We start from the raw sequence: 55,497 nt of genomic DNA, 5'->3' as shown, positions 1-55,497 counted from the left end.
CGAATAGTCGACATGCTCGTCGGCGACCCCCTGCCGCGGATCTGCTGAGAGGAGACCGACATGTGCCTCGGCATCCCCGGTCAGGTGGTCGACATCGTCGACGCCGAACAGTCGCTGGCCACGGTCGACGTCAACGGCGTCCGCCGGACCATCAGCGTGCGCCTGCTGACCGACGACAACCTGCAGGTCGGCGACTGGGTCCTGGTGCACGTCGGGTTCGCGATGGCCAAGATCGACGAACGCGAGGCCACTCTCACCCTCGACCAGGTACAGAAGATGGGCGCCGACTACGCCGCCGAGATCGAAGCGTTCCACTCGTCCGAAATCGCTTGAGAGGCAAGTCATGAGATTCGTCGACGAATTCCGCGACCCGGCCGCCGCACGCGCGCTGGTCAAATCGATCACCGACCTCGCCGGTGACGACGAGTTCAAGTTCATGGAGGTGTGCGGCGGCCACACCCACACCATCTACCGCCACGGCATCGAGCACCTACTGCCGGAGACGGTCGAGTTGGTGCACGGGCCCGGATGCCCAGTGTGCGTCATCCCGATGGGGCGCGTCGATGACGCGATGTGGCTGGCCGAGCAGCCGGACGTCATCTTCACGACGTTCGGCGACATGATGCGAGTTCCGGGATCGCGGGGCAATCTGATCGAGGCGAAGGCCCGTGGCGCCGACGTACGATTCGTCTACTCGCCGCTGGATGCGCTCAAGATCGCGCTCGACAACCCCGACAGGCGTGTCGTGTTCTTCGCGGTCGGCTTCGAGACCACAGCGCCGTCCACCGCTGTGACGCTCGTGCGCGCGAAAGCGTTGGGCGTGAGTAACTTCAGCGTGTTCTGTAACCACGTCACGATCGTTCCGCCGATCAAGGCGATTCTGGAGTCTCCGGACCTGAGGCTGTCCGGGTTCCTCGGACCCGGACACGTCTCGACGGTGGTCGGGTTGCGCCCATACCGGTTCGTCCCCGACGTGTACGGAAAGCCCATGGTGGTAGCGGGATTCGAACCACTCGACATTCTCGCATCGGTGCACATGCTACTGCAGCAGATCCGCGACGGCCGCTGCCAGGTGGAGAACCAGTACACGCGGGTGGTCCGTCCCGAGGGCAACACCCAGGCGCTGAAGCTGATGGCCCAGACGTTCGAGTTGCGACCGCATTTCGAATGGCGTGGGCTGGGTTTCATCTCACAGAGCGCGCTGCGGATTCATCCCGACTACGCCGACTTCGACGCCGAGCGCACCTTCGCGATGCCCGGTGTGCGAGTGGCAGACCCGAAAGCGTGTCAGTGCGGCGAGGTGCTCAAAGGCGTCATCAAACCCTGGGAGTGCAAGGTTTTCGGAACCGCGTGCACACCGGAGACACCGATCGGGACGTGCATGGTGTCCCCCGAGGGCGCCTGTGCGGCGTACTACAACTTCGGCCGGTTACACCGTGAAACGGCGTTGGTCCTGGGCCAGCGCGCATAGCGGCCGTCTAGTCGTCGCCGCAGATCCCGCGGCGACAAGTGAGGAGTGATTGTCATGACAGAGCCGGAGCAACGAGGAAAGCGCGGAACCGGATCCGATCAACCCTCGGGCGGGCCGGCGGACCGTCCGTCGGACACTTATCGCGGTGACGAGTCCGTTCCCGCCCACGAGGACGGTGGAAAGCCGGACTTCCAAACGGGATTCACCAACGAACCCCCCAAGGACGTGGAACCCGAGATCCCACCGTACGAGGGGCGGCAGACGTCGGCCAAGCCGGAAGGCTCCGGCGACGAAGGCGGCGAACGCACCGCCGGTGCGGTGAAGCCGGCCACCGATGCCGCGAGCAAGGCGCCGCCGCCGAGCGAGACCGCGGGCGGTGCGACCGCCTCTCCCGCCGACGAACAGCCGGCGTCACAGATGCCGGAGTCCGACCGCGACGACGACCGGGTGGGCCCGTCGCACACCACGGGCGCCGGTCGCGCCGAGGACAAACGCTGACGGATTCATCGCGGGCCGTGACGAGCAGGTGCTCCCAGTGCATCACCGGCGCCTCGGCCAGGATCCGCTCACCCAGTTCGGCCAAGGCGGCATCGAGCGCGGCGACGCGGTCGGAATCGTCGCCGATGTTGCGGTAAGCCGCAATCGTCGGTGCGTAGTTGGTCTCAAGGTACTCGAGAAATGTCGCCCCACTGTCAAACCGGTTGACACTCAGCGTCTTCCACGCCACACCCTTGACTCACGACCTGCAACCTGCCGCCTCATAACGCCGGTTGATCCTCTCCGCCACGTCGAAGTACCAATTTCTGCTCTCGTAGTCGCCATCATCATGCGCGGCATGCGCCAGGTAGATCGCATCGTTCAGCTGGCGCTCCATACCGGCGCAGGCCTTGGGCTTGGCGTTGGCCGTGCCGGCGGCCACGCCGGTTCCTATGCCCGCCAACGCCCCGATAAGTGCGGCTCCCGCGACGAACCTTGTCGCGATCGGACGGATGTTCATGGTCACTTCCCTTCTGGTCGGTTCGCGACCGCAAGACACGGTCACTGGCTACGGCACCAACAATGCGTGCAGCCCAGGTCGACCCTCTAGTCGCAGATCTGTACCGCTGGCGGTTCTGGATTTGTACTGGTCACACCGGCTGGTCAGCGGTGTAATTGAGCCTGCGGCGGGAAGGAGCCAGTCATGTCCACGTACCACCAGTTCTGCCCAGTGGCCAAGGCCATGGAGTTGCTCGACGAGCGGTGGACGATGTTGGTGGTGCGCGAACTCCTATTGGGCAGCCGGCACTTCAACGATCTCCGCCGCGGCGTGCCGAAGATGTCGCCTGCGCTCTTGTCGAAGCGGCTGCAGACGCTGACGCGGGCCGGGGTCGTCGAACGCAGGGAAGTCGGCGGTCGGACTTCCTACTCCCTGACCGAGTCGGGCCGCGAACTCGCCGAGGTGGTGAATGCGCTCGGCGCGTGGGGGATTCGTTGGATCGGCGAGCTGGGCGACAGTGACCTCGACCCACATCTGTTGTTGTGGGACATGCGCCGCACGGTGCCTGTCGACGAGTGGCCCCGGACGCGAACAGTCGTGAACTTCCGGTTGTCGGGTGCACCGCCGAAGTCGTCGTCGTGGTGGATTGTGGTGGCCGACGGCCGAGCCGACGTCTGCGACTTCGACCCGGGATTCGACCCCACCGCGACCGTGGTGACCAGCCTGCGCACCCTCACCCAGATCTGGCGCGGCGACATCACCTGGGCGCAGGCTCTGCGCGACGGCGCCGTGACGATCGAGGCTCCCAGCGACGTGCGGCGGGCCGTGCCGAAATGGATCGGTCAGTCCACCTTGGCGGCCGTACCGCGGCCGGCCTGACGGATCACCACTGGTCACGCGGGACGTCGAAATCTGAGCACAGCGCCCGCCAGACGTCTCGCGGGTCGACACCGTCCTCGATGGCCTGGGCCGCGGTGCGCCCGTCGAGACCCGTCAGCACGTGGTCCACTAGCAGCGAAGCCCCCCGCACCGGGCCGAACTGACCCTCGACGAGCTCCCGAAATTCCGTCAACCGCACGAGCCCAAACTACGCCGGGGCCCTCAGCACTTCATGGCACACCCGTACCGGATCCTCGACATCGGCTACCGTCGCCCCAGCCCGCCGCGCCGCGTCCCGGTACCCGGGCCCATCGAGCACCTCCCGCACCGCTCGCGCCAGCGCGTCCGGGGTCAGTGGGCGCACGAGCTGCGCGCTTCCCTGTCGCACAACACGATTGGCGATCTCCCACTGGTCACCCCCGCCGGGGACCACCACCATCGGAATCCCGGCCAGCAGCGTCTTGGCCACCATGCCGTGGCCGCCGCCGCAGATCACCAGGTCGGCATGCGACAACAGTTCGTCCTGTCTGCCCAGACCGACCACCGCCCACGGCGGCACCGCGACCTCCGTTCCACCCAGACGCGACACGACGACGCGCGATCCCGTTGGCAACACCTCGCCAGGAATCAAGGTCTCCAAGGCGACCTCGGCCAGGCCACCGGCGCCGGTGGTGGCGGTCGATGGTGCGACGACCACGACGGGGCCGTCGCCCGGCGGGATGTCGAGCGTCGCCGATGTCGGCTCGAAGTGCAGCGGACCCACCACCACGGCTTCGGCCGGCCAGTCCGGTCGTGGGACTTCCAGCGCGGGCAGGGTGGCGATCAGCCGTCGGCGCGGGCCGGGATCGGCTGCGGGCAACCCGATCTGCACCCGCGCCGCCGCGCGCTGGCGAATCCCCTCCCGCCATGACCGCGCCGAGAGCGCACGCAGAACCGCGTCCCGTAGCCGACCGCGAACGCCGACACCCGGCGCCAACCCGCTGCCGATCGGTGGCAGCCCCTTCGACGGCCGGTACAGCGGGTGCGGGTTCAACTCGACCCACGGCAGCCCCAGCAACTCGGCGCAGAACCCGCCCGCCGTGGTAATGACATCGGAGACCACCAGGTCCGGTGCGAGCTTCCCGATCTGCGGCGCGTTGAGCACGGCCATCCGGGCGCCGCGCTGATGCACCTTCGCGCCGGCGTCGGCGTCGTCGTCGGTGTCCACCGGATCCAGACCGAGAAGTTCGGCAGCGGCCACTCCGGCGTCGCGGGCCGTGTCCAGCCATTCCGTCCCGGTCAACAGCGTCGGCGAATCCCCGTTGGCCAGGAGACGAAGGCACAACGCGAGGGCCGGAAAGGCATGCCCCGGGTCCGGTCCGGCAATCACCGCGACGCGCATTGGGCTACCCTGCCACAGCGGCGCGGCACTAGGCTGTCCGCATGACCGACCAGGCTTCTCAACTCACGACCGACGTCGACAACATCCGGGCGGTGGAGACATTCCTGTACGCCTTGCAGGACGAGGATTTCGACACCGCCGACGGCCTGCTCGCCGACAACGCCGAATGGCACAACGTCGGCTATCCCACGATCCGCGGCCGCCAGCGCATCATCGGCCTGATGCGCCGCGGTCAGGGTCGGCTCGGCTTCGAGGTGAAGGTCCACCGCATCGCCGCCGACGGCAGCTCCGTGCTCACCGAACGCACCGACGCGCTGGTGTTCGGACCGGTGCGCCTGCAGTTCTGGGTGTGCGGAACGTTCGAAGTGCACGCCGGCCGAATCACGTTGTGGCGCGACTACTTCGACACCCTCGACTTCCTCAAGGCCACGGTGCGTGGACTGGTCGCGACCGTGTTCCCGTCGCTTCGCCCCACGATGTAGTCAGGCGCCGCGGACGTGGCCCAGCTCGTTGAACGCCTGGGCCCAGCCGACGAGGCGGTCGGTGGCGTTGGACAACTCGTCGCGGTAGCGCTGCTGCCACATCGGTGAGGTCGACGTCGGTCCGGTGTTGGCCGCCGACACCAATTGCGCCGCGGCGTTGACCATTTCGCTGTACTGGCGCGCCCCGTGATCGAGTTGCGCCGTGAACGCGGCAATGGTGGGCGCCAAATGCGCGCGCGACTGCGGCGTCGCGCGGATCGCGCGCTCCATCGACGTCACTTCGTTCGCGGTGGCGGCCATGGTCGCCGCGGTGTGGTTCGCCGCGGCGGTCAATTCACGGAGTTCATCGGGTGGCAGCATCCGTCCCCGCTCCATGACCCCGAGCAGCGAGAACAACCCACGCTCAGAGGCCGCCAGCGCGGCCATCGGTCGGCGCGCGGCCGACCCCCGCGGTGGCAGCCTGCGGGTGGCGCGGGACCGCGGAGGGGGCAGCGGCTCGCGTCGCAGCCAGCGGTACCGCAGGAACGTCAGCGTGGCCAGGAAGGCGGCGCCGACCGCGATGGGCGACGGAATCAGAATCGCCCATGCAGGGACATCCCACGCCGCCACCACGCCGGTGACACCAATCCAGAACACGCAGGCAATCGTGAAGAACAGCGTGAGTCGCAGTGCCCAGCGCCGCTTCCGGAGCAGCTTCGCGCGCGGGTCAGCGGCGGCGTTCAGCTTGTCGGCCAGTACATCGGACCACTCGGCGGCCGTGTCTATGCCGGTCTGGACACCGCGCTGCACCAGCGAGCGCCACGGCTCGGGTCGACTCCTCTGCGAACTCACTGGTGTCCTCACGAACTATTGAGACAACGGATTTTCCGGCGTCGCCTGCTGCGGGTTGGTCGCCGGGGCCGCGGGCTGCGACGCCGCGTTACCGCCTGCGGGTAGCTGTTCGCCGCGCATCGAGGCCCGGATCTGCTCCAGCCGGGAATGCCCGGCCATCTGGACGCTGGCCTGCTGGACCTCCAACATCCGGCCCTGCACCGAGTTCTGCGCCAGCTCGGCCTCGCCCATGGCGTTCGCGTACCGGCGCTCGATCTTCTGACGCACCTCGTCGAGGCTGGGCGTGGTACCCGGGGCGGCCAACTCGCTCATCGAGCGCAACGACGAGCTGACCTGTTCCTGCATCTTGGCCTGTTCGAGCTGGGACAGCAGCTTGGTGCGCTCGGCGATCTTCTGCTGCAGCATCATCGCGTTCTGCTCGACGGCCTTCTTGGCCTGGCCGGCCGCATTGAGGGCCTGGTCGTGCAGCGTCTTGAGATCCTCGACGCTCTGCTCGGCGGTCACCAGCTGCGCGGCGAACGCCTCGGCGGCGTTGTTGTACTCGGTGGCCTTGGCGGCATCGCCGTTGGCGACGGCCTGATCGGCCAGCGTGAGCGCCTGCCGCACGTTGACCTGCAGTTTCTCGATGTCGGCGAGCTGGCGGTTGAGGCGCATCTCCAGCTGACGCTGGTTGCCGATCACCTGGGCGGCCTGCTGGGTCAGGGCCTGATGCTGACGTTGGGCTTCCTCGATGGCCTGCTGGATCTGCACTTTCGGGTCGGCGTATTCGTCCACCTTGGAGCTGAACAGCGCCATGAGGTACTTCCACGCCTTGACGAACGGATTGGCCATGTCAGTTCACTCCGCCTTCGTGTCGTTGTGCCGTACTCGCCGGCCCGGCTTCCCGTGCTGCCCAATCTATCGGGTCAACGCGTATAGCCACAGTCAGTAATGGTCGGCTCAGCGGCTCAGGCAACCGCCATCGACACGACCTGAGGAATGACCACCTTGGTGGTGGCGTCGATATTGGCGGAACCGGCGAAGGCGGCACGCTCCTCACGCTCCATCTGCTGACCGGCGTCGAAGAGCACTCGCGAGAGCGGAACGTCCAGGGCACCGCAGATGGCGCTGAGCAATTCGCTCGACGCTTCCTTGCGGCCGCGTTCGACCTCGGAGAGGTAGCCCAAGCTGACCCGGGCGGTGTCGGACACCTCGCGCAGGGTGCGTCCCTGATCGACGCGGACACGACGCAGCACGTCGCCGATCACCTCGCGCAGCAATGCCGTCATCGGGCTCTCCCTTCGGGGTCAGTTCTGGGGGTTCACTAGGGCAACGCTGAGCGCGGCCCGGTTGGTTCCCGGATGGCGCAGATCACTGGCGGATCACTGGTCGGTGAGGACTGCGCGCAGGCGGACGACGGCGAGTGCCCGAGCGGTCGGCGCTGCCACGTCACTGACCAGCGGGGCGTCCACGGGAGTCCTTGATCGCCGTCACGACGTAATCGACCCCGGTGAGCACCGTCAGGATGACGGCCACCCACATCACCACCCACGCAGCGGCGAGCCATGGACCGGACAGCGGCAGCACGAACAGTCCGATCGCCACCCCTTGCACGAGGGTTTTGAGCTTGCCGCCGCGGCTGGCGGGTATCACACCGTGGCGCAACACGGCGAACCGCAGGGCGGTGATGCCGATCTCGCGGGTGAGGATCACCACCGTGATCCACCACGGTAGGTCGCCCAGCACCGAGAGCCCGATCAGCGCGGCGCCGATGAGGGCCTTGTCGGCGATGGGGTCGGCCAGCGTGCCGAACTCTGTCACCATGCCGTAGTTGCGGGCCAACGCCCCGTCGAACCGGTCGGTGATCACGGCGACGGTGAACACCACGAATGCGGCTATGCGCCAGAATGTTTCATGCCCGTCGCCGACGAAGAGCAATACGAGGAAGACCGGAACCAACGCCATCCGCACGCCGGTGAGCACATTCGCGATGTTCGCTATGCGGGCGCGCGGAACCAGTGGATCAGTATGGGGTTGGCCCGACACCGCAACAGAATATCGTTTGCTCGAACCGATACTCTCCACCTGTGAGCGCAGATTCCGGCGAGGTCGTCGTGCGGCGTGCACGAACCTCGGATGTCCCCGCCATCAAGGGCTTGGTCGACATCTACTCCGGCAAGATCCTGTTGGAGAAGAATCTGGTGACGCTCTATGAGGCTGTGCAGGAGTTCTGGGTCGCCGAACTGGACGGCGAAGTGATCGGCTGCGGGGCGCTACACGTGCTGTGGTCCGACCTCGGCGAGGTGCGCACCGTCGCGGTGCATCCGAAGGTCAGGAGCCAGGGCGTCGGGCATGCGATCGTCGACAAACTGCTCGACGTCGCCCGCGAGTTGCGCCTCGAGCGGATCTTCGTGCTCACCTTCGAAGTCGAGTTCTTCAGCAGGCACGGGTTTCGGGAGATCGACGGAACGCCCGTCACCGCCGAGGTCTACGAGGAGATGTGCCGCTCGTACGACACCGGCGTCGCCGAGTTCCTCGACCTGTCCTACGTCAAGCCGAACATCCTCGGCAACACCCGAATGCTGTTGACCCTCTAGCAAATCACCCGTCGTCGTCGTCGCTGCCGGTGTCCGATCCGCGGATCGACGCCAGCGTCGCCGCCAGTTCGTCGGGTTTGACGAGGACTTCGCGAGCCTTGGAACCCTCGCTCGGCCCGACGATGTTGCGGGTCTCCATCAGATCCATCAACCGGCCGGCCTTGGCGAACCCGACGCGCAGTTTGCGCTGCAACATCGACGTCGACCCGAACTGGCTCGACACCACCAGCTCGACCGCCTGCAGGAAGACGTCCATGTCGTCGCCGATGTCGGGGTCGACGTCGGTGCGCTCGCTGTGGGTCTTGGCGTTGGTGACGCCCTCGGTGTACTCGGGTTCGGCCTGAGACTTGGTCGCTTCCACGACGGCATGGATCTCGTCGTCGGTGATGAACGCTCCCTGCAGCCGAATCGGCTTGTTGGCACCCATCGGCAGGAACAGCCCGTCGCCCATGCCGATCAGCTTCTCGGCGCCCTGCTGGTCGAGGATGACGCGGCTGTCGGTCAATGACGACGTCGCGAACGCCAACCGTGACGGCACGTTGGTCTTGATGAGGCCGGTGACGACGTCCACCGACGGCCGCTGCGTGGCCAGCACCAGGTGAATGCCCGCCGCGCGGGCCTTCTGGGTGATGCGCACGATCGCGTCCTCGACATCGCGGGGGGCAGTCATCATGAGGTCGGCCAACTCGTCGACGATCGCGACGATGTACGGGTAGGGCTTGTACTCGCGCTGGCTGCCCAGCGGCGTGGTGATCTCGCCGGAGCGCACCTTCTTGTTGAAGTCGTCGATGTGACGCACCCGCGAGGCCTGCATGTCCTGGTAGCGCTGCTCCATCTCCTCGACCAGCCACGCCAGCGCGGCGGCGGCCTTCTTCGGCTGGGTGATGATCGGCGTGATGAGGTGCGGAATACCCTCGTAGGGCGTCAGTTCCACCATCTTCGGGTCGATCAGGATCATCCTGACCTCTTCCGGTGTGGCCCGCACCAAAAGGGACACCAGCATCGAGTTCACGAAGCTCGACTTACCCGAACCGGTCGAGCCGGCGACCAGCAGATGCGGCATCTTGGCAAGGTTCGCCGAAATGTACTCGCCTTCAATGTCTTTACCCAGACCGATGACCAGTGGGTGGTGGTCGCTCCGGGTATCCGGATCGGTCAGCACGTCAGCCAGACGCACCATTTCGCGGTCGACGTTGGGAACCTCGATGCCGACCGCGGACTTGCCGGGAATCGGCGCCAGCATCCGCACGCTCTCGGTTGCGACTGCATAGGCGATATTGCGTTGCAGCGCAGTGATCTTCTCCACTTTGACGCCCGGCCCGAGCTCGACCTGGTAACGCGTGACGGTCGGACCCCGGGTGCAGCCGGTGACCGATGCGTCGACCTTGAACTGGTCGAGCACCTCGGTGATCGCCTCGATCATCCGATCGTTGCCCGCGCTGCGGCGTTTCGGAGGATCACCGGCGATCAGAAGATCCAGTGACGGCAGCGCGTACGGTCCGTCGACGACTCGGTCCAACGACAACGTCGACTGTTTCGGCTTCTTCTTGCGGGTCTTCGCGGTCGGTTCGGGGACGGTCGGCGCTTCGTCGGATAGCGGATAGTTCTCCATGGGCGAGCCGATGGGCCACGCCTGAGCCGGATCGCTCGACGGGTCGTCGTAGTAGCCGTCGGAGAAGTCGTCGGAGTCGGAGAGGACGGCGGTGTCCTCGCCGTCGTAATCGCCGTCGTAATCGTCGTCGTTGTAATCGTCGCCGTCGTAATCGTCGTAACCACGCGCGGAGAACATGGACCGTACCGTCGCGGGCACTTCGCGAATCGTCGTGCCGGTCACCAGCAATACACCGAACAACACACCGATGAACAACAGCGGCGCGGCGATCCACGCTGTCAGCCCGTCGGAGAGGGGACCGCCTATTGCGAACCCGAAGAAGCCCGACGCTTGTCGACGCGCCGCCGGATCCTGCGGCGAACCGGCCCACAGATGCCACAACCCGAGGGCGGGCAGCGCGATCATCGCCGAACCCAGGATCAGCCTCGGCCTGGCGTCCGGGTCCGGTTCGGTGCGCATGAGCGTCACACCGATGGCGGCCAATGCCAGCGGGACAAGCACTACGGCGGCACCGATCAACGTCCCTAGAAACGTGTCGAGCCAGTCGCCAACCGGACCGGCGGCGCTGAACCATGAACTGGCCGCGACGATCACGGCCAAGCCGAGAAGTGCCAACGCGATGCCGTCACGCCGATGGCCGGGTTCCAGATCGCGGGCGCGACCGACCGAACGTGCGGTGGTGCCGGCACCTTTGGCCAACATCAACCAACCCGCCCGCACACCGCGCCCCACCGAGGCGCCGGCCGACGAGATGGGTGACGACGTCCGGCGCGCTGCCGGCTTACGTCGCGGCGCCGCCCGGCGACCCGATCGCGCAGCCGGCTTTGACCTGGCCGAACGACTTCCAGAGCGCGCTGCGGTCTTACTAGGCATGCATGTAAGCCTAGTCGCTCTAGCCCCACAATCACTATCTGCCACACGGGTTACAGATCCGTATCGATTGATGCCCTTTTGCGACTTACCGCGCGGAAACGACCGAATCGCCACGTGGGCGGGCTTGCCGACCACCACGTCATCAGCAAAGCGCTGCCCGCGGTGCGGGTGTCGGTGAGTAGGCTGTGCACTCGTCCAGCAGCACTCACCGAGGAGTCAGTCCGCCCGATGCCCAGCCAGAACAAAGTTGTCGTTGTCGCCACCATGACCGCCAAACCCGAATCCGTCGACACCGTGCGGGAGGCCTGCAAGAAAGCGATCGAGGCGGTCCACCAGGAGCCCGGCTGCGAGCTCTATGCGCTGCACGAAGCGAACGGCACCTTCGTGTTCGTCGAGCAATGGGCCGACGAGGACGCGTTGAAGACACACAGCACCGCTCCGGCCATCGGGGAGCTGTTCGGCACGGTCGGCGAGCACCTCGACGGCGCGCCCGACATCAAGATGCTGCAGCCGGTCGTCGCCGGCGACCCCAGCAAGGGCGCGCTGCGGTCCTGATGCCCGGGCTTGCAGGCAAAGTCGCGTTCATCACCGGCGCGGCACGGGGCCAGGGCCGCGCGGAGGCGGTGAAGCTGGGCTCCGACGGCGCGGACATCATCGCCGTGGATCTCTGTGACCAGATCGCGTCCGTGCCCTATCCGTTGGCGACGGCCGATGATCTGGCCGAAACGGTGAAGCTCGTCAAGGACACCGGCGCGCGAATAGTGGCGCGCCAGGCCGATGTCCGCGATCAGGATGCGTTGGCCACAGCGCTGCATGCCGGGGTCGACGAGTTCGGCCGCCTGGACATCGTCGTCGCCAACGCAGGTATCGCGCCGATGCAGTCGGGCGCCGACGGGTGGCGCGATGTGATCGACGTGAACCTCACCGGCGTGCACCACACGGTCGAGGTGTCCAAGGAAGCGTTGATCGCCCATGGCGAGGGCGGCTCGATCGTGCTCACCAGTTCCGTGGTCGGCTTGGTCGGGATGGGCAGCGACGACCCCGGCGCGATCGGCTACGTCGCCGCCAAGCACGGCATCGTCGGGTTGATGCGGCTCTACGCCAATCTGCTTGCACCACATAACATCCGTGTGAACTCGGTGCATCCCGCCGGCGTGGACACCCCGATGATCAACAATGAAGCGACGCGGCAGTGGCTGGGCAGCATCGCGGAGAAGACCCCGCAGGACATGGGCAATGCGTTGCCGGTGCAGGTGTTGCAGCCCGAGGACATCGCGAATGCGGTGGCGTGGTTGGTTTCCGATGCGGCGCGCTATGTCACCGGTGTCGCGCTCCCCGTCGACGCCGGGTCGGTCAACAAGCGCTGACGATCTCGCGAAGGCGGCGAGATGTCCCGGTCTCGATGCGGGGAGACGTAATGGACCTCGATGCATTGGGGGCCTGGTGGATCAGCAGTCACAGCCGCCTCTTCTTCCTCTCGGTGAGTGCATGCTCTTACTGTCCAGCTACGAGCGAAATATTCGTTAGTAGCGAATAATTCGCTCAGAGGCGGGCAGCCGGCAACTGGGTCCCACGGAGGCTGGTGGGCCGGCGTGACAACCGCTGGTGAGGCCGGTGTGACAACGGCGACCGCACCGCTATGTCACCCGGCTAGACCTCGACCTAGATCTCGATGACCGTCGGCACGATCATCGGCTGGCGGCGGTAGGTCTCCCCCACCCACTTGCCGACGGCGCGGCGGGACGCCTGCGCGATGCGGTTGAGGTCGGTGACCCGTTCGGCCACAAGCGATTCGAGCGCCTCTTCGACCTTGCGGGTGGCCGGTTCGAGAGCCTTGGGATCCTCGGAGAAGCCGCGTGAGTGCAGATGCGGTGCGGCCGCGGGCTTTCCGGTGCCGCGCTGTACGACGACGGTGATGCCGATGAACCCCGACGAGAGCGTGAGCCGTTCGCCGACCACGGCGTCACCGACATCGCCGGTGACCAACCCGTCGACGAACATCTTCCCGGTGGGCACCGCTCCGGCGATCGACGCCCGGCCTGCCACCAGGTCGACGCTGACGCCGTTCTCGGCCAGCACGATGTTGTCCTCGGGGACCCCTGTGCGGGCGGCCAGACCTGCGTTGGCGCGCAACATCCGCCAGGTGCCGTGCACGGGCATCACGTTGCGAGGGCGCACGCCGTTGTAGAGGAACAGCAGTTCACCGGCGTAAGCGTGCCCGGTGACATGAACGCGGACTTGCGCATTCGTGACGACCCGAGCACCGATCTTCGCCAGCGCGTCCAGCACTCCGAAAATCGCTTCCTCGTTGCCCGGTATCTGCGATGACGACATGATGATGAGGTCGCCCGCGGTCAGCGTGATGCTGCGGTGCTCACCGCGCGACATCCGCGACAGCGCCGCCATCGGCTCGCCCTGCGTACCGGTGGTGACGAGCACGACGCGCTCGGGGGCCATCATCTCCGCGGCGCCGATGTCGATGATGTCGTCATCGTTTTCCAGCGTGAGGTATCCGAGCTCCTTGGCGATGCCCATGTTGCGGACCATCGACCGTCCGACGAACGCGACCTTGCGGCCCAGCGCCACCGACGCGTCGATGATCTGTTGCACCCGACCGACATTGGAGGCGAAACACGCCACGATGACGCGGCCCTGGGCGCTGCGGATCAGCCGGTGCATGTTCGGCCCGATCTCGCTCTCCGACGGTCCGACGCCCGGAATCTCGGCGTTGGTCGAGTCACACAGGAACAGGTCGACGCCGGCATCGCCGAGTCGTGACATTCCGGGCAGGTCGGTGGGCTTGCCGTCGGGCGGTGACTGGTCGAGCTTGATGTCCCCGGTGTGCAGTACCGTGCCGGCGCCGGTGTGGATCGCGATGGCCAGGCAGCCGGGGATCGAGTGGTTGACCGCGAAGTATTCGCATTCGAACACGCCATGTCTGGAACTCTGGCCCTCGTCCACTTCGATGAAAACCGGCTTGATCCGGTGCTCGCGGCACTTCTCGGCCACGAGCGCCAGAGTGAACTGCGAGCCGACCACCGGGATGTCGCGACGCAGCTTGAGCAGAAACGGGATCGCGCCGATGTGGTCTTCGTGCGCGTGGGTGAGCACCAGCGCCTCGACCTCGTCGAGCCGGTTCTCGATCAGGCGCAGGTCGGGCAGGATCAGGTCGACGCCGGGCTCGTCGTGGGTGGGAAACAAGACTCCACAGTCGACGATCAGCAGTCGGCCCAGATGCTCGAAAACGGTCATGTTCCGGCCGATTTCACTGATCCCGCCCAGCGCAGTGACCCGTAGTCCGCCCGGGGCCAACGGCCCCGGTGGGTCGAGTTCTTCGTTCACTACCGCAGCACCGCGGCCGCTCGCATATCGGCGGCCAGCGCGTCGAGTTGTGCAGGTGTGGCGGGCACTTGCGGCAGCCTCGGGTCGCCGGCCTCGAAGCCCTGCAGCCGCAAACCGGCCTTCGACAGCGTCACCCCGCCGAGTTGGGCCTGCGCGTCGACGAGTGGGCCCAGTGTGGCGTTGATCTTGCGGGCCGTCGCGATGTCGCCGGATTGAAAGGCCGACAACATTTCTCGCAGCTGGCTGGCCGCCAGGTGACCCCACACGCTGACGAATCCGGCGGCGCCCATGGCCAACCAGGGCAGGTTGAGTGCGTCGTCTCCGGAGTAGTACGCCAGTCCGGTCTCGGCGATGATCTGTCCGCCGCCGTGCAGATCGCCTTTGGCATCCTTGACGGCCACGATGTTGGGATGCTCGGCAAGCTTGTGCAGTGTTTCCCATTGGATCGACACCACCGACCGCGGCGGGATGTCGTAGAGGACGACCGGCAGCGGCGTCGCGTCGGCCACGGCGGTGAAGTGGGCCAGCAGCCCGGCCTGCGGTGGGCGCGAGTAGTACGGCGTCACCACCAACAGCCCGTGTGCGCCCTCGGCCGCGCACGCCTTGGCCAGTTGCACGCTGTGCGCGGTGTCGTAGGTGCCCGCACCGGCGATGATGCGGGCCCGGTCGCCGACGGCGTCGAGCACCGCCCGCAGCAGCGCGATCTTCTCGGCATCGGTGGTCGTCGGCGACTCGCCGGTGGTGCCGGACAGCACGAGTCCGTCACAGCCGGAATCGATGAGCCGGGTCGCCAGCCTGGCCGCGGCATCGGTGTCGAGCGAGCCGTCGGGCTTGAACGGAGTCACCATCGCGGTCAGCACGGTGCCCAACCGGGCCGTCGCGTCGATTCCGCTGGTGCTCACGGGGCTCAGATTACTCGCTGATGGTCACGCTTCCGTGGCCAGAGGGGAAGTGGCGACCTCCGTGCCGTCGGACAGCATGGAGATCTCGAAGTCACTGAACACCTGCGGTGCGACGTCGACCAGTTGGCGCAGGCACTCGATGGCCAGCCGACGAATCTCCACGTCGGCGTGCTCGCTGGCCCGCATCGCGATGAAATGTCGCCAGGCCCGGTAGTTGCCGGTCACGACGATGCGGGTCTCAGTGGCGTTGGGCAGCACCGCACGCGCGGCCTGTCGCGCCTGCTTGCGTCGCAGAACACCGAGTTTCTCCCCGGGCTCGTCGCCCCGGAATCTGGCTTCGAGGCGCTCGAGCAGCTCGGTGTAGGCGGCGCGGCTCGCATCGGTGGCCGCGGTGAACAACTCGACCAGCTCCACGTCGTCCTCGATGCCCGGCGGAACCACGACCTGCGCGTCGTGCTCGGGGACGTAGCGCTGCGAGAGCTGCGAGTACGAGAAGTGACGGTGGCGGATCAACTCGTGGGTGCACGACCGGGAGACGCCGGTGATGTAGAAGGAGACCGACGCGTGCTCGAGCACCGAGAAGTGGCCGACGTCGATGATGTGGCGAAGGTAACCGGCGTTGGTGGCCGTACGGGGATTCGGTTTGGACCAGCTCTGATAGCACGCGCGGCCGGCGAACTCGACGAGCGCGGGTCCGCCGTCGGCGTCGGTTTCCCAGGGCACATCCGGCGGCGCGGTGAACTCCGTTTTGGCGATCAGTTGGACGCGCAGCGGCGAGGTCTCGGCCACGGCTCACCCTAACGCGGACCGTCGATAATGCAGGCCGGCGCGTGGCAGGGCGTCGAGCCGAACGCCGGGTGTGCGGTTTCATCCGCGACTCGCCGGTGGCTGCGGATCAGATCGCACATTCGGCGACGAACCAAGCGAAGAATCGAGGTTTCGACCGCGCGCGAGCCGGGAACAAACCCGTTCTCAATCGGTGTTACCCAAACGCCGATCTAGAGAGGGAGTGTGACTGATGGCCACCGATTACGACGCACCCCGTGTGAAGGACACCGACGAAGCGGTCGACGAGTCACTCGAGGCGATCGCCGCCAGGCGCGGCCAGGCTGACGTCGCAGTTCTCGACGTCGATGACGGCGATGGGGTCGACCCGATCGACCTACCCGACGTGGACCTGTCCGGCGAGGAGCTCACTGTGCGGGTGCTGCCGAAGCAGGCCGACGAGTTCACCTGCTCGAGCTGCTTCCTGGTGCAGCACCACAGCCGGCTGGCACTGCAGTCCGGGGACCGTACGATCTGCGCCGACTGCGTCTAAGCGGCTTTCCGGCCGAGTGTCGGGCTGCGTCAACCCGACGTTCGGCGCAAGAGACGCGCCAGATCACCGTTGTCGCCGACGGTGACATCGGCTAAGCCGAGCCACGACGCCATCGTCCTCAACTCACCCGCCACTGCGTCCGCAACCCGCGACCGCTCCGCGCCCTCCTCCACGAACGCGCCGACAACATGCAGCGCGTCGCTGGCCCGATCGGCCTTCAAGTCGACCCGACCGACCAGTTCACCGTCGAGCAGAAACGGCCACACGTAGTACCCGTACTGCCGCTTTTCCGCCGGTGTGTAGATCTCGATGCGGTACTTGAAGCCACCGAACAGGCGCTCGACCCGCGGGCGGAAGAAGATCATCGGGTCGAACGGGCACAGCAGTGCCGTTCCGCGGTCGCGCCGCGGAATGATCTGTCCCGCCCGCAGATACGCGGGCGCCTTCCACCCGTCGACCTCAACCGGTTCCAGTTCGCCGTCGGCGACCAACTTCGCGATCGCGGGTTTCGCCTGCGCCGGCGACAACCGAAAGTAGTCCCGGATGTCCTGCTCGGTGCCGACACCCAGCGCGCCCGAAGACCTCAGCACGAGTTCCCTGACGGCGTCCGCCTCGTCGACCTCACGCGCAAGCACCTCCGGCGGCAGCACCCGCTCGGACAGGTCATAGTGCCGCGCGAACGCGACCCGTGTCGCCGTCGCCAACACTCCCGACGACCACAGCGCCTCGGTCACCCACTTCGTGACGCTGCGGTCCCACCACGGGCCTTTGCGACCCCGCTGCTCCGCGCCCAGATGCGCTTCTATCTGCCCCGCGGTCGACGGGCCAAGCTCGGTCACGGCGCGCACAACCTCGTCGGCCAGCTTGGCGTTCTTCTTGACGATCTCCTCGCCCCACCGGCCGTGCGTGTACTCGCGCATCCGCCAGCGCAGCAGCGGCCAGTCGTCGACCGCCATCAGCGCCGCCTCGTGCGCCCAATATTCGACCAGCATCCGCGGGGATCGCGCCGAATGGCTCCACGCCGCCCTGTCGAGTAGATCGCGGTCGTACGGCCCGAGCCGGCTGAACACGGGCGCGTAGTGGGCGCGCACCGACACCGACACCGAATCCAATTGCAACACCTGGATACGCGAGATCAGCCTGCGCAGGTGCGCCCGGGTGACAGGCGCCCGCGGACGCGGTTCGGCGAGACCCTGCGCGGCGACGGCGACACGCCGCGCCTGGTCGGCCGTGAGTCTGGGCACCCCGCCATCGTGCCCGACACCACCGACACCGCGTGCTGCTCAGCGCCGCCGGTAGCTGTAGAACCGATAGCGCAAACCCGAGGTGCTGGTCAGCCAATCCCCCGCCGCACCGATCCAGGACTCGTCGAGCACCGGGGCCATCACATCGGCATCCTGGCGCGGCAGGTCGATCTCGACCTCGGTCACCTCGCAGCGCGTGGCGAGCGGCAGGGCCGCCGTGTAGATCTGCGCTCCGCCGATCACCCAAACCGGATGATCGGTCAACGCGTCGTCCAGCGATGCCACCACCTCGGCCCCCTCGGCGGCATAGTCGCGCCGGTGCGTGAGCACCACGTTGCGGCGCCCGGGCAGCGGACGAACCTTGGCGGGCAGCGACTCCCACGTCAACCTGCCCATGACGACGGTGTGGCCCATCGTCAGTTCCTTGAACCGAGCCTGATCCTCGGGCAGCCGCCACGGGATCCCGCCGTCGCGGCCGATGACACCAGAACTCGACTGGGCCCAGATCAGCCCGACGTCAGACCGCAACCGGGGCCTTGATCGCCGGATGCGGATCGTAGTTGAGGATGGCGACGTCTTCGTAGGTGTAGTCGAAGATCGAATCTCGCGGCGCGAGAACGAGTTCCGGATACGGGCGCGGGTCGCGGCTGAGCTGCAACTGCACCTGCTCGACGTGGTTGTCGTAGATGTGGCAGTCCCCGCCCGTCCAGATGAACTCGCCGACCTCCAGCCCGGCCTGCGCCGCCATCATGTGGGTGAGCAGCGCGTAGCTGGCGATGTTGAACGGCACCCCGAGGAAAAGATCAGCGCTGCGCTGATACAGCTGGCACGAGAGTTTGCCCTCAGCGACGTAGAACTGGAAGAAGGCGTGGCACGGCGGCAGCGCCATCTGCGGAATCTCGCCGACGTTCCACGCCGAGACGATGTTGCGGCGCGAGTCGGGGTCTGACTTCAGCAGCTCCAGCGCGGCGCTGATCTGGTCGATGTGCTCGCCCGACGGCGTCGGCCAGGATCGCCACTGCACACCGTAGACCGGTCCGAGATCCCCTGTCGGAGAAGCCCATTCATCCCAAATGGTGACGCCGCGATCCTGCAGCCAGCGCACGTTCGAGTCACCGCGCAGGAACCACAACAGCTCGTAGACGATCGACTTGGTGTGCACCTTCTTGGTGGTGATGAGCGGAAAACCGGCCGCGAGGTCATAGCGCATCTGGTGACCGAACAAGCTGCGGGTGCCGGTGCCGGTGCGGTCGGATTTCGGGGTGCCGCGCTCCATCACCAACCGCAGGAGGTCCTCATACGGCGCGCTCAAGGATCCAGCGATCGGCACGCCGGTCAGCTTACTGGCAGACCCGGCGAGTAGAACGGAGCCATGCCGAGTATCTCCGCGACCGTCGCCACTCCCGACGGCACCTGCCCCGTCACCCTGCACACCCCGCACGGCCCCGGGCCGTGGACCGGCGTCGTCATGTATGTCGACGCCGGTGGAGTCCGCGACACCTTCCAGGAAATGGCCGCGCGGCTGGCCGGCTTCGGCCATGCCGTGCTGCTCCCCGACGTGTACTACCGCCACGGCGACTGGGAACCGTTCGACATGCGGACCGCCTTCACCGAGCCGAAGCAGCGCAAACGCCTGTTCGGGATGATCTCCTCGATCACCCCCGACATGATGGCCTCCGACGCCGCGGCATTCTTCGACTTCCTGCAGTCACGCCCCGAGGTCAAGGGCGACACGTTCGGCGTCTGCGGCTACTGCATGGGCGGGCGCACCTCGGTCATCGTCGCCGGCCGCGTACCGGACCGGGTCGCCGCGGCGGGCTCGTTCCACGCCAGCGGGCTGGTCACCGACGAATCCACCAGCCCGCACCTGCTCGCCGACCGTATGAAGGCCACGGTCTACGTCGCCGGCGCCGAGAAGGACCAAGGCTTCACCACCGCGCACGCCGAGACCCTCGACAAGGCGCTGACCGCGGCGAACGTTGCCCACACCGTGGAGTTCTATCCCGCCGGCCATGGCTTCGCGGTGCCCGACAACGCCCCGTACGACGAAGAGGCCGCCGAGCGGCATTGGATCGCGCTGCAGGAGCTGTTCGAATCGGCCTTGCCGAACTGAGGAGCATTTGACCGGGTCCGAGCACACCGAGCCCGATCGATACGCGACGATGATCCGATGGACGATCAGGATCATCGCGTTCACGCGGACCACGAGGATGTCGGCTCGCGCATCGACCCGGTGCTGGCCCGCAGCTGGCTCCTGGTGAACGGCGCACACTACGACAGGTTCGCGCCTGCCGTGCGGTCCCGAGCCGACATCGTCGTCCTGGACATCGAGGACGCGGTCGCCCCCAAGGACAAAACCGTCGCCCGCGACAACGTGGTCCGCTGGCTGAACGAGGGAAACACCGACTGGGTCCGCGTCAACGGGTTCGGCACACCGTGGTGGGCCGACGACCTCGACGCGCTGGCGAAGACGTCGGTCGGAGGGGTGATGCTGGCGATGGTCGAATCCGTCGACCACGTCACCGAGACCGCCAATCGGCTGCCGGGGGTGCCGATCGTCGCGCTGGTCGAAACGGCGCGGGGACTCGAGCGCATCACCGCGATCGCGGCGGCCAAGGGCACGTTCCGGCTGGCCTTCGGCATCGGTGACTTCCGGCGCGACACCGGCTTCGGCGAGAATCCGACCACCCTCGCCTACGCGCGATCGCGGTTCACGATCGCGGCGAAGGCCGCCCACCTCCCGAGCGCGATCGACGGCCCCACGGTCGGTTCGAGTGCGCTCAAGCTCAGCGAGGCCACGGCGGTGTCCGTCGAATTCGGCATGACGGGCAAGATCTGCCTGACACCCGAGCAGTGCAGCACCGTCAACGAGGGACTCTCCCCGTCGCCCGACGAAATCGCTTGGGCCAAAGAGTTTTTCGCCGAGTTCGAACGCGATGGAGGTGAGATCCGCAACGGGTCCGACCTACCGCGTATCGCGAGGGCGAACAAGATCCTGGACTTGGCCCGTGCGTACGGCATCGAGGTGTCGGAGTTCGACGACGTCGACGATCCGGCGCACATCCCGGCTCCGTCGGACACCTACCACTACTGAGTTCTGCGACGCCTGCGCACCAGCATCTGCAGCGACCGCAGCAGTCCGCGTGCGGCGTAGATCCCCGCGACGACGGTCGCGAGGATCATCACGATGAACATCAGCAACCAGTTCGTCCGGTCGTGGTCGACGTTCCACCAGACGATGGTGAACAAAATCGCGCAGAGAAACACCACGACGTCGCGCCAGTTGCCGCGATAGGACATTGCCGCCAGCCGCAGGTCGCGGCTGCGCTCAGCGGCGCTGATCATGTCTTCGATGCGATGGTCGATGCTGGCTTTCAGTCGCGCCTTGAGTTCGGGTTGGTCGTCGGGTATGCGCTCGAGCAGGTCCATGTCCTTGGCGATCATTCCGCGAAAGTCAGGTCCGCGGAGGTTGCCCGCGGCGATCCCGAGCAGTGCCCCGCCGGCGAGGGGCGCGGCGCCCAGAGCGAGTTCGGCGAATCCGGGCATGACCTACTCCTCCATCAGCTGAGCAGCGACTGTTGCGCCGAGGTTCCAGCAGGCTTCGACGTCGGCCTTGGTCGGCTTACCCATCACGACAACCGTCTCCGCAGCCTGCACCCAGCCGAGACCCGTGGTGATGGCCGCGAGACCGCGCTCGGCTCCCTCGGTGCCCTCGTTCCCGTGAATGTACGCACCGAACGGTCGCCCCTGGGTTGTGTCGAGCAGTTGGTAATACGACTGGTCGAAGGCGTGCTTGAGGGCGCCGCTGAGATACCCGAGGTTGGCCGGTGTGCCCAGCAGATAACCGTCAGCCTCCAACATCTCGACCGGAGACACCGTGAGCGCTGGCCGGCGCAGCACGTCCACGCCCTCGATCTCCGGATCGGTGGCACCCGCCACGGCAGCCTCGAACATCTCCTGGCAGTGCGGTGAGGGCGTGTGGTGAATGATCAACAGTGTCTTGGTCACGGCTCGCGTTCTTCCATCTCCACGGCCTTCCTCATCGCTTCCCGGGCCCGGCTGCGGTCGCCGGCGTAGTCATAGGCACGCGCCAGTCGATACCACCGCCGCCAGTTCCGGGGGTCGTTTTCCAACTCCTCGCGCACGGTGGCGAACAACGCGTCGGCGGCGTCGCGCGGGATTCGACCGGACGGCATCCGGGGCAGCCCGCTGACGTCGAGTTCCATCCCCTGGTCGCGGGCGAGCCGCGCGAGCCGCTGATGGGCCAGGCCGGCGCGCAGCGTGCTGAGCATGGCCCACAGCCCGATCATCGGAAGCACCATCAGCGCGAGCCCCAACCCGACGGCGGCGGGCTCGCCGGTCGTGACGAATGCCATCGCCAGGCGGCCGAGCAACACGAAGTACACGACCAGCGCGACACACATGAAGCCGATCAGCAGTTGGATGCGCAGAACGCGGCCGCCGTCCGCCATCAGAGGTCGAGGAGCGGCTCGATACCCACGGTGAGCCCCGGCCGTTCGGCCACCCGCCGCACCGCGAGCAGGACCCCGGGGACGAAGGATTTCCGGTCCAGGCTGTCGTGCCGGATCGTCAGGGTCTCCCCCTGCGTGCCGAAGAGCACCTCCTGATGAGCGACGAGCCCCGCCAGGCGCACCGAATGAACCGGAACACCTTCGACGTCAGCGCCCCGAGCACCGTCCAAGCCGGTGCTGGTGGCATCGGGGTTGGGCGGCATGCCTTTTCGTGCCTCGGCGATGAGTCGCGCCGTGCGCGCCGCCGTCCCGGACGGGGCGTCGGCCTTGTGCGGATGATGCAGTTCGATCACCTCGACCGACTCGAAGTGCCGGGCGGCCTGCTGCGCGAAGTGCATCGACAACACCGCTCCGATCGCGAAGTTGGGGGCGATCAGGACCGCGGCATCCGGCTTGGCGCCCAACCATTCCCGGACCGTGGTCAACCTCTCGTCGGTGAACCCAGTGGTGCCGACGACGGCGTGTATCCCGTTGTCGATGAGGAACTGGAGATTGTCCATCACGACGTCCGGATGGGTGAAGTCGATGACGACCTCGGTCTGACTGTCGGTCAGCCGGCTCAACGGATCGCCGGCGTCGACTCCCGCGGTGAAGGTGAGGTCTTCGGCGGCTTGAACAGCCTCGACCATCGTCGCGCCGACCTTGCCCTTCGCCCCCAGTACTCCGACTCGCATGGCGTCACCTTATCCACATCCGGCCGACCCTGATTCACCTCGACCGGATGGCACATTCCGCGAAGATGGCCCGCGAAAGCGGGTAACTACTCATCAGAACACCGGAAATACGACGGATGGAGTGCAGGGTGACGGATCCAAGTGTTCAGCGCGAGCAACAGGTGAGCGGACAACGCCCTGATCGCCAAGTCATCGCAACCTTCGACAACTACGCCGACGCGCAACGCCTGGTCGACCGGATGTCCGACGGGGGCTTCCCCGTCGAGCACGTGCGCATCATCGGCGACGACTTGCGCACGGTCGAACGCATCACGGGTCGCATGACCAAGGGACGGGCAGCCTTCGCCGGCGCGGCCAGCGGCGCCTGGTTCGGGTTGTTCATCGGCCTGCTTCTGGCGATCTTCACCCTGGGGCCCGTGTGGATCGTGACGTTGCTGGTCGCGCTGGTGATCGGCGCGTTCTGGGGCGCGGTATTCGGGTTCGTCGCGCATGTGGCGACCGGAGGTGAACGGGACTTCTCCAGCGTCGAATCACTCGAAGCCCGGCGATACGAGGTGTGCGTACCGCCTCAGTACGCCGCCGAGGCAGCGCGTTACACCCAAACCCTCTGAGCGGTAAGAGAAACCAAGCGCTACAGCAGCGTCGCGCCGCGCATGTGTTCGGAGATCAGCGACGTCTGCGTACCGGCGACATCGAGGTCGGCACCCTTGAACGTGCCGGTGCAAAAACATAGGGATTCACCCGATTCCTCCGTCGCCCCCCATGCCATACCGTTGAGACCAGCGGCTGGCGCTCGGTGCAGGGGGGCGAAGAGCGTGGGGGGACAGCCGCTGACAAGCCAGCTGGTCCCGGTCCCGAGGGGTGACCGGGCTACGCTGGCCCCCGGAATACCAGGTCAGAAGCGCGATCAGCCGGCGATGGCCCGAAGCGGCTGAGGTAGCGACCGTTTCGACCGAAGCGGGCCGAGCACGGCGCCACCGTACGGCCGTCGCAGAAGCCGGCGCGCGACGGCGTTGACCTCGTCGAGCGTCACGGCGTCGATCTTCGCCAACGTCTGGTCGATCGTGCGGTGTTCACCGAAGTGAAGTTCGCTGCGGCCGATCCGGTTCATTCGCGAGCCGGAATCTTCGAGGCCGAGGACCAGACCTCCGCGCAGGGATCCTTTCGCGATCCGGCACTCGGCTTCGGTGATCCCGTCGCGCGCCACCGCCTCGAGCACATCAGTCGTCACACGCGCGACCTCCCCGAACCGGTCCGGCAGGCAACCCGCGTACACCGACAGCGCTCCGCTGTCGGAGAAGGTGTCCACCGTCGAGTACACCGAGTACGCCAGCCCACGGGCCTCGCGAATTTCCTGGAACAGCCGCGAACTCAGTCCGCCACCCAGCGCCGTGTTCAACACGGACAACGCCCAGCGGTGCTCCCAGTGACGTCCCGGCGTGCGCACACCCAGCGTCAGGTGCGTCTGCTCGGAGTCCCGGTTCACCAGTTCGAGGCTCGGACGCCCACCTACCCGGCCGGCGCCCCTGCGAGGCGGCACCGGTGGGCGGCCACGAACCAGTCGCGCACCGAAGTACTCGCGCGCCAGCGACACCACGTCGTCGTGGTCGACGTTGCCCGCCACCGCGAGCACCATCCGCTCGGGGGTGTAGCGGCGAACGTGGAAGGAGTGCAGTTGGGCACGTGTCATCGAGGAGATCGAATCCACGCTGCCGATCACCGGACGCCCGACCGGATGCGAACCGAACATCGCGGCGAGGAACACGTCGCCGAGGGTGTCCTCGGGATCGTCGTCGCGCATCGCGATCTCCTCGAGCACGACGTCGCGTTCGACCTCGACGTCCTCGGCCGCGCACTGTCCGCGCAACACCACGTCGGCGACGAGGTCTACGGCCAACTCCAGATCGGAGTCGAGCACATGGGCGTAGTAGCAGGTGTGCTCGCGAGCGGTGAACGCGTTCAGCTCACCGCCGACCGCGTCGACGGCCTGCGCGATGCTCACCGCCGACCGGGTCGGCGTCGACTTGAACAACAGATGCTCGAGGAAGTGGGCCGCGCCCGCCACGCTCGGCCCCTCGTCGCGCGAACCGACGTTGACCCACAACCCGACCGACGCCGAATGCACCGACGGGATGTACTCGGTGACCACGCGCAGGCCACCGGGTAGCACCGTGCGACGCACTGCCTGCGATGATCTGTCGCCACCTCGCGCGTGGCGCAACGCCCTAACTGCTGGCCGCTGCGGCATCTGCCGGTGCGGCATCGGAATTGGACGCGGCCCCATCTTCTTGTTCGTCGACCAGGATCAGCGAGATCTTGCCGCGGTTGTCGATGTCGGCGATCTCCACGCGGAGTTTCTCGCCGACTTTGACGACGTCCTCGACCTTGGCGATCCGCTTGCCACGTCCCAGCTTCGAGATGTGAACGAGCCCGTCACGACCCGGCAGCAATGACACGAAAGCGCCGAAATCGGTTGTCTTGACGACGGTTCCGAGGAACCGCTCGCCGACCTTGGGCAGCTGCGGATTGGCGATCGCGTTGATGCGGTCGATCGCCGCCTGCGCCGACGGTCCGTCGGTCGCGCCGACGAACACCGTGCCGTCGTCCTCGATGGAGATCTGCGCACCGGTCTCCTCGGTGATCTGGTTGATGATCTTGCCTTTCGGGCCGATCACCTCGCCGATCTTGTCCACCGGCACCTTGATCGTGGTGATCCGGGGCGCGTACGGGCTCATCTCGTCGGGACGGTCGATGGCCTCGGCCATCACCTCGAGGATGGTCAACCGTGCGTCCTTGGCCTGCGACAGCGCGCCCGCAAGCACCTGGGACGGAATGCCGTCGAGCTTGGTGTCCAGCTGCAGCGCGGTGACGAACTCCTTGGTGCCTGCGACCTTGAAGTCCATGTCGCCGAACGCATCCTCGGCGCCGAGGATGTCGGTCAGCGCAACGAACCGGCGCTCGGCCTTTCCGTCGACTTCGATGTCGTCCGACACCAGGCCCATCGCGATGCCCGCGACCGGCGCCTTCAGCGGCACACCGGCGTTGAGCAGCGCGAGCGTCGAGGCGCACACCGAACCCATCGAGGTGGAACCGTTGGAGCCCAACGCCTCCGACACCTGGCGGATCGCGTACGGGAACTCCTCGATGCTGGGCAGCACCGGCACCAGGGCCCGCTCCGCCAGTGCGCCGTGGCCGATCTCGCGGCGCTTGGGCGAGCCGACGCGGCCGGTTTCACCGGTCGAATACGGCGGGAAGTTGTAGTGATGCATGTAGCGCTTGGTGGTCTCCGGCCCCAACGAGTCGATCTGCTGAGCCATCTTGATCATGTCGAGGGTGGTGATGCCCATGATCTGGGTCTCGCCGCGCTCGAACAGCGCGCTGCCGTGCGCCCGCGGGACCACCGCGACCTCGGCGCTCAACGCGCGGATGTCGGTGATACCGCGACCGTCGATGCGGAAGTGGTCGGTCAGGATGCGTTGGCGCACAAGCTTCTTGGTCAGCGAACGAAAGGCGGCGCCGACCTCCTTTTCGCGGCCCGCGTACTGCTCGGCCAGCCGCTCGAGCACCTCGGCCTTGATCTCGTCGGTGCGGTCGTTGCGCTCGGACTTGCCAGCGATGGTCAGCGCCTCCGACAGCGCGTCGGTGGCGACCGAGGCGACCGCGTAGTAAACGTCGTCGCCGTACTCGGGGAACACCGGGTACTCGCCGACCGGCTTGGCCGCCCGACCGGCCAGCTCCTGCTGAGCCTCGCACAGCACCTTGATGAACGGCTTGGCGGCCTCGAGGCCCTCCGCCACGACGGCCTCCGTCGGCGCCTGCGCGCCACCGGCGATGAGCTCCACGACGTTCTCGGTGGCCTCGGCCTCGACCATCATGATCGCGACCTCTTCGTCTTGGTCATCAGACCCCGCGACGACACGTCCGGCGACGACCATGTCGAAGACCGCCCGCTCGAGCTGCTCGACGGTGGGGAACGCGACCCACGTCCCGTCGATCAACGCGACGCGCACGCCGCCGATCGGACCGGAGAACGGCAGCCCCGCCAGCTGGGTGGACGCCGACGCGGCGTTGATGGCGAGCACGTCGTACAGATCCTTGGGATCCAGGCTCAGCACGGTGACCACAACCTGGATCTCGTTGCGCAGACCGTCGACGAACGACGGGCGCAGCGGACGGTCGATCAGCCGGCAGGTCAGGATCGCATCGGTCGACGGGCGGCCTTCGCGGCGGAAGAAGGAGCCGGGGATGCGTCCGGCCGCGTACATGCGTTCTTCGACGTCGACGGTCAGCGGGAAGAAGTCGAAGTGGTCCTTGGGGTTCTTGCTGACGGTGGTCGCCGACAGCAGCATCGTCTCGTCGTCGAGGTAGGCGACGGCGGACCCGGCGGCCTGCTGGGCCAGCCGGCCGGCTTCGAAACGGATGGTGCGGGTGCCGAAGCTCCCGTTGTCGATCACGGCGGTCGCTTCGTACACGCCGTCTTCAATCTCAACTACAGACATGGGTGTCCGTATGGCCTCTCTGGTTCAGTGTCTCCACTGTCTGGCTGTTTTGCGTCGTCACAGCGCTTGAACCACGGGCCCCGATGCGGCTACGGCCATCGATCGAAGCTGCCGGCAGTCTTCCGGCAGCCACTACCGAAGACCGCGCGATCGAGCAGGTCCTGGTTATGACACGCGGGGACGATGCTCGCGGAGCTGCGAAAACCGCACCCTGGTCGTTCGTGCCGAAGTGGCAGTCGAACGAAGCCATCGTACTCTGCGGCGAGTACGCGACCGAAATCCCGGCGCACGTTCTCGCCGGTCCGACGTCAGCGACGCAGGCCGAGTCGCTCGATCAGCGTGCGGTACCGCTGGACGTCGACCTGAGCGACGTACTTCAGCAGTCGGCGCCTGCGGCCGACGAGCAGCAGCAGACCGCGCCGCGAGTGGTGATCGTGCTTGTGGACCTTCAGGTGCTCGGTGAGGTCGGTGATCCGCTTGGTCAGCAGCGCGACCTGCGCCTCGGGCGAGCCGGTATCGGTGTCATGCAGTCCGTACTCGCTCAGGATCGACTTCTTCTCTTCGGCGGTGAGCGCCACGAAACAACTCCATCTTTCTCAGTCCGCGGGAATGGGGTGGGTGGCCCCGGGAAGGCGCGGCCGCCGCGAACTGCAGCACACGCCCGGTCGGCAGGCAGTTTAACAGCGGCGACTCCGCAGCACGAAATCCGCCGAGCGCTCACCGGTGTCCGCCTGTTGGCGCACCGTCCTGGGGTTTTGTATCCGAGATTGAGCGCTCGGCGTCAGCGAGCCAAGATGGCGCGGGCATGCTCGGTGTCGCGGCCCATCTGCTCGACCAGATCGTCGACGTCGGCGAACTTCTCCTGGCCGCGCAGCCGGGCCACGAAGTCGACGGCCACATGCTGGCCGTACAGGTCGGCGGTGGTGTCGAGCACGAACGCCTCGACGGTGCGGGTACGCCCGGAAAACGTCGGATTGGTCCCCACCGAGACGGCCGCCGGGTACCGCTCACCCGGGATCACGCTGCCCGCGACCGGTCCGTGGCCGAGCACGGTGAACCACCCCGCATAGACACCGTCAGCAGGGATCGCCGAGTACATGGGCGGTGCCACGTTGGCGGTCGGGAAGCCCAGCGCTCTGCCCCGCCCGTCGCCGCGCACCACGACGCCCTCGACGCGATGCGGGCGGCCCAACGCCTCGGCGGCGGCGACCACGTCGCCCGCGTCGACGCAGGACCGGATGTAGGTCGAGGAGAAGGTGACGGTCACGTCCCTGGTGTCGGCCACCTCGGAAACCAAGGTCATGCCCTCCACGGCGAAGCCGAACCGTTCGCCGGCCTGGCGCAAGAGGTCGACGTTGCCCGTCGCCTTCTTGCCGAAGGTGAAGTTCTCCCCCACCACGACCTCCACCACGTGCAATCGCTCGACCAGAAGCTCGTGGATGTAGCGCTCCGGCGTCAGCTTCATGAAGTCGGCCGTGAACGGCATGACCAGGAAGACGTCGATGCCGAGTTCCTCGACCAGTTCGGCGCGCCGGGTCAGCGTCGTCAGCTGGGCCGGATGGCTACCCGGGAAGACGACCTCCATCGGGTGGGGGTCGAAGGTCATCAGCACCGTCGGCACTCCCCGCGACCGGCCCGCCTTGACCGCGTGGTTGATCAGCTCCTGGTGCCCGCGATGCACACCGTCGAAGACCCCGATGGTGAGTACGCATCGGCCCCAGTCCGTCGGGATCTCATCTTGTCCCCGCCAGCGCTGCACGAGGGCAAGCCTACGGCGCGTCAGGCGTCCCGCGCGTCGCCGGATCCCCCGGAGAAGGTGAGTATTGCCTAAACTTTCTGATTGTGAATCCTGCCGGCGATGCGCGTGACCTGACGACGGTTGCCCAGGACTACCTGAAAGTCATCTGGACCGTTCAGGAGTGGTCGCAGGAGAAAGTGAGCACGAAGCTGCTGGCGGAACGCCTCGGCGTGTCGGCCAGCACCGCCTCGGAGTCGATCCGCAAGCTCGCCGACCAGGGACTGGTCAATCACGAGAAGTACGGCGCGGTGACGTTGACCGAGGCAGGCCGCGCCGCCGCCCTGGCGATGGTGCGCAGGCACCGGCTGATGGAGACGTTCCTCGTCCGCGAGCTGGGCTACAGCTGGGACGAGGTCCACGACGAAGCCGAGGTGCTCGAACACGCGGTGTCGGACCGGATGCTCGACCGCATCGACGCCAAGCTCGGGCACCCAACCCGCGATCCGCACGGCGATCCGATCCCGGCCGCCGACGGACGCGTTCCCACTCCGGACGCGCGCCAATTGTCGGCCTGCCACGACGGCGACCGGGGCACGATCGCGCGCATCTCGGACGCCGACCCCGAGATGCTGCGGTACTTCGACAGTGTCGGCATCAACCTGGACTCGCGGCTTCGGGTCGTGGCCCGGCGCGACTTCGCGGGCATGATCTCGGTGGCCATCGAATCGGCAGACGGCGACGACACCACCGTCGATCTGGGAAGCCCTGCCGCAGAAGCGATCTGGGTGGTCGCGAGCTAGCTGGTTTGTGACCCCGTGGCGGACCACTTCGACGAGAGACCCGCCGCCGGATGTCCGCCTCGGCTGCACATTCGGCGCCGCGGACGCCGGTCAGCCTCGTTGCGAGGCGGCGGGCTGTTGCTCGGACATCTCGAGGCCGGAAGCCCGCACGAGCACCGCCAGTACGATCGCGACCACCAGCAGTGCGGGCACATCGCCCAGCAGATGCCCGGTCTGGTGTTCGCCGCGCAGCGACTGCACCGCCATGATGACGGCGTGGACGACGCTGGACCACACCGTGAACCAGATCAGGCTCAGATGAGCGCGTGGGTTTCGCGCCGCCCACACCAGGAACACGCCGAGGGTGGCGTAGAGCCCGACGATCATCATGAAGTAGTCGGAGTGGTGCGGCGGTCCCGGATGCCACGCCCATCCTGACGGCCACACCACGGCAAGCGGATACAGGCAGAGGGCGACCACGCCGAACACGCCCAGCGCGATTTGAAGCGCCTTGTACGGAGACGCCATTTTCGGCTCCCATCTCTAGGACGGCGCCAGTATGCGCCCGGATGCGCTGGCCTACAAGATCGCCGGACGCAACACGACGACCGACTTCGTGCGAGCCGACCGGTCTTCCAGCAGCGCGATGACCTGACCGTCCTGAGCTGTCGCGGCGTAGATCCCGTCGATTCCCGCCGGTGTCACGGGTCGTCCATGCCTCACGTCATCGGCCTCATGCGCGGTCAGGTCCCGGCGCGGAAACGTCAGAAGACATGCGGTGTCGAGGGTGTACGACAGTCGTGGTGTTTCGGCGAGCTCGTCGAGCGTGCGCGCCTCGGTCAACCCGAAACCGCCGACTCTGGTGCGGCGCAACACCGTGAGATGCCCACCGACTCCCAGCGCCGCACCGAGATCGCGGGCCAGTGCGCGGATGTAGGTGCCGCTGGAGCATTCCACCTCGACGTCGACGTCGATGACGCCGGGTTCGCGTCGTACCTCGAGCACCGCAAAACGGTCGATACGCACGCGGCGGGGCGCCAACTCGACAGCCTGACCCTCGCGCGCGAGTTTGTAGGCACGTTGCCCGCCGATCTTGATCGCGCTCACCGCCGACGGAATCTGGTCGATCTCGCCCAATAGGTCGGCGACCGCCCGGTCGATGTGCTCGTCACCGACAGCGTCGGCCGAAACATGCTGCAGCACCACGCCTTCGGCATCGTCGGTCGAGGTCGTCTGGCCGAGCCGGATGGTCGCCGAGTACGACTTGTCCGTCGCAGTCAGCAATCCGAGGATCTTGGTGGCGCGATCGATGCCGACGACCAGAACGCCGGTCGCCATCGGATCGAGGGTCCCGGCGTGCCCGACCTTGCGGGTCCCGAACAATCTCCGGCACCGGCCGACGACGTCGTGGCTCGTCATGCCGGCGGGTTTGTCGACGATGACCAGACCCGCCTCGGTCATAGCACGATCGCGGTCAACGCCAGCCCGTCGCGGACCGACCAGCGGCCGGTCAGGTTTTCCAGTGGGGGTCCGTGCATCGCCGCCGGGTCGATCAGAATTCTGGAGACGAAACCGCCGGCAGTACCGCTGTCGTCGACGTCGAAGACGATGTGCGCGTCCTCGAAGCCGAGCCACCGGTGAGTCACCGGGAACCACGCCTTGTAGGTTGCCTCCTTGGCGCAGAACAGGATCCGGTCCCAGTGCAGGCCGCCCGGCAGCTGCGTGAGTTCGGTTCGCTCGGCGGGCAGGCTGATCGCGTCGAGCACACCGTCGGGCAGCACAGCGTGCGGTTCGGCGTCGATGCCCACCGACCGCACCTCGGCCCGTCTGCCGACCACAGCGCCGCGATAGCCCTCACAGTGAGTGAGGGATCCCACGACACCGTCGGGCCAGCACGGTTCGCCCTTCTCCCCCTTCAGAATCGGCACCGGGCCGACACCGAGCTCGGCGAGCGCCTGCCGCGCGCAGTGCCGCGCCGTGATGAACTCGTTGCGCCGCTTGGCCACGGATCTGGCGATCAGTGGCTCTTCCTCGGGAAGCGGCATGAGGTCCGGCGGATCGCGATAGACCTCGGCCGCGGCCAGCCCGGTCGTCGTCGCCGGCAGCACACCGGACAGCAGTGAAGCGGCGACCGTCATCGCGAGAGCTGCCTGTCGCGGATCCGTTGCTGCATCTTCTGGGCGTTCTCCCGCATCTCCTGGGTGATCTGGAAGTGGCCGCCGAATTCGTTGAGGTATCCGGGCGGGTACTGCGGGTCCGGCAGGATCTGGCGCATCCAGCGAAACGGCTTGCGGCGCCGCCACTCTCGCGGATAGCCGACCGACACCTCCTCGAACCGCACGCCGTCGTACCACGTCGTGCGCGGGATGTGCAGGTGCCCGTAGACCGAGCACACCGCGTTGTACCGGGTGTGCCAGTCGGCGGTGGCGGTGGTGCCGCACCACAGCGAGAACTCCGGGTAGAACATCGCGTCGCAGGGTTCGCGCACCATCGGGAAGTGGTTGACCAGCACCGTCGGCGTCATCCAGTCGAGGTCCTCGAGTCTTCTGCGGGTGTAGGTCACCCGATCGCGACACCACGCATCTCGGGTGGCGTAGGGTTCGGCGGACAGTAGGAACTCGTCGGTGCCGACGACGTTGCGCTCGCGCGCGATGGCCAGTCCCTCCGCCTTGGTGGCCGCACCGGCCGGCAGGAACGTGTAGTCGTACAGCAGGAACATCGGCACGATCGTGGCCGGGCCGCCCTCCTCGGTCCACACCGGGAACGGATGTTCCGGCGTGACGATGCCCATCTCGTCGCACATGTTGACCAGGTAGTCGTAGCGGGCCTTGCCGAAGATCTGCATCGGATCGCGGTTCGTGGTCCACAGCTCGTGGTTGCCCGGGATCCAGATGACCTTGGCGAACCGCTTGCGCAGCAGATCCAGCGCCCACCGGATCTCGTCGGTGCGTTCGGCGACGTCACCGGCGACGATCAACCAGTCGTCGGGCGAGGCCGGATGCAGCGACTCGGTCACGGGTTTGTTGCCTGTGTGACCCGTGTGCAGGTCGCTGATCGCCCACAGGGTGGGTCGTCGGCCGTCGCGTGTCACAACTGACCAGGGTACTTAACCGGATGCCGGCCGCGTGCCCGGCAACTAGAACAGGTTCTTGTTTCCTCCTCGGGCGCCGGCAGCGGCCCGCTACACTCCCCGCAGGGTCGGACCGACGAACGAAGGGGTGAGATGCTCGCCAAGCTGCGCTTGGTCTCGGCACTGTGCGCACTGATCGCCGCGGTGATGGTGGTGTGGCAGGCCGGCCCCGCGGGCGCCCCGCATGTGGTGGATGCCGACGACATACCGATGACGAATGTCACGACGTCGATCAAGTGGCCCGTCATCGACATCACCGACCCGTCCCCGTTCAACCCGTGCAAGCAGATCCCGCTCGAGGCGGTGCAGGCGCTCGGTCTGGCGTTCACCCCGCCGACGCCCGAGGATCAGCTGCGGTGCCGATACGACGCGGGGAACTACCAGTTGGCCGTCGAGGCGATCGTCTGGCGTACTTACGAACAGACGCTGCCCGCCGACGCGGTTCAACTCGACATCGACGGCCACCGCGCGGCGCAGTACTGGATCATGAAGCCGACCGACTGGAACAACCGGTGGTGGATCACCTGCATGATCGCCTTCGACACCAGCTACGGCGTGCTGCAGCAGTCGCTCTTCTACTCGCCGATCTACTCCGAGCCCGACCCCGACTGCATGCAGACCAATCTGCAACGCGCCCACGAGCTGATTCCGCACTACGTGTTCTGATCAACCGGAGCGTGATCGATGCGGTTGACAGCCGAGTGACACGGGCGATCGACCGCGGCGGCATCCATTCTGCGTAGCCTCGTGAGGTGACCGCATCCTCCGTCGCCGCCCCGTCGCCATCCCGATCGAAGGTCAAGCAGCTCACCGGACGCGCCGTGTCACGACTGCTGCGGCTGCCGCCGCACACCACCGACTTCACGATCGAGAAGGTTCGCGTGCCGATGCGAGACGGTGTCGAGCTGCGCGCCGATCACTACGCCCCCACGACGGCGGACCCCGCGGGCACGCTGCTGGTTCGCTGCCCCTACGGCCGGGACTTCCCCTTTTCCGCGCTCTACGGACGCGTCTACGCCGCGCGCGGCTACCACGTCGTGCTGCAGAGTGTGCGCGGCACGTACGGCTCCGGCGGCGAATTCGATTCGATGGTCAACGAGATCGCCGACGGCGCCGACACCGTCGAGTGGCTGCGCCGTCAGGAGTGGTTCACCGGCTCGTTCGCCACGATCGGATTGTCGTATCTGGGCTTCACGCAGTGGGCTCTGCTCACCGACCCGCCGCCGGAGATGAGGGCGGCGGTGATCACCGTCGGCCCGCACGACGTCAGCGGGCCGCGCTGGGGCCCCGGCTCGTTCGCGCTGAGCGACTTCCTCGGCTGGAGCCACCTGGTCGCCAATCAGGAGGACCCGAACAGGGTCCGGACGCTCGTGCGACAGCTGCGGTCGCGGCGCCGGGTCGCCCGCGCATTGAACCGGCTGCCCGCCGGTGAGGCGGGCCGCAAGCTGCTGGGCTCGGGCGCGCCGTGGTGGGAATCCTGGCTCGATCACCCCGATGCGGACGATCCGTTCTGGACAGCGCTGAACCTGCGCCGGGCACTGGACACCGCCGAGGTGCCGGTGTTGCTGATCAGCGGCTGGCAGGACCTCTTCCTGGAGCAGACCATCACCCAGTACCGGCGGCTGCATGAGCGCGGAGTCGAGGTCGGGCTGACCGTCGGCCCGTGGACGCACTTCCAGCTGATGAACAGGGCCGCGCCGGCCGCGATCCGCGAGACGCTCGATTGGGTGGGCACCCATCTCAGCGGCGCCGACAGCAACCGACACCAGCCGGTGCGCATCTTCGTCAACGGCGGCGGCTGGATCGACCTGCCCGAGTGGCCGCCGGCGATGCCCGAGGTGGTGCGCTACCTGCAACCGGGCGGTCGCCTCGGCGACGCCGTGCCGCCGGAGACCGCTTCGCCGTCGACGTTCACCTACAACCCGGCGAATCCGACGCCGACGGTGGGCGGCCGCCTGCTGTCGCCGGAGGCCGGATATCGCAAGGACACCCGCCTGGCTCAGCGTGCCGATGTGCTGAGCTTCACCGGCGACCGTCTGCCCACCGACCTGTACGTGGTCGGGGCGCCGGTCGTGGAGCTCTCGCACTCCTGCGACAACCCGTACAACGATCTGTTCGTCCGCGTGAGCGAGGTAGACGCAAAGGGACGCTCGCGGAACGTGAGCGACGGATATGTATGCGCCACAACTGATTCCGGTCCGGTACGCATCGAACTCGATCCGGTCGCACACCGCTTTCGCGCCGGTTCACGGATCCGGGTGCTCGTGGCGGGCGGGTCGCACCCCCGGTTCGCCCGCAACCTCGGTACCGGCGAACCGCTCGGTACGGGCAGCAATCTCGCGTCGGCCACCCACACGGTGCACCTCGGCGACGGCGCGTCGCGGCTGGTGCTGCCCGCCGGACCGCAGCCACCCGGCGGCTGAGAGGCGCGGGTCAGCCCACCGAACAGCGCACTCGCTCGGCGATCTCGCGCAGCGTGGCGTGGTCGTGCACCGGAGATGCCCATTCGGGGTCGACCGGCAGCTGCAGCCAGCTGGTGCACCCCGCGTACTCGGGGGTGCGTTCGAGCCGCAGTGGTCTCACCAGCGGGCTGGCCTGGACGACCAGAGCGGTGAGCCGATGCTTGGGGCGGAAATCGAGCCGCTCGGCGCGTACCGATGCCTCGGTCCAAATATGCAGGGGCGCAATCTCTTCGAGCGCCTCCGGCCGGTTGACCTCGACCGCGGCGACGACGCGGGCGCCGGCGCGGATCACCACCGCGTCCTCGGTGCTGTCGGCGGCCGCCACGTCGAGCAGATCGCGATGCTCCGGGCGCACCCGCTCGGCGTGGCTGTGCGCGACCGTCGGAAACAGCAGGAAACGCGACGCCGTGACCGCGAACCGCTTCTCGTGGATGCCGCCTTTGCGCAGCAGCACGGTTTGCCTGCCGTCCAACAGCGCATGAACGGCGGCGCTCCACTCTTTGAGCGCGGGCTGCGTCAGCGTCGTCGTCATCGGGCTATGTCGCGGCCGCCGCTTTGCCCTCTAAGCGGGCCCGCACCTCGGGTCGGCGCAACGGCGGCACCGTCTTCGGCGGCTGACGTCGGGGCGGCAGGGATGTCAGCAGACGCTGGGTGATGGCGGTGACCTCCGCGACGGCGGCCTCGAAGGCGTCGGCATTGGCCGCGGTCGGCCGGGTGATGCCGCTGACCTTGCGGATGTACTGCCGCGCGGCGGCCTCGATCTCCTCGCCGGTCGCCGCCGGTTCGAGCCCGCGTAGCTCGGTGATGTTTCGGCACATGGCTCCACGATAGGTTCGTCGGGTGACTGACGACATCCTGCTGATCGACACCCGCGACCGGGTGCGCACCCTGACCCTCAATCGGCCACAGTCGCGCAACGCGCTGTCGGCCGAGCTGCGCAGGCGGTTCTACCGCGCCCTGGGCGAGGCGCAGGACGACGACGACGTCGACGTCGTGATCGTCACCGGCGCCGATCCGGTGTTCTGCGCGGGTCTGGATCTCAAAGAGCTCGGCGACACCACCGAGCTGCCCGACATCTCGCCGAAGTGGCCGCCGATGAGCAAGCCGGTGATCGGCGCGATCAACGGTGCGGCGGTCACCGGCGGTCTCGAGATCGCGCTGTACTGCGATGTGCTGATCGCCTCCGAACAGGCCCGGTTCGCCGATACGCATGCGCGGGTGGGGTTGTTGCCGACGTGGGGACTCTCGGTGCGGTTGCCACAGAAGGTCGGCGTCGGTATGGCCCGCCGGATGAGCCTGACCGGTGACTACCTGTCGGCCGAGGAAGCGCTGCGAACCGGGTTGGTCACCCAGGTGGTGCCGCACGCCGAGCTGATGCCGACGGCCCGGCAGGTCGCGGCCTCCATCGTCGGCAACAACCAACGGGCGGTGCGCGCGCTGCTGGCGTCGTATCACCGCATCGACGAGGCGCAGACCAACGAGGGGTTGTGGATCGAGGCGGCGTCGGCGCGCGAGTGGATGCGCACGACCAGCGGGGACGACATCGCCGCCAACCGCGACGCCGTCTTCGAGCGCGGCCGCTCCCAAGTCCGCTGACGCCTCCGCCTCGTTCGCGCGACGGTGCGTGTCCGCACCCGACACGCCGCGGATTTACAGCACTTTGCGCACGCTCATAGGCTGCGAGCGTGAACGAAGCGCATGAGTACTGCGGCAGCGACGAATGGCGACAGCTGATCCGCGAGGTGATTCTGCCGTGGGCGTTGGGTGAGATCGACCTCGGCGACGACGTACTCGAGGTCGGCCCCGGCTACGGCGCCACCACCGATGTGCTGTGCGGATCGGCGGGCCGGCTGACGTCGGTGGAGATCGACGACGAACTTGCGGCGATGCTGACCGCTCGCTTCGCCGATGTCCCGACCGTCGAGATCGTGCGCGGCGACGCGACCGCGCTGCCCTACGATGATGACCGCTTCACCGGCGCAGCGTGTTTCACGATGCTGCACCACGTCCCCAGCGCCGAACTCCAGGACCGGCTGTTCGCCGAGGTCGCCCGCGTGCTGCGGCCCGGAGCGGCGCTGGTGGCCAGCGACAGCCTCGGCAGCGACGCGTTGGCCGTCGCACACGAGGGCGACACCTACAACCCTATTGATCCTGCGACACTGCCGGATCGGTTGACGGCGGCGGGATTCGGCGATGTCCGAGTCAAGACGACGGAGTTCGGCTGGGCCGCGATAGCGCGGGCCCGCGCCTCGCGCGGACGCTGACGCCCCGCGAGCGTCCACATTCCACCAGTTCTTTGCGGCATGTCGTGTACAGACACGGGCGCTCGCATCAAGGAGGTCAAGCCGTTCCGGGGATCAGCCAGCGGCCCGAGAAAGCGCGCCAGCCCACGAACACCAACCGCAGCACCATGAACGTCGACAGCCCCGCCCAGATGCCCCGCAACCCCCAGCCGAACGCGAGCGACAGCCAGATCAGCGGCAGGAAGCCCACCAGCGCACTGGCGAGCGTCGCGTTGCGCATGAACTTCGCGTCGCCGGCGCCCAGCAGCACACCGTCGAGCGCGAAAACGATTCCGGCAACCGGCAATTGGGCCACCATGAACCACCACGGCACCGCGATCGCGTCGAGCACCGACCGGTCGTCGGTGAACACGCTCGGGAACACCGAGGCGCCGACCGCGAACACGGCCGAGAGCACGGTCGAGGCCAATGTCGAGAAGATCGTCACCCGCCACGCCACCGACTTGGCGTGGGACAGCTGTCCGGCCCCCAGAGCCGCGCCGACCAGCGATTGGGCGGCGATGGCCAGCGAATCCAACACCAGCGCAAGGAAATTCCACAACTGCAGTACGACCTGATGTGCGGCGACGGCGGCTGCCCCGAACCGGGCCGCGACGGCGCCCGCGGAAACGAAGCAGGCCTGAAACGCCAGTGTCCGCAACATCAGGTCGCGACCCATCACCACCTGCGCGCGCAACACCTCGGGGTGCAGCCGCAACGGCACCCGTTCGATCAACAGCGCGCGGCAGAACAACGCGGCGGCCACCCACTGCCCCACCAGGTTCGCGACGGCCGACCCGGGTAGCCCGAGCCGCGGCATCCCCAGCCAGCCGTACACCAGCAGCGGGCACAGCAGCGCCGACACCGCGAACCCGAAAACGACGAACTTCAGGGGCCGCACGATGTCCTGCACCCCGCGCATCCACCCGTTGCCCGCCGCCGACACCAGGATCGCCGGCACGCCGATGATCGCGATACGTACCCATGACAGCGCTTCGTCGGCGATCTCTCCGCCGTCGGATGCCCCCGCCAGTGCCGACACCAGCGGCACCGCGAACACCTGCACGGCCGCGACGATCACCGCGCCCAACCCCAGCGCCAGCCACGTGGCCTGCACGCCTTCCCCAACCGCCGCAGCGCGGTCCCCGGCGCCGAAGAACCGCGCGGAACGGGCGGTGGTGCCGTAGGCCAAGAACGTCATCTGCGAACTCAGGGTGGTCAGGATGAGCCCGCCGATCGCCAGCCCGGCCAGCGCCAGAGCGCCCAACCGGCCGACCACCGCGATGTCGAACAACAGGTAGATCGGCTCGGCGGCCAGCACTCCGAGCGCGGGCACTGCCAGCCCGGCGATCCGGCGGCCGGTCACCGGAGCGTCCGGCGGCTCCGTTCCGGGCTCAGCCAAGGGCGGTGTGCAGTGCCTTCACCACGTCCTCGGCGGACCCGGTGGCCGAGTATCCAGCGGCCAGGCGGTGACCACCACCGCCGAACCCGCTCGCGACCGGCGACAGGTCATAGGACTTGGCCCGCATCGACACCGACCAGTGCCCAGGCTCGATCTCCTTGAACACCGCGGCCACCTCGGCCTCTTCGGTGGTGCGCACGATGTCGACGATGCTCTCGACTTCCTCGGGCCGCGCATTGACCCACTCGTTGTGCTCGACCACCGCGTACACCAGGCCACGGCCAACGGCAGCATCCGGCAGCAGTTGCGCCGAGGACAGCACCCGCGACAGCATCGGCAGCCAGGCGTACGGATGCGTGTCCAGCAGGGTCCGGCTGATGCCGGCGTTGTCGACGCCGAGCTCGACGAGGCGCGCCGCCAGCCGGTGCGCGCGCGGGGTCGCCCACCGGAACGAGCCGGTGTCGGTCGTCAGACCCGCGTACAGGCAGTGCGCGACACCGATGTCGATCGGCTTGTCCCACGCGTCGAGCAGGTCGGCCACCAGCATCGTGGTGGAGTCCGCCGAAGCATCGACGTAGTTGGCGGTGCCGAAGAGCTGGTTGGAGGCGTGGTGGTCGATGACCAGGGTCTCGCGACCGTCGTCGACGAGGCCGCGCAGCGCACCGAGGCGGTTCACGCTGGGGATGTCGACGGTGACGACCAGGTCGGGGTCGCGGCGCATCTCATCGGGCCCGACGAGGAGATGACCGCCGGGCAGCGTCTGCAGCGATTCGGGCAGGTTCTCCGGCGCCGCGAAGCTCACCTGGACGCTCTTGCCCACCTGGTCGAGCACCAGCGCCAGTGCCAAGCCGGCACCGATGGTGTCGGCGTCGGGATAGACGTGGCAGACCACTCCGACCGAGGCGGCCGCTGACAGCAGTTCGGCTGCGCGGTGGGCGTCGACACGATCGCCCACTTCCAGGGCGTCAGTCGTCTTGTCGATCGCGGTCACCGCTGTCCTCAGAGTCGTCGGGCCCCCCGGCTACTGCCTCGCCCTCCACCTCACTGACACGGTACGGGTCCGCATCGCCGGCGTGCTTGGCACCTTGCCGAACTCTCGCCAAATCCTCATCCGCGGCCCGAGCCCGCGCCAGCAGTTCCTCCATCTTGACCGCGGCGTCGGGAACGGTGTCGCGCTCGAACGCGAGCGTGGGCGTGAAGCGAACACCCAGGCTCGCACCCACTTTGGAGCGCAGCACACCTTTGGCCTTCTCGAGCGCAGCCGCTGCCCCGCCGTAATCCGGCTCGTCGGACAGCGACGCGCCGAGCACCGTGTAGTACAGCGTCGCGTCGTGCAGATCGTTGGTGACCTTGGCGTCGGTGATCGTCACACCGGCCAGCCGCGGATCCTTGATCTCGTATTCGATCGCCGAGGCGACGATGGTGGAAATGCGTTTGGCCAGTCGCTTCGCCCGTGCGGGGTCAGCCACCGTGCCTCCCGAAGCACGCGCGGCCCACTACGTGCGCTCCTTCTCGACGAGCTCGTACGTCTCGATGACGTCGCCCTCCTTGATGTCGGAGTACGTCAGCGTCAGACCGCATTCGTAACCCTCGCGGACCTCGGTGACGTCGTCCTTCTCCCGGCGCAGCGACGACACGGTGAGGTTCTCGGCCACCACGACGTTGTCGCGCAGCAGCCGGGCCTTCGCGTTGCGTCGCATGATCCCGGACTGAACGAGGCAGCCGGCGATATTGCCGACCTTCGACGACCGGAAGATGGCGCGGATTTCGGCGCGCCCGAGTTCGCGCTCCTCATAGATCGGCTTGAGCATGCCCTTGAGCGCACTCTCGATCTCGTCGATCGCCTGGTAGATCACCGAGTAGTAGCGGATCTCCACGCCCTCGCGGTTGGCCAGCTCGGTGGCCTTGCCCTCCGCGCGGACGTTGAAGCCGATGATGATCGCGTCCGAGGCCGACGCCAGGTTGACGTTGGTCTCGGTGACGCCGCCGACGCCGCGGTCGATGACCCGCAGCTCGACTTCGTCGTCGACCTGGATGCCCAGCAGGGCCTCCTCGAGCGCCTCGACCGTACCGGCGTTGTCGCCCTTGAGGATCAGGTTCAGCTGGCTGGTTTCCTTCAGGGCCGAATCCAGATCCTCCAGGCTGATCCGCTTGCGGCTGCGGGCGGCCATGGCGTTGCGCTTGCGGGCGCTGCGCCGGTCGGCGATCTGACGCGCGATGCGGTCCTCGTCGACGACGAGAAAGTTGTCACCGGCGCCGGGCACCGACGTGAAGCCGATGACCTGAACGGGCCGCGACGGCAGCGCCTCGGCGACGTCTTCGCCGTGCTCGTCGACCATGCGCCGGACCCGGCCGTACGCATCGCCGGCCACCACCGAGTCGCCGACCCGCAGCGTGCCGCGCTGAACCAGCACGGTGGCCACCGGGCCGCGACCGCGGTCCAGGTGCGCCTCGATCGCCACACCCTGGGCCTCCATGTCCGGGTTGGCCCGCAGGTCCAGGGCCGCATCGGCGGTCAGCACCACCGCTTCCAGCAGCGCGTCGATGTTGGTGCCCTGCTTGGCGGAGATGTCGACGAACATCGTGTCGCCGCCGTAGTCCTCGGGAATCAGGCCGTATTCGGTGAGCTGACCGCGGATCTTGGCCGGGTCGGCGCCTTCCTTGTCGATCTTGTTGACCGCGACCACGATCGGCACTTCGGCCGCCTGCGCGTGGTTGATGGCCTCGACCGTCTGCGGCATCACGCCGTCGTCGGCGGCGACCACCAGAATCGCGATGTCGGTGGCCTTCGCACCACGCGCACGCATGGCGGTGAACGCCTCGTGACCCGGGGTGTCGATGAACGTGATCGGCCGGACGGTGCCGTCGAGGTCGACCTCGACCTGGTACGCGCCGATGTGCTGGGTGATGCCGCCGGCCTCGGCCTCGCGGACGTTGGCCTGGCGGATGGTGTCCAGCAGTCGGGTCTTGCCGTGGTCGACGTGGCCCATGACCGTAACGACCGGAGGGCGCTGTTCGAGGTCCTCTTCGCCGCCTTCGTCCTCGCCGTAGGTGAGGTCGAACGACTCCAGCAGTTCGCGGTCCTCGTCCTCCGGGGAGACGACCTGAACTTTGTAGTTCATCTCGCTGCCGAGCAGTTCGAGGGTGTCGTCGCCGACGGATTGCGTCGCGGTGACCATCTCGCCGAGGTTGAACAGCGCCTGCACCAGCGCGGCCGGGTTCGCGTCGATCTTCTCGGCGAAATCGCTCAGCGAAGCGCCGCGGGCCAGCCGGATGGTCTCACCGTTGCCGTGCGGCAGCCGGACGCCACCGACGACCGGCGCCTGCATGTTCTCGTATTCGGCGCGTTTCGCCCTCTTCGACTTGCGTCCGCGCTTGGGCGCGCCGCCGGGACGGCCGAACGCACCGGCGGCACCGCCGCGCTGGCCGGGCCGGCCACCGCCGCCGCGACCACGGAAGCCGCCACCGGCCGGAGCGCCGCCGCCACCACCGCGGTAGTTACCGCCAGCACCGCCGCCGCCAGCGCCGGGGCGGGCGCCCTGACCCGCACCGGGACGGGGACCGCCACCGGGACCGGGCCGAGGACCGCCACCGGGACGCGGCGGCCGGGGTCCGCCGGGGCGCGGCGGCATGTTGCTCGGGGACATGCCCGGACGCGGGGCACCGGGCCGCGGGCCCCCGGGGCCGGGCCGGGGACCTTGGGGACGCGGGATCGCGCGATCCACCGGCTGCTGCGAGGAGAACGGGTTGTTGCCGACCCGCGGCACACGCGGAGCGGGCTTGGGCGCGCTCGGCGACGGACCCGGCCGCGGACCGGGACGGGCCCCAGGGGCGGCGGGTGTGGCTGACGGGGCGGCGGCCGCCGCGGGCGAAGCGACAGAGGGAGCCTCGGCGGGGGGAGCCGCAGGTTTGGGCGCGGGCGCCTTCGCGGGCTCCTTCGGAGCGGGGCTCTTGGCAGGCGCGGCCGGCGCAGCCGTCGACGAGGCAGCCGCCGAACCGTTGCCGTCGGATTTGACCTTCTCGGCGGCCTGCTTGCCGCCGCCGAAGGATTCGCGCAACCGGCGCGCCACCGGGGCCTCCACAGTGGAGGACGCGGACTTGACGAATTCGCCCTGTTCGCTCAGACGAGCGAGAACTTCCTTGCTGGTGACACCGAGTTCCTTGGCCAACTCGTGTACACGGGCCTTACCTGCCACTACATCTCCATCTCTAGAGGCGTCAGCGGTGGTAGGCGCCGCGCCTCGGGTTAGCTATGACGCATGGTCATCGGGACTTCACGGTGTGCTCATGTTCTTCGCTACCTGTTCTGTTGCCGAGGGGTCGGGCGGGTCCGCACTGCTGAGAGTGCCGACATACTCGATCACCGCGGATACGTCCGGTGAACCGGTGATACGCAGCGCTCGACCGAACGCTCGCCGACGAATCGCCACCTCGAGACACTGTGGAGTGGGGTGCAGCCACGCACCCCGCCCCGGCAGCTTTCTCGCCGGGTCAACGGTGACGGTGCCGAGAGAATTCCCAGCCCCATCGACGTTGCCGACAGCGACCACCCGAAGCAGTTCGACGGCCAGCTCTCGTTTCCGGCAACCCACGCAGGTCCGCACCGGTCCGACAGGATCGTCGGGGCTGCGTCGTTGCGCCGAAGCCGAAGTCTCGCGCTGGATCACAGGTGAGTCTACCGTCACTGCCGCTGGTATTTGAAATGGCTGCGCTGGTCGGCGTGGACGCGTGCGCCGGCGACCGCTTACCTGTCTCCCACGGCACCGCGTGCGGCGTCCTGGCCGGGCTCGGTGGTGCCCGCGGGGGGTGCGTCGCTGCGGATGTCGATGCGCCAACCGGTGAGCCGAGCCGCCAGCCGCGCGTTCTGCCCTTCCTTGCCGATGGCCAGCGACAGCTGGAAGTCGGGTACGACGACGCGGGCCGCCCGTGCGGCCTCGTCGATGACCGTCACCGAGACCACCTTGGCCGGTGAAAGCGCGTTGGCGACGAACTTCGCCGGATCGGGGTCGTAGTCGATGATGTCGATCTTCTCGCCGGACAGTTCGCTCATCACGTTGCGCACACGCTGACCCATGGGCCCGATGCAGGCGCCCTTGGCGTTGAGCCCCGGCACCCTCGAGGTGACCGCGATCTTCGAGCGGTGACCGGCTTCCCTGGCGACCGCAACGATCTCGACGGAGCCCTCGGCGATCTCGGGAACCTCCAGCGAGAACAGCTTGCGCACGAGGTTCGGGTGCGTGCGCGACAGCGTGATCAACGGCTCACGTGCGCCGCGGCTGACACCGACGACATAGCAGCGCAACCGGTCCCCGTGTTCGTAGCGCTCACCGGGAACCTGCTCGGCGGCCGGGATGACGCCTTCGGATCCTTTGGTCTCGCTGCCCATGCGGACCACGACGAGGCCGCGGGCGTTGGCCCGCGCATCGCGCTGGATCACCCCGCCCACGATGTCGCCCTCGCGGGCCGAGAACTCGCCGTAGGTCTTCTCGTTCTCGGCGTCGCGGAATCTCTGCAACATGACCTGGCGCGCCGTCGTCGCGGCGACGCGGCCGAATCCCTCTGGGGTGTCGTCCCATTCGGTGATCGTGTTGCCGTCCTCGTCCACCTCGGACGCGATGACCTTGACCTCGCCGGTCTTGCGGTCGATTTCGATACGTGCCTCGGCGGCATGACCCTCGGTGTGTCGATACGCGGTCAGCAGTGCCGATTTGATGGTCTCGACGAGTTCGCCCACCGGAATTCCGCGGTCGACCTCGATGGCGTGTAGTGCGGCCATGTCGATGTTCACGCCGGCGCCTCCTTCCCAGATCGGCCGACCAGCTCCAGCTCTCGCGGGTTGGGAGGCGAGAATTCAACTTGCACAACAGCTTTCGAGATGCCGTCCAGCGGTAACTCGCGGACGGAGAAGTTGGCCTGCCGGCCGGCCCGCACCACCAAACGCACCACGCCGTCGTGGATTTCACCGAGTCTGCCGGTCAGCTGCGAGCCGTCGGACAATGTCAGCTCGACCTTGCGGCCGCGCGCCCGCCGGTAGTGCTTCTCGGCGGTCAGCGGCCGGTCCACCCCTGGTGAGGTGACCTCGAGTACGTAAGGTGCCGATCGCGCATCGACCTCATCGAGTAGCGCGGAGGCAGTACGGGACAGTCGGGCGATCGAATCGAGGTCGAGGCCGTCGTCCCCGTCGGCCACCACCGTGATGCGCGGCGGACGCGCGGCCGGGTCGACGATCACGTCCTCGATTTCATAACCCGCGCGCGCGAACTCGCCGTCGAGTAGCTCGATCACCTCTTTCTGCGACGGCAATCCCGCAGAACGCTCCGTCACGGCGAGCTCCTCGTCTTGAGTTGTCCGGACTCGATCCCGGCGACACACCCTGGAACCGACACTCCACGATACGCCAGCACCGCGGCGGTAAACGCCAAACGAACAGCGATGCGGGCCGAGCGCAATGGCAAGATGTTGTCGTGCCGAGCCCCCCGCCGACCATCAGCAGGAGACGCGTATTGACCTCGGCGGCGGCGCTGGCGCTGCTGGGCGGGACCGTGGCGGCCTGCGGCTCACCGCCCCCACCGCCCGAGGTCGACGAACTCGCTGCTCAACTCGACCGCGCGCGTGCAGACAGCCAGCTGGCCACCGATGCCGCGGCTAACGAACACGGTCCCGTCGCGGAGGCGCTGACGGCGGTGGCAGCCGAACGAGCCGCGCATGCCCAGGCGCTGTCCGACGAGTTGGTCCGGTTGCGCGGCGACGAGGCTCCCACGTCCACTCCGACCAGCACGACCGCCGAGCCGGCGAAGCCGCCCACCGCCAAGGACACCGTCAACGCGCTGCGGGCATCGGCGTCGAGCGCCACCGAGCTCGCGGCCAAGCTCTCCGGCTACCGCGCGGGACTCGTCGCGTCGATCGCCGCGGCGTGCACCGCCGCGCACACGGTCGCCCTGGCCGGATCGGAGAAGACGCGATGACATCGCCGGAGCCCACCCCGACGCGACCGCCGAACCCCGCGGACGGCGCACTCTACGATGCGGTCGCCACCGAACACGCGACCATCTACGGCTACGGAATCGTTTCGGCGCACTCCACGCCCGAAGACAACTGGCTGGTGTCCAAGGCCATGGCCGAGCACCGCGAACGCCGCGAGGCCGGGCTGAAGATGCTGGAAGAGCGGTCGATCGCGGGCCCGCTACCCGCGGCGGGATATCAGCTGCCGATGGAGGTCAACACCCCCACCGACGCGGCCAAGCTCGCGGTGCGAATGGAGGAGGACGTCGCGGTCGCGTGGCGCGCGGTGGTCGAGCAGGCCACTTCTGAACAGGAGCGTGCCTTCGGCGTGACCGCGCTGACGCAGTCTGCGGTGGCGGCCGCGCGGTGGAGTCAGATCCTCGGTACGACGCCGGTCACCGTCGCATTCCCGGGCGGCAGCGAGTAGCCCCTCGAGCCGCCGAGCGTGGGCTTAAGGCACGCTCCCACCGCCGTTGTGCGGGTAACCCACGTTCGACGGCGCCAACGCCGCCGCGATGTCCGCTGACGCTGAGTCGACGGCGATCTCGCGGGTCTCACCGGTGAACCGGTTGCGCAGCTCGACCACACCGTCGGCCCAGCCGCGGCCGACGACGACGAGCCACGGCACACCGAGCAGTTCGGCGTCCTTGAACTTCACCCCGGGCGAGGCGGTGCGGTCGTCGAGCAGCACGTCGACCCCGCGCCGATCCAACTCGCCGGCCAGTTCTTCGGCCCCGGCGCGTGCCGCCGCGTCCTTGTTCGCGATGACGAGGTGGACGTCGAACGGTGACACCTCCGCCGGCCAGCGCAGGCCGAGCTCGTCGTGGTGTTGTTCGGCGATGACGGCGACCAGCCGTGACACCCCGATGCCGTAGGAGCCCATGGTCAACCGGACCGGCTTGCCGTCCTCGCCGAGCACGTCGAGCTCGAACGCGTCGGTGTATTTGCGGCCCAGCTGGAAGATGTGGCCGATCTCGATACCGCGCGCGCTCACCAGCGGCCCGGCCCCGTCCGGCGACGGATCGCCGTCGCGCACCTCGGCGGCCTCGATCGTGCCGTCGGCGACGAAGTCGCGACCCGCGACCAGGCCGACGACGTGCTTGCCGGGTTCGTCGGCGCCGGTGATCCACGACGTGCCGTCGACCACGCGAGGATCGACCAGATACCGAATCCCGTTGGCCAGCAATGCCTTCGGGCCGATGTACCCCTTGGCGAGATACGGATACCTGGCGAAGTCGTCGTCGTCGAGCAACGCGTACTCGGCCGGTTCGAGCGCGGCGCCCAGTCGTTTGTCGTCGACCTCCCGATCGCCGGGCACACCGATGCCCAGCAGCTCCCACTCACCGCCGGGCACGCGGGTCTTGAGCATCACGTTCTTCAGGGTGTCGGCCGCGGTGACGGTGCGGTCGAGCGTCTCGTTGGCCCAGTCGACCAGCGTGGCGATCGTCGGGGTGTCCGGCGTGTCGTAGACCTTGGCGTCCGGGTGGCCATCGACGGGCAGCGGGTTCGGGGCGGCGGTGGTCACCGCTTCGACGTTGGCGGCGTAGCCCGACTCCAAACAGCGCACGAACGTGTCCTCGCCGATCTCGCTTTCGGCCAGGAACTCCTCGGACGCGCTGCCGCCCATCGCACCTGAGACGGCCGAGACGATGACGTAGCGCACGCCCAGCCGGTCGAAGATCCGCTGGTAGGCCTCGCGGTGGGCCAGATACTGGGCTCGCAGTCCGTCGTCGTCGACGTCGAACGAGTACGAGTCCTTCATCACGAACTCGCGGCCGCGCAGGATTCCCGCCCGCGGCCGCGCCTCGTCGCGGTACTTGGTCTGGATCTGGAACAGCACCAGCGGAAAGTCCTTGTAGCTGCTGTACTCGCCCTTCACCGTCATGGTGAAGAACTCTTCGTGCGTCGGGCCGAGCAGGTAGTCGTTGCCGCGTCGGTCCTGCAGGCGGAACAGCGCGTCGCCGTACTCGGTCCAGCGGTTGGTCGTTTCGTACGGGGCCCTGGGCAGCAGCGCGGGAAACAGGATCTCCTGCCCACCGATAGCGGACATCTCGGCGCGGACGACGTTCTCGATGTTGCGCAGCACCCGCAGCCCCAGCGGCAGCCAGCTGTACAGGCCGGGTCCGACCGGCCGGATATAGCCGGCGCGGATCAGCAGTTTGTGGCTGGGCACTTCGGCGTCGGCCGGGTCGTCGCGCAGGGTGCGCAAGAACAGTTCCGACATGCGGGTGATCACAGCCGACAACCTTACTGACCGTCCGGGCTACAGCTCGCCGGCCTCCACGGCTTCCTTCGTGTGCTGTGCGGAGGCGATCTGACGCGACGAGAAGCCGATGAAGAAGGCGGCGACGCCGACCAAAACCGCGACGCCTGCCACCCACAGCAGCGAGTACGTATAGCCGTAGCCCAGCGCGTCGAGCTCGGCCGGCGACATGTCCTTGACCGGTCCGGTGGTGCCGCCCAGGTACAGCGTGCGCGAGGTCTGCACCGCCTGGATCACGACGAGCACCAACGGGCCGCCGAGGTTCTGCACCATCAGCGTGATCGACGACACCGGGCCGATCTCACCGGGACCCACCCCGGCGATCGCGCACAGCGGCAGGATCACCGCGATGGCCCCGATCCCGAAGCCGCCGACGACAATCGGCGCGAACAGGTCCGGAAAGTACGGGATGCTGCGGTCCAGCGTCGACCCGTACAGCATCGCGCCGAGGACGAACAGGCCGCCGCCGAGAATCAGCCAGCGCGGCGCGACACGCGGGGCGAGCCGGGCGGCCACCGCGGTGCCCACCCCGAAGGCGAGCGCGAACGGGATGAAGCCGATGCCCGCCTCGAGCGCCGAATAGCCCAGGACGTCCTGCACCAGCAGCCCGATCATCACGGTCAGCGTGAGCAGCACGCCGCCGGCGAGGAACAGCGCGATGAAGGTCATGACCCGGTTGCGATTGTCGAACACCGAGAACGGCACGATCGGGTGCTGGGCGGTGCGTTCGACGAGCAGAAAGCCGATGAAGAAGAGCGCCGCTGCTATCGCGGCGCCGAAGACCAGCGGGTCGGTCCAGCCGCGCGGCGGGCCCTGGGTGAAGACGAGCACTGCCGCCGAGCAGCCCAGCGTCGCCAACAGCGCTCCGGCGACGTCGAGTTTCAGCCGCTCGTGGTGTGTCTCGGCGAGGTGGAAGACCGCGATCGTGATGATCGCGATGCCGATCGGCACGTTGATCAGAAACGCCAGCCGCCAGGAGATCACCGTCAAAGCGCCACCGAGTACCAGGCCGAGTACAGAGCCGATGCCCTGCATGGCCGCCGATATCGCCAACGCCCGGTTACGCGCCTGGCCGACCGCATACGTCGTCGCGATCAGCGCGAGCCCGGTTGGTGCGGCCACCGCCGCGCCCGTGCCCTGCACGGCGCGGGCGACGATCAGCGTGACGGGATCGGTGGCCAACCCGCATACCAGGGACGCGATGGTGAACACCCCGACGCCGGAGAGGAACGCGCGCTTGTGACCGATCGCGTCGCCGACGCGGCCACCGAGCAGCAGCAGTCCGCCGAACGCCAGGACATAGGCGGTGATCACCCAGCTCTTGCTCGCGTCGGTGAGTCCGAGGTCCGCCTGCATCCGGGGCAGCGCGACGATGACGATTGTGCCGTCGAGCGTCGACATGAGCTGCATGCCGGTGATCGCGATGATCGCCGGCCCCAGAACCGACTTCGCGAGCGGTAGCGCCGCGGGAGGCACGGAACGATCCGTCGACTCGGAGGACCCACCGACGGCAGACATGGACAGCCACCCTACCGAGTGCGGTTTCGGTGTCGAGCTAAAGCTCTCCCCGGTCAGATGTCGAGCTAAAGCTCTCCGGAGTCGATCGCGTCCTTGACCTCCTGCGCATGCGCGACCTGCGACGCCGAGTAGCCAATGAGCAGCGACGCGCATCCCACCATCACCGCGACCGCGGCCACCCACAGCAGCCCGTACGTGTAACCCTGGTCGAGGGCGTGCAGCTGCGCTGCGTTCATGTCGCTGACCGGGCCCGTCGTGCCACCCAGATACAGCGTGCGCGACGTGATCACGGCCTGGATGACCGCCAGCACAACGGGACCGCCGAGGTTCTGCAGCATCAGCGCGATCGCCGACACCGGACCGATCTGGTCGAAGCCCACGCCGGCGATCGCCGACAACATCAGCGGCACCACGATCATCCCGATGCCCAGGCCACCAATGGTGATGGGCAACACCAGGTTCGGGAAGTACGGGATGTTCGCGTCGAGCGTGGAGCCGTAGAGCATCGCACCCAGCACCAACACGCCGCCCGCGATGACCAGCACCCGCGGCGGGAACATCTGCACCAGCTGCGACGAGAGCCCCAGCCCGATACCGAGCGCGATCACGAACGGAATGAATCCGATGCCTGCCCGCAGCGGGCTGTAACCCATGATGTCCTGGACGTACAGCCCGATCAGCACGGTCAGTGTGAACATCACGCCGCCGGCCAGGAACACCGCGGCGAAGGTCGCCACCCGGTTGCGGTCTTTGAAAAGGTCGAACGGCATGACGGGGTTGGCGGCGGTGCGCTCGACGTAGAGGAAGGCGAGCAGCGCAGCGCAGGCGGCCAGCCCGGAACCCAGCGTGATCGGCGACAACCAGCCCTGTTCGGGTCCCATCGAGAACCCGAACACCGCCGCGGTACAGCCGAGCGTGGCCAGGATCGCACCCGCCGCGTCCAGCTTGAGCCGCTCGCGGTTCGTCTCACGCAGCGTCTTGCGGGCCAGGTGGATCATCACCAGCCCGATCGGAACGTTGATCAGAAACGCCCAGCGCCACGACACCTCGGTCAACGCTCCGCCGACGATCAGACCCATCACCGAGCCGATGCCCGTCATCGCCGCGAAGATCGCGGTCGCCGCGTTGCGGGCCGGCCCCTTCGGGAACGTCGTCGCGATCAGCGCCAGTGCGGTGGGTGAGGCGATGGCCGCGCCGACGCCCTGCAGCAGCCGGGCGATGACCAGCGTGGCCTCGTTCCACGCGAGACCGCACAGGACCGAGGCGATGGTGAACAGTGCCACGCCGACGATGAAGGTGCGCTTACGGCCGATCGTGTCGCCGAGACGCCCGCCGAGCAGCATCAACCCGCCGAACGTCAGCACATAGGCGGTGATCACCCAGCTGCGGCCGGCGTCGGACAGGCTCAGCTCGTCCTGGATCTTAGGAAGCGCGACGATCGCGATCGTGCTGTCCATGGTCGCGAGAAGCTGCATACCGCCGATCGCGATGACCGCGGCGATGAACCTCGGCGACGGCAGCCACGTCGAGGACCTGCCGCTTTGTTCCAGCGCAGACCGAATAGAGATCTTCTGGGAAAGGGGTGGGAAAGCTCGATTCGCCCCACTCGCGGCGTCACGGCGCATAGCAGCACGCTCGGCGTCATTGAGAGCCGTCATACGGGTTACCTTACAGTAATCTTAAGAATCCTTTAACCGCCGAAGGCGGCCACGGGCCCGATAACGATGATCGCAGGCGGCCGAATTCCGTCTTCACGGATGCGTTCTGCCGCATCGGCGAGCGTCGCACGCAAAGTCCGCTGGGCGGCGGTCGTGCCGTGCTGAACCACCAGGACTGGCGTATCCGCAGGTCGTCCGCCTTCCAGCAGAACCTTGGCGAAGAGTTCGATGCGTTCGACCGCCATCAGCAACACGATGGTGCCGGAGAGCGCGGCCAAGGCATTCCAATTCACTAACGATTCGGGGTGGCCCGGCGCAACATGCCCGCTGACCACCACGAACTCATGGGTGACGTGCCGGTGGGTGACGGGAACGCCCGCGAGCGCGGGAACACCTATGGCGCTGGTCACGCCCGGTACAACGGTGACAGGGACGCCGGCTTCGGCGCACGCCAGCACCTCTTCGTATCCGCGTGCGAACACGAACGGGTCGCCGCCCTTGAGCCGCACGACGAACTTGCCCGCCTTCGCGCGATCGATCAGCAGGCCGTTGATCGCGTCCTGAGCCATGGCCCGGCCGTACGGGATCTTCGACGCGTCGATGACCTCGACATGGGGCGGCATCTCGGCCAACAGTTCCTGCGGCGCGAGCCGATCGGCGACGACGACGTCCGCGTGCGCCAGCAACCGGCGCCCGCGAACGGTGATCAGCTCGGGATCGCCTGGCCCCCCGCCGACGAGCGCCACGCCGCCGCGCACGACGTCGGTGGTCGCCGACACGTCCGGCGCGATCAGTCCCCGCTGCATGGCCTCGTGGATCGCCGAGCGGATGGCCGCCGACCGCCGGTGCTCACCGCCTGCCAGCACACCGACCGACAGCCCTTCGTACTCGAAGGATGCGGGCGTCACCGCGGTGCCCTCGACGGCGACGTCCGCACGGACGCAGAAGATATGGCGATGCTCGGCTTCGGCGACGACGGCGGCGTTGACGGCCGGGGCGTCGGTGGCCGCGATCGCGTACCAGGCACCCTCGAGGTCGCCGGGTTCAAACTCGCGCAACAGCAGCGTGATTCCGCCCATCGCCTCGACCGCCGGGGTGGCCTCACGGGCGATCACGACCACGTCCGCGCCGTTGCCAACCAGGAGCGGCAATCGGCGCTGCGCCACACTTCCGCCGCCGACGACGACAACCTTCCTGCCGGTCAGGCGCAAACCGACGAGGTAGGCGTTCTCGGTCACCGATCCGGACCCTCTTCTCGCGAGCTCATCGGCGCGAGCTTAGAGGCTGCCGCCACCGCCACGAAGCGACTGATCGCCCGGGGGTGCGCGGCAGGGTGGATGTGCAGGTAGCCGGCATGCACGGCGCCGTCCACGACACCGTCCCTTCTGCGACCGATGTCGCGGCCGAAGAAGATCCATGCGGGCGGGTAGTCAGCTGTGAAAGTGACTGCGGTGCGGTGGAATTCGTGTCCCATCGTTCGGTCACCGATCGAGTGCAACGGCGAGTCGGCCACCGCGACGGCTTCGCGGTAGCCGAGTGTGAGGCGGTCGGTGAAGGTCGCCGAGCCGGAGATCACCCCACACATCGGGTGACCGTCGAGGTCGTCGACGAGGTAGGTCAACCCCGCGCACTCGGCGTGCACGGGTGCGCCGGACGCCGCCAGTTGTCTGATCTGCGTGCGCGCGACCTCATTGGCCGAGAGTTCGGCGACGAACTCCTCCGGGAAACCACCGGGTACGACGAGGGCGTCGGCGTCTGGTGGCAACGGATCGGTCAGCGGGTCGAACTCGACCACCTCGGCGCCCGCCGCAGTGAGCACTTCGCGATGTTCGGCGTAACCGAAGCTGAAGGCCCTGCCCGACGCCAGCGCCACCGTGGCGTTTCCGCCGATGGGCGTCACCTCCTCGGCGTCCCAGGCGTCGCCAACGACCCGGCTGTCGGCCAGCGCGGCGACTCCGACGAGATCGACGTGCCGGCCGACGAGCGCGGTCATCGCCTCTACCGCCTGCCGCGCCTTCACCCCGTGTTCCACCGCGGTGACCAAACCCAGATGTCTTGAGGGAACGGATAATTCGTCGCTTCGCGGAATCGCGCCGAAAACCGGGACACCGGCGTGTTCGCAGGCTTGGCGCAACACCTCCTCGTGGCGCAGCGATCCGACACGGTTGAGAATCACCCCGGCCACCCGAGCCGACGAGTCGAATGTCGAAAAGCCATGCAGCAGTGCGGCGATGCTGTGACTCTGTCCGCGGGCGTCGACGACCATCACGATCGGTGCGCCGAGCAGAGCGGCGACATGTGCCGTGGATCCGAACGCATTGCTGCGCGACTCCTCGGTGATCCGCCCGTCGAACAAGCCCATCACGCCTTCGATGACCGCGATGTCGGCACCGGCGCTGCCGTTCCGGTACAGCGGGCCGTTCAGGTGCTCCCCCGTCAGGACCGGGTCGAGGTTTCGGCCGGGCCGACGAGAGGCCAGCGCGTGATAGCCGGGGTCGATGTAGTCGGGGCCGACCTTGAACGGCGCGACGGCACGCCCGGCCCGCCGCAGGGCTCCCATCAAACCCGTTGCGACGGTGGTCTTTCCGCTACCTGAGGCGGGTGCGGCGATCACCACCGCGGGCGTCACCCTGCTCACCTTGCCCTCCGCGTGGGCCTACACATCAGTCGCGAGCGACCGTGTTTGCACGCCGACACACCGCAATTAGTGTCATTCCGCGGTCGCTCGCGCCAACCGAGAGTCACCACTCGATGCCCTTTTGGCCCTTGCGGCCGACGTCCATCGGATGCTTGACCTTGGTCATCTCGGTGACCAGATCCGCGGCGTCGACTAACTGCCGCGGGGCGTCGCGGCCGGTGATGACGACGTGCTGCATCCCGGGCCGGGAACGGATCGTCTCGACCACCTCGTCGACGTCGATCCAGCCCCACTTCAGCGGGTAGGTGAACTCGTCGAGCACGTAGAAGTCGTGACGTTCGTCGGCGAGCCGACGCGCGATCTCGGCCCAGCCGTCGGCCGCGGTGGCGGCGTGGTCGACCTCGTCGCCGTGTTTGCGCGACTTGTCCCGTGTCCAGGACCACCCCGACCCCATCTTGTGCCACTGCACCGGTCCCCCGACGCCGTGCTCGTCGTGCAGCTTGCCGAGCTGGCGAAAGGCCGCTTCCTCGCCCACCTTCCACTTGGCGCTCTTGACGAACTGGAACACCGCGATGTCGAAACCCTGGTTCCACGCGCGCAGCGCCATGCCGAACGCCGCTGTCGATTTTCCCTTGCCTTCACCGGTGTGCACGGCGAACAGCGGCGCGTTGCGGCGCGCGCGGGTGGTCAACCCGTCGTCGGGGACCGTCAGCGGCTGACCCTGAGGCATACCTACCTCTCCCTACTCCGTGTGAGCCCAACTCAGGCGGCGGCGCGGACCACGTCGGTGAGGTTGTCCGCCCGGAGCTGAGCCAGCCGCACCGCCGGGGCGCCCAGCTGACCGGCGAGCTCTTCGGCCAGGCCCAACCGCACATACGACGTTTCGCAGTCCACCACGACGGCGGCGGCGCCTTCGGCCACCAACCTCGCGGCGGCCGATCGCGCGCGCCCCAACGGGTCGGCACCGCCGGTGGCGCGCCCGTCGGTCAACACCACCACGAGGCTGCGCCGCGCGCGGTCGCGGGCCTTCTCC

The 55,497-nt window shown here is 67.7% G+C and carries 63 protein-coding genes (2 of these 63 only partly in view); 20 read left to right on the top strand and 43 right to left on the bottom strand.

Annotated features, from left to right (window positions below):
- The 4 genes in view from hypE to AU193_RS20310 are tightly spaced (at most 54 nt apart) and all read left to right on the top strand, a layout consistent with a single transcriptional unit that may run on beyond the window.
- Positions 1-48: the 3' portion of a hydrogenase expression/formation protein HypE gene (gene hypE, locus AU193_RS20325; RefSeq protein ID WP_064424182.1), read on the top strand. The gene continues 1,047 nt to the left of window position 1, outside the view; the window shows 48 of its 1,095 coding nt (coding positions 1,048-1,095); the start codon falls outside the window, past its left edge; its stop codon occupies positions 46-48.
- Between the two features lie 12 nt (positions 49-60).
- Positions 61-333, top strand: coding sequence for a HypC/HybG/HupF family hydrogenase formation chaperone (locus tag AU193_RS20320; protein ID WP_064424181.1), 273 nt, complete (start codon positions 61-63; stop codon positions 331-333).
- A 10-nt stretch (positions 334-343) separates the two neighbouring features.
- Positions 344-1,471 (top strand): hydrogenase formation protein HypD, encoded by a 1,128-nt coding sequence (hypD, locus tag AU193_RS20315; RefSeq protein ID WP_064424180.1) that lies wholly within the window; start codon positions 344-346, stop codon positions 1,469-1,471.
- A gap of 54 nt (positions 1,472-1,525) precedes the next feature.
- Positions 1,526-1,969, top strand: coding sequence for a hypothetical protein (locus AU193_RS20310; protein ID WP_064424264.1), 444 nt, complete (start codon positions 1,526-1,528; stop codon positions 1,967-1,969).
- A 238-nt stretch (positions 1,970-2,207) separates the two neighbouring features.
- Here the strand turns inward: AU193_RS20310 and AU193_RS20305 are convergent, their stop codons facing one another.
- On the bottom strand, positions 2,208-2,468 hold the full coding sequence (locus tag AU193_RS20305; RefSeq protein ID WP_156425309.1) for a hypothetical protein: 261 nt from the start codon (positions 2,466-2,468) through the stop codon (positions 2,208-2,210).
- A 183-nt stretch (positions 2,469-2,651) separates the two neighbouring features.
- Here AU193_RS20305 and AU193_RS20300 point away from each other — a divergent pair, with 183 nt between their 5' ends.
- Positions 2,652-3,326 (top strand): helix-turn-helix domain-containing protein, encoded by a 675-nt coding sequence (locus AU193_RS20300; RefSeq protein WP_064424178.1) that lies wholly within the window; start codon positions 2,652-2,654, stop codon positions 3,324-3,326.
- Between the two features lie 4 nt (positions 3,327-3,330).
- Here AU193_RS20300 and AU193_RS20295 read toward each other — a convergent pair whose 3' ends face one another.
- Positions 3,331-3,525 (bottom strand): DUF3046 domain-containing protein, encoded by a 195-nt coding sequence (locus AU193_RS20295; protein WP_064424177.1) that lies wholly within the window; start codon positions 3,523-3,525, stop codon positions 3,331-3,333.
- A 9-nt stretch (positions 3,526-3,534) separates the two neighbouring features.
- On the bottom strand, positions 3,535-4,707 hold the full coding sequence (locus AU193_RS20290; protein ID WP_064424176.1) for a nucleotide disphospho-sugar-binding domain-containing protein: 1,173 nt from the start codon (positions 4,705-4,707) through the stop codon (positions 3,535-3,537).
- Between the two features lie 41 nt (positions 4,708-4,748).
- Between AU193_RS20290 and AU193_RS20285 the strand changes: the two genes are divergently transcribed.
- Positions 4,749-5,189: a limonene-1,2-epoxide hydrolase family protein gene (locus AU193_RS20285; RefSeq protein ID WP_064424175.1), complete on the top strand. Its 441-nt coding sequence runs from the start codon at positions 4,749-4,751 to the stop codon at positions 5,187-5,189.
- On the opposite strand, the gene AU193_RS20280 is transcribed toward AU193_RS20285, so the two are convergent.
- The 4 genes from AU193_RS20280 to pgsA form a co-directional block, all read right to left on the bottom strand.
- Positions 5,190-6,020, bottom strand: a complete 831-nt coding sequence (locus AU193_RS20280) for a hypothetical protein (RefSeq protein WP_064424174.1) — start codon at positions 6,018-6,020, stop codon at positions 5,190-5,192.
- 15 nt (positions 6,021-6,035) lie between these two features.
- Positions 6,036-6,851 carry a phage shock protein PspA gene (gene pspA, locus AU193_RS20275; RefSeq protein WP_064424173.1) on the bottom strand — a complete coding sequence of 272 codons (816 nt, stop codon included), beginning with the start codon at positions 6,849-6,851 and terminating at the stop codon, positions 6,036-6,038.
- A 116-nt stretch (positions 6,852-6,967) separates the two neighbouring features.
- On the bottom strand, positions 6,968-7,288 hold the full coding sequence (gene clgR, locus AU193_RS20270) for a transcriptional regulator ClgR (protein WP_064424172.1): 321 nt from the start codon (positions 7,286-7,288) through the stop codon (positions 6,968-6,970).
- Positions 7,289-7,448: 160 nt separating this feature from the next.
- The gene (gene pgsA, locus AU193_RS20265; protein WP_064424171.1) at positions 7,449-8,045 is read right to left on the bottom strand and encodes a CDP-diacylglycerol--glycerol-3-phosphate 3-phosphatidyltransferase; all 597 of its coding nucleotides are present in this window, start codon (positions 8,043-8,045) and stop codon (positions 7,449-7,451) included.
- A 41-nt stretch (positions 8,046-8,086) separates the two neighbouring features.
- Here pgsA and AU193_RS20260 point away from each other — a divergent pair, with 41 nt between their 5' ends.
- On the top strand, positions 8,087-8,596 hold the full coding sequence (locus AU193_RS20260) for an amino-acid N-acetyltransferase (RefSeq protein ID WP_172798374.1): 510 nt from the start codon (positions 8,087-8,089) through the stop codon (positions 8,594-8,596).
- Between the two features lie 4 nt (positions 8,597-8,600).
- Here the strand turns inward: AU193_RS20260 and AU193_RS20255 are convergent, their stop codons facing one another.
- Positions 8,601-10,910, bottom strand: a complete 2,310-nt coding sequence (locus tag AU193_RS20255; RefSeq protein WP_253867978.1) for a DNA translocase FtsK — start codon at positions 10,908-10,910, stop codon at positions 8,601-8,603.
- Positions 10,911-11,309: 399 nt separating this feature from the next.
- On the opposite strand from AU193_RS20255, the gene AU193_RS20250 reads away from it, so the two are divergent.
- Both AU193_RS20250 and AU193_RS20245 read left to right on the top strand, forming a co-directional pair.
- Positions 11,310-11,636, top strand: a complete 327-nt coding sequence (locus AU193_RS20250; protein WP_064424262.1) for a putative quinol monooxygenase — start codon at positions 11,310-11,312, stop codon at positions 11,634-11,636.
- Positions 11,636-12,448: a mycofactocin-coupled SDR family oxidoreductase gene (locus tag AU193_RS20245; protein WP_064424169.1), complete on the top strand. Its 813-nt coding sequence runs from the start codon at positions 11,636-11,638 to the stop codon at positions 12,446-12,448. Before AU193_RS20250 ends, AU193_RS20245 begins: the two co-directional genes overlap by 1 nt.
- A 295-nt stretch (positions 12,449-12,743) precedes the next feature.
- Here the strand turns inward: AU193_RS20245 and AU193_RS20240 are convergent, their stop codons facing one another.
- From AU193_RS20240 to thyX, 3 genes are read right to left on the bottom strand one after another with little or no spacing between them, the layout of a single operon-like run.
- Positions 12,744-14,423 (bottom strand): ribonuclease J, encoded by a 1,680-nt coding sequence (locus tag AU193_RS20240; protein ID WP_064424168.1) that lies wholly within the window; start codon positions 14,421-14,423, stop codon positions 12,744-12,746.
- Positions 14,423-15,325 carry a 4-hydroxy-tetrahydrodipicolinate synthase gene (gene dapA, locus AU193_RS20235; protein WP_064424167.1) on the bottom strand — a complete coding sequence of 301 codons (903 nt, stop codon included), beginning with the start codon at positions 15,323-15,325 and terminating at the stop codon, positions 14,423-14,425. The genes AU193_RS20240 and dapA overlap by 1 nt, the downstream gene beginning before the upstream one ends.
- A gap of 24 nt (positions 15,326-15,349) precedes the next feature.
- A complete protein-coding gene (gene thyX, locus AU193_RS20230) occupies positions 15,350-16,114 on the bottom strand; it encodes an FAD-dependent thymidylate synthase (RefSeq protein ID WP_064424166.1) in 765 nt (254 codons plus the stop codon).
- Positions 16,115-16,343: 229 nt separating this feature from the next.
- On the opposite strand from thyX, the gene AU193_RS20225 reads away from it, so the two are divergent.
- Positions 16,344-16,643: a DUF4193 domain-containing protein gene (locus tag AU193_RS20225; RefSeq protein WP_064424165.1), complete on the top strand. Its 300-nt coding sequence runs from the start codon at positions 16,344-16,346 to the stop codon at positions 16,641-16,643.
- A gap of 29 nt (positions 16,644-16,672) precedes the next feature.
- Here the strand turns inward: AU193_RS20225 and AU193_RS20220 are convergent, their stop codons facing one another.
- From AU193_RS20220 to AU193_RS20210, 3 genes are read right to left on the bottom strand one after another with little or no spacing between them, the layout of a single operon-like run.
- Positions 16,673-17,887, bottom strand: a complete 1,215-nt coding sequence (locus tag AU193_RS20220; protein WP_064424164.1) for a winged helix-turn-helix domain-containing protein — start codon at positions 17,885-17,887, stop codon at positions 16,673-16,675.
- Between the two features lie 39 nt (positions 17,888-17,926).
- Positions 17,927-18,415 carry a dihydrofolate reductase gene (locus tag AU193_RS20215; RefSeq protein ID WP_064424163.1) on the bottom strand — a complete coding sequence of 163 codons (489 nt, stop codon included), beginning with the start codon at positions 18,413-18,415 and terminating at the stop codon, positions 17,927-17,929.
- Positions 18,405-19,163 (bottom strand): thymidylate synthase, encoded by a 759-nt coding sequence (locus AU193_RS20210; RefSeq protein ID WP_064424261.1) that lies wholly within the window; start codon positions 19,161-19,163, stop codon positions 18,405-18,407. The genes AU193_RS20215 and AU193_RS20210 overlap by 11 nt, the downstream gene beginning before the upstream one ends.
- 96 nt (positions 19,164-19,259) lie before the next feature.
- On the opposite strand from AU193_RS20210, the gene AU193_RS20205 reads away from it, so the two are divergent.
- Positions 19,260-20,000 (top strand): dienelactone hydrolase family protein, encoded by a 741-nt coding sequence (locus AU193_RS20205; protein ID WP_064424162.1) that lies wholly within the window; start codon positions 19,260-19,262, stop codon positions 19,998-20,000.
- A 57-nt stretch (positions 20,001-20,057) separates the two neighbouring features.
- The gene (locus AU193_RS20200; RefSeq protein ID WP_064424161.1) at positions 20,058-20,981 is read left to right on the top strand and encodes a CoA ester lyase; all 924 of its coding nucleotides are present in this window, start codon (positions 20,058-20,060) and stop codon (positions 20,979-20,981) included.
- On the opposite strand, the gene AU193_RS20195 is transcribed toward AU193_RS20200, so the two are convergent.
- From AU193_RS20195 to dapB, 4 genes are read right to left on the bottom strand one after another with little or no spacing between them, the layout of a single operon-like run.
- Positions 20,975-21,433 (bottom strand): hypothetical protein, encoded by a 459-nt coding sequence (locus AU193_RS20195; RefSeq protein ID WP_064424160.1) that lies wholly within the window; start codon positions 21,431-21,433, stop codon positions 20,975-20,977. The genes AU193_RS20200 and AU193_RS20195 overlap by 7 nt on opposite strands.
- Before the next feature lie 3 nt (positions 21,434-21,436).
- The gene (locus tag AU193_RS20190; protein WP_156425314.1) at positions 21,437-21,841 is read right to left on the bottom strand and encodes a flavodoxin family protein; all 405 of its coding nucleotides are present in this window, start codon (positions 21,839-21,841) and stop codon (positions 21,437-21,439) included.
- Between the two features lie 50 nt (positions 21,842-21,891).
- A complete protein-coding gene (locus AU193_RS20185) occupies positions 21,892-22,359 on the bottom strand; it encodes a tetratricopeptide repeat protein (protein ID WP_064424158.1) in 468 nt (155 codons plus the stop codon).
- Positions 22,359-23,093 (bottom strand): 4-hydroxy-tetrahydrodipicolinate reductase, encoded by a 735-nt coding sequence (gene dapB / locus AU193_RS20180; RefSeq protein ID WP_064424157.1) that lies wholly within the window; start codon positions 23,091-23,093, stop codon positions 22,359-22,361. Before dapB ends, AU193_RS20185 begins: the two co-directional genes overlap by 1 nt.
- Before the next feature lie 128 nt (positions 23,094-23,221).
- Here dapB and AU193_RS20175 point away from each other — a divergent pair, with 128 nt between their 5' ends.
- A complete protein-coding gene (locus AU193_RS20175; RefSeq protein ID WP_064424260.1) occupies positions 23,222-23,704 on the top strand; it encodes a general stress protein in 483 nt (160 codons plus the stop codon).
- Positions 23,705-23,724: 20 nt separating this feature from the next.
- Here AU193_RS20175 and AU193_RS23270 read toward each other — a convergent pair whose 3' ends face one another.
- The 5 genes from AU193_RS23270 to AU193_RS20155 all read right to left on the bottom strand — a co-directional run bounded on the left by AU193_RS23270 (position 23,725) and on the right by AU193_RS20155 (position 29,351).
- On the bottom strand, positions 23,725-23,862 hold the full coding sequence (locus AU193_RS23270; protein WP_156425307.1) for a hypothetical protein: 138 nt from the start codon (positions 23,860-23,862) through the stop codon (positions 23,725-23,727).
- Between the two features lie 138 nt (positions 23,863-24,000).
- Complete coding sequence (locus AU193_RS20170) at positions 24,001-25,341, bottom strand: pitrilysin family protein (protein WP_082683089.1); 1,341 nt, start codon at positions 25,339-25,341, stop codon at positions 24,001-24,003.
- Entirely contained in the window at positions 25,319-27,592 is a 2,274-nt protein-coding gene (locus AU193_RS20165) for a polyribonucleotide nucleotidyltransferase (protein ID WP_064424155.1), read from the bottom strand. The genes AU193_RS20170 and AU193_RS20165 overlap by 23 nt, the downstream gene beginning before the upstream one ends.
- A gap of 308 nt (positions 27,593-27,900) precedes the next feature.
- Entirely contained in the window at positions 27,901-28,170 is a 270-nt protein-coding gene (rpsO, locus tag AU193_RS20160) for a 30S ribosomal protein S15 (protein ID WP_064424154.1), read from the bottom strand.
- A 203-nt stretch (positions 28,171-28,373) separates the two neighbouring features.
- Positions 28,374-29,351, bottom strand: a complete 978-nt coding sequence (locus AU193_RS20155) for a bifunctional riboflavin kinase/FAD synthetase (RefSeq protein ID WP_064424153.1) — start codon at positions 29,349-29,351, stop codon at positions 28,374-28,376.
- Between the two features lie 83 nt (positions 29,352-29,434).
- On the opposite strand from AU193_RS20155, the gene mntR reads away from it, so the two are divergent.
- Positions 29,435-30,130: a manganese-binding transcriptional regulator MntR gene (mntR, locus tag AU193_RS20150; RefSeq protein ID WP_064424152.1), complete on the top strand. Its 696-nt coding sequence runs from the start codon at positions 29,435-29,437 to the stop codon at positions 30,128-30,130.
- A gap of 90 nt (positions 30,131-30,220) precedes the next feature.
- Here mntR and AU193_RS20145 read toward each other — a convergent pair whose 3' ends face one another.
- The 4 genes from AU193_RS20145 to AU193_RS20130 are packed head-to-tail and all read right to left on the bottom strand — an operon-like array spanning position 30,221 to position 33,200.
- Positions 30,221-30,637, bottom strand: coding sequence for a DUF6632 domain-containing protein (locus tag AU193_RS20145; protein ID WP_064424151.1), 417 nt, complete (start codon positions 30,635-30,637; stop codon positions 30,221-30,223).
- Between the two features lie 51 nt (positions 30,638-30,688).
- On the bottom strand, positions 30,689-31,570 hold the full coding sequence (gene truB, locus AU193_RS20140; protein ID WP_064424150.1) for a tRNA pseudouridine(55) synthase TruB: 882 nt from the start codon (positions 31,568-31,570) through the stop codon (positions 30,689-30,691).
- The gene (locus AU193_RS20135; protein ID WP_064424149.1) at positions 31,567-32,247 is read right to left on the bottom strand and encodes a 4'-phosphopantetheinyl transferase; all 681 of its coding nucleotides are present in this window, start codon (positions 32,245-32,247) and stop codon (positions 31,567-31,569) included. Before AU193_RS20135 ends, truB begins: the two co-directional genes overlap by 4 nt.
- Entirely contained in the window at positions 32,244-33,200 is a 957-nt protein-coding gene (locus AU193_RS20130; RefSeq protein ID WP_064424148.1) for a metallophosphoesterase, read from the bottom strand. The genes AU193_RS20135 and AU193_RS20130 overlap by 4 nt, the downstream gene beginning before the upstream one ends.
- A 132-nt stretch (positions 33,201-33,332) precedes the next feature.
- Between AU193_RS20130 and AU193_RS20125 the strand changes: the two genes are divergently transcribed.
- Both AU193_RS20125 and AU193_RS20120 read left to right on the top strand, forming a co-directional pair.
- A complete protein-coding gene (locus AU193_RS20125) occupies positions 33,333-33,905 on the top strand; it encodes a DUF3558 domain-containing protein (protein ID WP_064424147.1) in 573 nt (190 codons plus the stop codon).
- An 86-nt stretch (positions 33,906-33,991) separates the two neighbouring features.
- Complete coding sequence (locus AU193_RS20120) at positions 33,992-35,662, top strand: CocE/NonD family hydrolase (RefSeq protein ID WP_064424146.1); 1,671 nt, start codon at positions 33,992-33,994, stop codon at positions 35,660-35,662.
- A gap of 10 nt (positions 35,663-35,672) precedes the next feature.
- Here AU193_RS20120 and AU193_RS20115 read toward each other — a convergent pair whose 3' ends face one another.
- Both AU193_RS20115 and AU193_RS20110 read right to left on the bottom strand, forming a co-directional pair.
- Positions 35,673-36,233 (bottom strand): DUF1802 family protein, encoded by a 561-nt coding sequence (locus AU193_RS20115; protein ID WP_064424145.1) that lies wholly within the window; start codon positions 36,231-36,233, stop codon positions 35,673-35,675.
- A gap of 4 nt (positions 36,234-36,237) precedes the next feature.
- The gene (locus tag AU193_RS20110) at positions 36,238-36,519 is read right to left on the bottom strand and encodes a DUF2277 domain-containing protein (protein WP_064424144.1); all 282 of its coding nucleotides are present in this window, start codon (positions 36,517-36,519) and stop codon (positions 36,238-36,240) included.
- Between the two features lie 22 nt (positions 36,520-36,541).
- On the opposite strand from AU193_RS20110, the gene AU193_RS20105 reads away from it, so the two are divergent.
- Together AU193_RS20105 and AU193_RS20100 are read left to right on the top strand one after the other, a co-directional pair.
- A complete protein-coding gene (locus AU193_RS20105) occupies positions 36,542-37,297 on the top strand; it encodes an enoyl-CoA hydratase (RefSeq protein ID WP_064424143.1) in 756 nt (251 codons plus the stop codon).
- An 89-nt stretch (positions 37,298-37,386) separates the two neighbouring features.
- Positions 37,387-37,965: a class I SAM-dependent methyltransferase gene (locus AU193_RS20100; RefSeq protein ID WP_064424142.1), complete on the top strand. Its 579-nt coding sequence runs from the start codon at positions 37,387-37,389 to the stop codon at positions 37,963-37,965.
- A gap of 76 nt (positions 37,966-38,041) precedes the next feature.
- Here AU193_RS20100 and AU193_RS20095 read toward each other — a convergent pair whose 3' ends face one another.
- The 7 genes from AU193_RS20095 to rimP form a co-directional block, all read right to left on the bottom strand.
- On the bottom strand, positions 38,042-39,385 hold the full coding sequence (locus tag AU193_RS20095) for an MATE family efflux transporter (protein WP_064424141.1): 1,344 nt from the start codon (positions 39,383-39,385) through the stop codon (positions 38,042-38,044).
- A complete protein-coding gene (locus tag AU193_RS20090) occupies positions 39,378-40,376 on the bottom strand; it encodes a bifunctional oligoribonuclease/PAP phosphatase NrnA (RefSeq protein ID WP_064424140.1) in 999 nt (332 codons plus the stop codon). Before AU193_RS20090 ends, AU193_RS20095 begins: the two co-directional genes overlap by 8 nt.
- Positions 40,351-40,854: a 30S ribosome-binding factor RbfA gene (gene rbfA / locus AU193_RS20085; protein WP_064424139.1), complete on the bottom strand. Its 504-nt coding sequence runs from the start codon at positions 40,852-40,854 to the stop codon at positions 40,351-40,353. The genes AU193_RS20090 and rbfA overlap by 26 nt, the downstream gene beginning before the upstream one ends.
- Before the next feature lie 27 nt (positions 40,855-40,881).
- Positions 40,882-43,581 carry a translation initiation factor IF-2 gene (infB, locus tag AU193_RS20080; RefSeq protein ID WP_064424138.1) on the bottom strand — a complete coding sequence of 900 codons (2,700 nt, stop codon included), beginning with the start codon at positions 43,579-43,581 and terminating at the stop codon, positions 40,882-40,884.
- 78 nt (positions 43,582-43,659) lie between these two features.
- Complete coding sequence (locus tag AU193_RS20075; protein ID WP_371259261.1) at positions 43,660-43,935, bottom strand: YlxR family protein; 276 nt, start codon at positions 43,933-43,935, stop codon at positions 43,660-43,662.
- A 194-nt stretch (positions 43,936-44,129) separates the two neighbouring features.
- Positions 44,130-45,173 (bottom strand): transcription termination factor NusA, encoded by a 1,044-nt coding sequence (gene nusA, locus AU193_RS20070; protein ID WP_064424136.1) that lies wholly within the window; start codon positions 45,171-45,173, stop codon positions 44,130-44,132.
- Positions 45,170-45,709, bottom strand: a complete 540-nt coding sequence (gene rimP, locus AU193_RS20065; protein ID WP_064424135.1) for a ribosome maturation factor RimP — start codon at positions 45,707-45,709, stop codon at positions 45,170-45,172. The genes nusA and rimP overlap by 4 nt, the downstream gene beginning before the upstream one ends.
- Positions 45,710-45,849: 140 nt before the next feature.
- Between rimP and AU193_RS20060 the strand changes: the two genes are divergently transcribed.
- Positions 45,850-46,350, top strand: a complete 501-nt coding sequence (locus tag AU193_RS20060; protein ID WP_064424134.1) for a hypothetical protein — start codon at positions 45,850-45,852, stop codon at positions 46,348-46,350.
- Positions 46,347-46,814, top strand: coding sequence for a ferritin-like domain-containing protein (locus tag AU193_RS20055; protein WP_064424133.1), 468 nt, complete (start codon positions 46,347-46,349; stop codon positions 46,812-46,814). Before AU193_RS20060 ends, AU193_RS20055 begins: the two co-directional genes overlap by 4 nt.
- A gap of 24 nt (positions 46,815-46,838) precedes the next feature.
- Here AU193_RS20055 and AU193_RS20050 read toward each other — a convergent pair whose 3' ends face one another.
- The 7 genes from AU193_RS20050 to AU193_RS20020 form a co-directional block, all read right to left on the bottom strand.
- Positions 46,839-48,623 carry a proline--tRNA ligase gene (locus AU193_RS20050; protein ID WP_064424132.1) on the bottom strand — a complete coding sequence of 595 codons (1,785 nt, stop codon included), beginning with the start codon at positions 48,621-48,623 and terminating at the stop codon, positions 46,839-46,841.
- Positions 48,624-48,650: 27 nt separating this feature from the next.
- On the bottom strand, positions 48,651-50,168 hold the full coding sequence (locus AU193_RS20045; RefSeq protein WP_064424131.1) for an MFS transporter: 1,518 nt from the start codon (positions 50,166-50,168) through the stop codon (positions 48,651-48,653).
- 65 nt (positions 50,169-50,233) lie between these two features.
- Complete coding sequence (locus tag AU193_RS20040) at positions 50,234-51,826, bottom strand: MFS transporter (protein WP_064424130.1); 1,593 nt, start codon at positions 51,824-51,826, stop codon at positions 50,234-50,236.
- A 32-nt stretch (positions 51,827-51,858) separates the two neighbouring features.
- Positions 51,859-53,064 (bottom strand): uroporphyrinogen-III C-methyltransferase, encoded by a 1,206-nt coding sequence (gene cobA, locus AU193_RS20035; protein WP_064424129.1) that lies wholly within the window; start codon positions 53,062-53,064, stop codon positions 51,859-51,861.
- Entirely contained in the window at positions 53,061-54,455 is a 1,395-nt protein-coding gene (locus tag AU193_RS20030; protein ID WP_064424128.1) for a cobyrinate a,c-diamide synthase, read from the bottom strand. The genes cobA and AU193_RS20030 overlap by 4 nt, the downstream gene beginning before the upstream one ends.
- Before the next feature lie 112 nt (positions 54,456-54,567).
- Complete coding sequence (cobO, locus tag AU193_RS20025) at positions 54,568-55,194, bottom strand: cob(I)yrinic acid a,c-diamide adenosyltransferase (RefSeq protein WP_064424127.1); 627 nt, start codon at positions 55,192-55,194, stop codon at positions 54,568-54,570.
- A 32-nt stretch (positions 55,195-55,226) separates the two neighbouring features.
- On the bottom strand, positions 55,227-55,497 hold the final stretch of the coding sequence (locus AU193_RS20020; RefSeq protein ID WP_064424126.1) for a magnesium chelatase subunit D family protein. 1,589 nt of this gene lie beyond the right edge of the window; only the last 271 of its 1,860 coding nucleotides appear in the window; its start codon lies off the right edge, out of view; its stop codon occupies positions 55,227-55,229.

Source organism: Mycobacterium sp. GA-1285 (assembly GCF_001499905.1).
Classification (GTDB): domain Bacteria; phylum Actinomycetota; class Actinomycetes; order Mycobacteriales; family Mycobacteriaceae; genus Mycobacterium.
Note: the sequence above shows the minus strand (reverse complement) of the source record. Positions and strands in the feature narration are given on the sequence as shown.

What these genes read in the sequence shown, in the direction of transcription:
- AU193_RS20320 (WP_064424181.1), top strand. Translation starts at nt 61, where the DNA reads ATGTGCCTCGGCATCCCCGGTCAGGTGGTCGACATCGTCGACGCCGAA.
- hypD (WP_064424180.1), top strand. Translation starts at nt 344, where the DNA reads ATGAGATTCGTCGACGAATTCCGCGACCCGGCCGCCGCACGCGCGCTG.
- AU193_RS20310 (WP_064424264.1), top strand. Translation starts at nt 1,526, where the DNA reads ATGACAGAGCCGGAGCAACGAGGAAAGCGCGGAACCGGATCCGATCAA.
- AU193_RS20305 (WP_156425309.1), bottom strand. Translation starts at nt 2,468, where the DNA reads ATGAACATCCGTCCGATCGCGACAAGGTTCGTCGCGGGAGCCGCACTT.
- AU193_RS20300 (WP_064424178.1), top strand. Translation starts at nt 2,652, where the DNA reads ATGTCCACGTACCACCAGTTCTGCCCAGTGGCCAAGGCCATGGAGTTG.
- AU193_RS20290 (WP_064424176.1), bottom strand. Translation starts at nt 4,707, where the DNA reads ATGCGCGTCGCGGTGATTGCCGGACCGGACCCGGGGCATGCCTTTCCG.
- AU193_RS20285 (WP_064424175.1), top strand. Translation starts at nt 4,749, where the DNA reads ATGACCGACCAGGCTTCTCAACTCACGACCGACGTCGACAACATCCGG.
- pspA (WP_064424173.1), bottom strand. Translation starts at nt 6,851, where the DNA reads ATGGCCAATCCGTTCGTCAAGGCGTGGAAGTACCTCATGGCGCTGTTC.
- clgR (WP_064424172.1), bottom strand. Translation starts at nt 7,288, where the DNA reads ATGACGGCATTGCTGCGCGAGGTGATCGGCGACGTGCTGCGTCGTGTC.
- AU193_RS20255 (WP_253867978.1), bottom strand. Translation starts at nt 10,910, where the DNA reads ATGTTGGCCAAAGGTGCCGGCACCACCGCACGTTCGGTCGGTCGCGCC.
- AU193_RS20250 (WP_064424262.1), top strand. Translation starts at nt 11,310, where the DNA reads ATGCCCAGCCAGAACAAAGTTGTCGTTGTCGCCACCATGACCGCCAAA.
- AU193_RS20245 (WP_064424169.1), top strand. Translation starts at nt 11,636, where the DNA reads ATGCCCGGGCTTGCAGGCAAAGTCGCGTTCATCACCGGCGCGGCACGG.
- AU193_RS20225 (WP_064424165.1), top strand. Translation starts at nt 16,344, where the DNA reads ATGGCCACCGATTACGACGCACCCCGTGTGAAGGACACCGACGAAGCG.
- AU193_RS20210 (WP_064424261.1), bottom strand. Translation starts at nt 19,163, where the DNA reads ATGGAGCGCGGCACCCCGAAATCCGACCGCACCGGCACCGGCACCCGC.
- AU193_RS20205 (WP_064424162.1), top strand. Translation starts at nt 19,260, where the DNA reads ATGCCGAGTATCTCCGCGACCGTCGCCACTCCCGACGGCACCTGCCCC.
- AU193_RS20200 (WP_064424161.1), top strand. Translation starts at nt 20,058, where the DNA reads ATGGACGATCAGGATCATCGCGTTCACGCGGACCACGAGGATGTCGGC.
- AU193_RS20195 (WP_064424160.1), bottom strand. Translation starts at nt 21,433, where the DNA reads ATGCCCGGATTCGCCGAACTCGCTCTGGGCGCCGCGCCCCTCGCCGGC.
- AU193_RS20190 (WP_156425314.1), bottom strand. Translation starts at nt 21,841, where the DNA reads ATGTTCGAGGCTGCCGTGGCGGGTGCCACCGATCCGGAGATCGAGGGC.
- AU193_RS20185 (WP_064424158.1), bottom strand. Translation starts at nt 22,359, where the DNA reads ATGGCGGACGGCGGCCGCGTTCTGCGCATCCAACTGCTGATCGGCTTC.
- dapB (WP_064424157.1), bottom strand. Translation starts at nt 23,093, where the DNA reads ATGCGAGTCGGAGTACTGGGGGCGAAGGGCAAGGTCGGCGCGACGATG.
- AU193_RS23270 (WP_156425307.1), bottom strand. Translation starts at nt 23,862, where the DNA reads ATGGCATGGGGGGCGACGGAGGAATCGGGTGAATCCCTATGTTTTTGC.
- AU193_RS20170 (WP_082683089.1), bottom strand. Translation starts at nt 25,341, where the DNA reads ATGCCGCAGCGGCCAGCAGTTAGGGCGTTGCGCCACGCGCGAGGTGGC.
- AU193_RS20165 (WP_064424155.1), bottom strand. Translation starts at nt 27,592, where the DNA reads ATGTCTGTAGTTGAGATTGAAGACGGCGTGTACGAAGCGACCGCCGTG.
- AU193_RS20145 (WP_064424151.1), bottom strand. Translation starts at nt 30,637, where the DNA reads ATGGCGTCTCCGTACAAGGCGCTTCAAATCGCGCTGGGCGTGTTCGGC.
- truB (WP_064424150.1), bottom strand. Translation starts at nt 31,570, where the DNA reads ATGACCGAGGCGGGTCTGGTCATCGTCGACAAACCCGCCGGCATGACG.
- AU193_RS20135 (WP_064424149.1), bottom strand. Translation starts at nt 32,247, where the DNA reads ATGACGGTCGCCGCTTCACTGCTGTCCGGTGTGCTGCCGGCGACGACG.
- AU193_RS20125 (WP_064424147.1), top strand. Translation starts at nt 33,333, where the DNA reads ATGCTCGCCAAGCTGCGCTTGGTCTCGGCACTGTGCGCACTGATCGCC.
- AU193_RS20115 (WP_064424145.1), bottom strand. Translation starts at nt 36,233, where the DNA reads ATGACGACGACGCTGACGCAGCCCGCGCTCAAAGAGTGGAGCGCCGCC.
- AU193_RS20110 (WP_064424144.1), bottom strand. Translation starts at nt 36,519, where the DNA reads ATGTGCCGAAACATCACCGAGCTACGCGGGCTCGAACCGGCGGCGACC.
- AU193_RS20055 (WP_064424133.1), top strand. Translation starts at nt 46,347, where the DNA reads ATGACATCGCCGGAGCCCACCCCGACGCGACCGCCGAACCCCGCGGAC.
- AU193_RS20045 (WP_064424131.1), bottom strand. Translation starts at nt 50,168, where the DNA reads ATGTCTGCCGTCGGTGGGTCCTCCGAGTCGACGGATCGTTCCGTGCCT.
- AU193_RS20040 (WP_064424130.1), bottom strand. Translation starts at nt 51,826, where the DNA reads ATGACGGCTCTCAATGACGCCGAGCGTGCTGCTATGCGCCGTGACGCC.
- cobO (WP_064424127.1), bottom strand. Translation starts at nt 55,194, where the DNA reads ATGCCTCAGGGTCAGCCGCTGACGGTCCCCGACGACGGGTTGACCACC.